Annotated in this window: 40 protein-coding genes, 1 tRNA gene and 1 riboswitch; of the genes, 18 read left to right on the forward strand and 23 right to left on the reverse strand. The window is 68.8% G+C overall.

Annotated elements, in window-relative coordinates:
* The 8 genes from AWC19_RS25275 to AWC19_RS25310 all read right to left on the reverse strand — a co-directional run.
* Positions 1 to 1,106: virulence factor Mce family protein (locus AWC19_RS25275; protein ID WP_085080841.1), on the reverse strand; the 1,106-nt coding region annotated here is incomplete at its 3' end.
* The gene (locus AWC19_RS25280; protein ID WP_085080842.1) at positions 1,103 to 2,134 is read right to left on the reverse strand and encodes an MCE family protein; all 1,032 of its coding nucleotides are present in this window, start codon (positions 2,132 to 2,134) and stop codon (positions 1,103 to 1,105) included. The genes AWC19_RS25280 and AWC19_RS25275, both read right to left, overlap by 4 nt.
* Before the next feature lie 10 nt (positions 2,135 to 2,144).
* Positions 2,145 to 3,359, reverse strand: coding sequence for an MCE family protein (locus AWC19_RS25285; RefSeq protein WP_085080843.1), 1,215 nt, complete (start codon positions 3,357 to 3,359; stop codon positions 2,145 to 2,147).
* Positions 3,360 to 3,364: 5 nt separating this feature from the next.
* Positions 3,365 to 4,243 (reverse strand): ABC transporter permease, encoded by an 879-nt coding sequence (locus AWC19_RS25290; protein WP_085080844.1) that lies wholly within the window; start codon positions 4,241 to 4,243, stop codon positions 3,365 to 3,367.
* 1 nt (position 4,244) lies between these two features.
* The gene (locus AWC19_RS25295; protein ID WP_085080845.1) at positions 4,245 to 5,039 is read right to left on the reverse strand and encodes an MlaE family ABC transporter permease; all 795 of its coding nucleotides are present in this window, start codon (positions 5,037 to 5,039) and stop codon (positions 4,245 to 4,247) included.
* Entirely contained in the window at positions 5,036 to 5,758 is a 723-nt protein-coding gene (locus AWC19_RS25300) for a FadR/GntR family transcriptional regulator (RefSeq protein ID WP_085080846.1), read from the reverse strand. Before AWC19_RS25300 ends, AWC19_RS25295 begins: the two co-directional genes overlap by 4 nt.
* A 69-nt stretch (positions 5,759 to 5,827) precedes the next feature.
* Entirely contained in the window at positions 5,828 to 6,775 is a 948-nt protein-coding gene (locus AWC19_RS25305; RefSeq protein ID WP_085080847.1) for a class I SAM-dependent methyltransferase, read from the reverse strand.
* A gap of 3 nt (positions 6,776 to 6,778) precedes the next feature.
* On the reverse strand, positions 6,779 to 7,729 hold the full coding sequence (locus tag AWC19_RS25310) for a class I SAM-dependent methyltransferase (protein WP_085080848.1): 951 nt from the start codon (positions 7,727 to 7,729) through the stop codon (positions 6,779 to 6,781).
* 120 nt (positions 7,730 to 7,849) lie between these two features.
* Between AWC19_RS25310 and AWC19_RS25315 the strand changes: the two genes are divergently transcribed.
* Entirely contained in the window at positions 7,850 to 10,237 is a 2,388-nt protein-coding gene (locus tag AWC19_RS25315; RefSeq protein ID WP_085080849.1) for a flippase-like domain-containing protein, read from the forward strand.
* 4 nt (positions 10,238 to 10,241) lie between these two features.
* Here AWC19_RS25315 and AWC19_RS25320 read toward each other — a convergent pair whose 3' ends face one another.
* The gene (locus tag AWC19_RS25320) at positions 10,242 to 12,887 is read right to left on the reverse strand and encodes a GH92 family glycosyl hydrolase (RefSeq protein WP_085080850.1); all 2,646 of its coding nucleotides are present in this window, start codon (positions 12,885 to 12,887) and stop codon (positions 10,242 to 10,244) included.
* 156 nt (positions 12,888 to 13,043) lie between these two features.
* Between AWC19_RS25320 and lpqN the strand changes: the two genes are divergently transcribed.
* Positions 13,044 to 13,712: an envelope biogenesis lipoprotein LpqN gene (lpqN, locus tag AWC19_RS25325; RefSeq protein WP_085080851.1), complete on the forward strand. Its 669-nt coding sequence runs from the start codon at positions 13,044 to 13,046 to the stop codon at positions 13,710 to 13,712.
* Positions 13,713 to 13,831: 119 nt separating this feature from the next.
* Here the strand turns inward: lpqN and AWC19_RS25330 are convergent, their stop codons facing one another.
* Genes AWC19_RS25330 through galT form a run of 3 tightly spaced genes read right to left on the reverse strand, consistent with a single transcriptional unit; the run spans position 13,832 to position 16,790 of the window.
* Positions 13,832 to 14,587, reverse strand: a complete 756-nt coding sequence (locus tag AWC19_RS25330; RefSeq protein ID WP_085080852.1) for a Mut7-C RNAse domain-containing protein — start codon at positions 14,585 to 14,587, stop codon at positions 13,832 to 13,834.
* Complete coding sequence (locus AWC19_RS25335; protein WP_085080853.1) at positions 14,584 to 15,675, reverse strand: galactokinase; 1,092 nt, start codon at positions 15,673 to 15,675, stop codon at positions 14,584 to 14,586. The genes AWC19_RS25330 and AWC19_RS25335 overlap by 4 nt, the downstream gene beginning before the upstream one ends.
* Entirely contained in the window at positions 15,672 to 16,790 is a 1,119-nt protein-coding gene (galT, locus tag AWC19_RS25340; protein WP_085080873.1) for a galactose-1-phosphate uridylyltransferase, read from the reverse strand. Before galT ends, AWC19_RS25335 begins: the two co-directional genes overlap by 4 nt.
* 65 nt (positions 16,791 to 16,855) lie before the next feature.
* Between galT and AWC19_RS25345 the strand changes: the two genes are divergently transcribed.
* Positions 16,856 to 19,063 carry an FUSC family protein gene (locus AWC19_RS25345; protein WP_085080874.1) on the forward strand — a complete coding sequence of 736 codons (2,208 nt, stop codon included), beginning with the start codon at positions 16,856 to 16,858 and terminating at the stop codon, positions 19,061 to 19,063.
* A gap of 2 nt (positions 19,064 to 19,065) precedes the next feature.
* Here the strand turns inward: AWC19_RS25345 and AWC19_RS29450 are convergent, their stop codons facing one another.
* Together AWC19_RS29450 and AWC19_RS25350 are read right to left on the reverse strand one after the other, a co-directional pair.
* Positions 19,066 to 19,332 carry a hypothetical protein gene (locus tag AWC19_RS29450; RefSeq protein ID WP_142281412.1) on the reverse strand — a complete coding sequence of 89 codons (267 nt, stop codon included), beginning with the start codon at positions 19,330 to 19,332 and terminating at the stop codon, positions 19,066 to 19,068.
* A gap of 24 nt (positions 19,333 to 19,356) precedes the next feature.
* The gene (locus AWC19_RS25350) at positions 19,357 to 19,806 is read right to left on the reverse strand and encodes a DUF5994 family protein (protein WP_085080854.1); all 450 of its coding nucleotides are present in this window, start codon (positions 19,804 to 19,806) and stop codon (positions 19,357 to 19,359) included.
* A 241-nt stretch (positions 19,807 to 20,047) separates the two neighbouring features.
* Between AWC19_RS25350 and AWC19_RS25355 the strand changes: the two genes are divergently transcribed.
* Entirely contained in the window at positions 20,048 to 20,947 is a 900-nt protein-coding gene (locus AWC19_RS25355) for an NYN domain-containing protein (protein ID WP_085080875.1), read from the forward strand.
* A 122-nt stretch (positions 20,948 to 21,069) separates the two neighbouring features.
* Complete coding sequence (locus AWC19_RS25360) at positions 21,070 to 22,419, forward strand: hypothetical protein (RefSeq protein ID WP_245849323.1); 1,350 nt, start codon at positions 21,070 to 21,072, stop codon at positions 22,417 to 22,419.
* 4 nt (positions 22,420 to 22,423) lie between these two features.
* On the opposite strand, the gene AWC19_RS25365 is transcribed toward AWC19_RS25360, so the two are convergent.
* Positions 22,424 to 23,710, reverse strand: a complete 1,287-nt coding sequence (locus AWC19_RS25365) for an NRAMP family divalent metal transporter (protein ID WP_085080856.1) — start codon at positions 23,708 to 23,710, stop codon at positions 22,424 to 22,426.
* Between the two features lie 98 nt (positions 23,711 to 23,808).
* Between AWC19_RS25365 and AWC19_RS25370 the strand changes: the two genes are divergently transcribed.
* A complete protein-coding gene (locus tag AWC19_RS25370) occupies positions 23,809 to 24,612 on the forward strand; it encodes a mycofactocin-coupled SDR family oxidoreductase (protein ID WP_085080857.1) in 804 nt (267 codons plus the stop codon).
* Positions 24,613 to 24,635: 23 nt separating this feature from the next.
* On the opposite strand, the gene AWC19_RS25375 is transcribed toward AWC19_RS25370, so the two are convergent.
* Together AWC19_RS25375 and AWC19_RS25380 are read right to left on the reverse strand one after the other, a co-directional pair.
* The gene (locus AWC19_RS25375; protein WP_085080858.1) at positions 24,636 to 25,688 is read right to left on the reverse strand and encodes a polyprenyl synthetase family protein; all 1,053 of its coding nucleotides are present in this window, start codon (positions 25,686 to 25,688) and stop codon (positions 24,636 to 24,638) included.
* Positions 25,685 to 26,371: a hypothetical protein gene (locus AWC19_RS25380; protein ID WP_085080859.1), complete on the reverse strand. Its 687-nt coding sequence runs from the start codon at positions 26,369 to 26,371 to the stop codon at positions 25,685 to 25,687. The genes AWC19_RS25375 and AWC19_RS25380 overlap by 4 nt, the downstream gene beginning before the upstream one ends.
* Before the next feature lie 75 nt (positions 26,372 to 26,446).
* On the opposite strand from AWC19_RS25380, the gene AWC19_RS25385 reads away from it, so the two are divergent.
* The 5 genes from AWC19_RS25385 (at position 26,447) to AWC19_RS25400 (ending at position 34,053) form a co-directional block, all read left to right on the forward strand.
* Positions 26,447 to 27,766 (forward strand): hypothetical protein, encoded by a 1,320-nt coding sequence (locus AWC19_RS25385; protein ID WP_142281413.1) that lies wholly within the window; start codon positions 26,447 to 26,449, stop codon positions 27,764 to 27,766.
* Complete coding sequence (locus AWC19_RS25390; protein ID WP_085080861.1) at positions 27,766 to 28,014, forward strand: hypothetical protein; 249 nt, start codon at positions 27,766 to 27,768, stop codon at positions 28,012 to 28,014. Before AWC19_RS25385 ends, AWC19_RS25390 begins: the two co-directional genes overlap by 1 nt.
* Positions 28,015 to 28,187: 173 nt before the next feature.
* Entirely contained in the window at positions 28,188 to 28,787 is a 600-nt protein-coding gene (locus AWC19_RS30965) for a hypothetical protein (RefSeq protein WP_245849325.1), read from the forward strand.
* The gene (locus AWC19_RS25395; RefSeq protein WP_245849328.1) at positions 28,784 to 31,990 is read left to right on the forward strand and encodes an ATP-binding protein; all 3,207 of its coding nucleotides are present in this window, start codon (positions 28,784 to 28,786) and stop codon (positions 31,988 to 31,990) included. Before AWC19_RS30965 ends, AWC19_RS25395 begins: the two co-directional genes overlap by 4 nt.
* Positions 31,987 to 34,053: an FAD-dependent oxidoreductase gene (locus AWC19_RS25400; protein WP_142281414.1), complete on the forward strand. Its 2,067-nt coding sequence runs from the start codon at positions 31,987 to 31,989 to the stop codon at positions 34,051 to 34,053. The genes AWC19_RS25395 and AWC19_RS25400 overlap by 4 nt, the downstream gene beginning before the upstream one ends.
* Before the next feature lie 41 nt (positions 34,054 to 34,094).
* Here AWC19_RS25400 and AWC19_RS25405 read toward each other — a convergent pair whose 3' ends face one another.
* From AWC19_RS25405 to AWC19_RS25415, 3 genes are all read right to left on the reverse strand, one after another.
* Complete coding sequence (locus tag AWC19_RS25405) at positions 34,095 to 34,586, reverse strand: DUF732 domain-containing protein (protein ID WP_142281415.1); 492 nt, start codon at positions 34,584 to 34,586, stop codon at positions 34,095 to 34,097.
* A 38-nt stretch (positions 34,587 to 34,624) separates the two neighbouring features.
* Entirely contained in the window at positions 34,625 to 35,233 is a 609-nt protein-coding gene (locus tag AWC19_RS25410; protein ID WP_085080864.1) for a hypothetical protein, read from the reverse strand.
* 36 nt (positions 35,234 to 35,269) lie between these two features.
* Positions 35,270 to 35,381, reverse strand: a riboswitch (SAM riboswitch).
* 115 nt (positions 35,382 to 35,496) lie between these two features.
* A tRNA-Tyr gene (locus tag AWC19_RS25415) sits at positions 35,497 to 35,582 on the reverse strand.
* Between the two features lie 69 nt (positions 35,583 to 35,651).
* On the opposite strand from AWC19_RS25415, the gene AWC19_RS25420 reads away from it, so the two are divergent.
* The 4 genes from AWC19_RS25420 (at position 35,652) to AWC19_RS25435 (ending at position 40,491) form a co-directional block, all read left to right on the forward strand.
* Positions 35,652 to 36,143 (forward strand): YajQ family cyclic di-GMP-binding protein, encoded by a 492-nt coding sequence (locus AWC19_RS25420; protein ID WP_085080865.1) that lies wholly within the window; start codon positions 35,652 to 35,654, stop codon positions 36,141 to 36,143.
* Between the two features lie 40 nt (positions 36,144 to 36,183).
* Positions 36,184 to 37,668, forward strand: coding sequence for a flavin-containing monooxygenase (locus AWC19_RS25425; RefSeq protein ID WP_085080866.1), 1,485 nt, complete (start codon positions 36,184 to 36,186; stop codon positions 37,666 to 37,668).
* 41 nt (positions 37,669 to 37,709) lie between these two features.
* The gene (locus AWC19_RS25430) at positions 37,710 to 38,735 is read left to right on the forward strand and encodes an NAD(P)H-dependent glycerol-3-phosphate dehydrogenase (RefSeq protein ID WP_085080867.1); all 1,026 of its coding nucleotides are present in this window, start codon (positions 37,710 to 37,712) and stop codon (positions 38,733 to 38,735) included.
* Between the two features lie 238 nt (positions 38,736 to 38,973).
* Complete coding sequence (locus tag AWC19_RS25435) at positions 38,974 to 40,491, forward strand: SulP family inorganic anion transporter (RefSeq protein ID WP_085080868.1); 1,518 nt, start codon at positions 38,974 to 38,976, stop codon at positions 40,489 to 40,491.
* Here the strand turns inward: AWC19_RS25435 and AWC19_RS31465 are convergent.
* The 3 genes from AWC19_RS31465 to grcC1 form a co-directional block, all read right to left on the reverse strand.
* Positions 40,484 to 40,816, reverse strand: coding sequence for a toxin-antitoxin system HicB family antitoxin (locus AWC19_RS31465; protein WP_142281416.1), 333 nt, complete (start codon positions 40,814 to 40,816; stop codon positions 40,484 to 40,486). The two genes, AWC19_RS25435 and AWC19_RS31465, sit on opposite strands and share 8 nt — an antisense overlap.
* A 7-nt stretch (positions 40,817 to 40,823) precedes the next feature.
* The gene (gene htpX, locus AWC19_RS25445; RefSeq protein WP_085080869.1) at positions 40,824 to 41,684 is read right to left on the reverse strand and encodes a zinc metalloprotease HtpX; all 861 of its coding nucleotides are present in this window, start codon (positions 41,682 to 41,684) and stop codon (positions 40,824 to 40,826) included.
* A gap of 72 nt (positions 41,685 to 41,756) precedes the next feature.
* Positions 41,757 to 42,764: a nonaprenyl/(2E,6E)-farnesyl/geranylgeranyl diphosphat synthase gene (grcC1, locus tag AWC19_RS25450; protein WP_085080870.1), complete on the reverse strand. Its 1,008-nt coding sequence runs from the start codon at positions 42,762 to 42,764 to the stop codon at positions 41,757 to 41,759.
* A 49-nt stretch (positions 42,765 to 42,813) separates the two neighbouring features.
* Between grcC1 and menJ the strand changes: the two genes are divergently transcribed.
* The 3 genes from menJ (at position 42,814) to AWC19_RS25465 (ending at position 45,158) form a co-directional block, all read left to right on the forward strand.
* Positions 42,814 to 44,025: a menaquinone reductase gene (menJ, locus tag AWC19_RS25455; protein WP_276042999.1), complete on the forward strand. Its 1,212-nt coding sequence runs from the start codon at positions 42,814 to 42,816 to the stop codon at positions 44,023 to 44,025.
* Positions 44,026 to 44,110: 85 nt separating this feature from the next.
* The gene (locus AWC19_RS25460) at positions 44,111 to 44,797 is read left to right on the forward strand and encodes a class I SAM-dependent methyltransferase (RefSeq protein WP_085080871.1); all 687 of its coding nucleotides are present in this window, start codon (positions 44,111 to 44,113) and stop codon (positions 44,795 to 44,797) included.
* A 25-nt stretch (positions 44,798 to 44,822) separates the two neighbouring features.
* A complete protein-coding gene (locus tag AWC19_RS25465) occupies positions 44,823 to 45,158 on the forward strand; it encodes a DUF732 domain-containing protein (protein WP_085080872.1) in 336 nt (111 codons plus the stop codon).
* The last annotated feature ends 78 nt before the right edge of the window (positions 45,159 to 45,236 follow it).

Raw genomic sequence — 45,236 nt, forward strand, 5'->3', positions numbered from 1 at the left:
GTGCCCTCCAGCACGGGCGGGGCGGGCGGCGGCGCGCCGTTGGGCAGCCGGGTGCCGTTGGGGTCGGGCCACCGGAATTCGGGCAAACCGGCGCTGCGCCAGAAGTTTTCGGGATCGATGCCGCGCTTTTTGAACGCCGCGTCGACCCAGGGCTGCAGGATCTGGTGCGGCAGCAGGTTGACCACGATCGTCTTGAAGTACGGGCCGGACGCGACGGCCTCGCTGAGGGATGCGGTGTAGCGACTGAGCAGCACCAGCACGTCGGCCAGGTCCGTCTTGCGCTTGACCAGCTCGTCGCTGACCGTGCTCAACTGCCGCAGCACGTGGTTGAGGTTGGGGTTCTCCTTGAACAGCGCGGAAACCTGAACCGAAACCTGTGACACGTTGGCCAGCAGCAGGCTCAGCGCCTGGCTGCGTTGCCGGAACGCGGCCAGCAGGGTGTTGGCGTTGACCAGCAGCCCGTTGACCTGCTGGCTGCGGTCGCCGAGCACCCGCGCGATCTTGTTGGCGTTGGCCAGCAGCTGCTTGAGCTGCTCGCCACGCCGGCCGATGGTGTCGGAGAATGCCCGGACACCGTCGAGCGCGGCGCTCAGGTGGGGTGCGGTCTGATCGAAGGTTTCCGACAGCACCTTCAACGAGCGCTTGGTGGCCTCGACGTCCCAACCCGCCGCCGCCTTGGTGGCGTCGACGAAGGCGTCGTAGACCTGGTATGGCGTAGTGGTTTGCGTCAGCGGGAGAAAACCGTTGGGCGGCAACGGCTCCGAGCCCCGCGGCTCGATCCGGATGTTCTTGCGGCCCAAAATGGTATCGGTCCGGATCGCCGCCCGGCTCTGCGCCCCGATCGTTTTGCCCGGCATCGTGAACCCGATCGCGACCCTGTTGCCGCGGATCGACAGCGAGCGCACCAGGCCGACGTCCACCCCCGCGATTTCCACCTTGTCCCCGGCGCTGATGCCGCCGGTGTCGGCGAATTCCGCGTAATAGGTGGGGGTGGCGAACACCATCGGCACGCTGGTGAACGTTTGTCCGACACCGACTGCGAGCAGCGTGACCGTCACGCCCATCAGCCCGGCGCGACCCCGGTTGAACTCGGTCAAGGTTCTCATTGCGGCGTGCACCTCCCTGTGGGCTGCCCGAAGAGCTTGATGGTGCGCACCGGGCCGCCGGGCTGTAACCCGTTGACTTTCAGCGAAACGTCACACAGGTAGAAATTGAAGAAGTCGCCGTAGGTGCCGCCCGCGCGGCCGATGATCCGGTATGCGCCGGGCAGCTTGCGCAACACGTCGTCGAGCGTCGGCAGATCACCGACGAGCGACTGCTGGATGCCCTCGAGGTGCCCGAAGGTGCTGTGCAGCAACGGCCTGTCCTCGCCGAGCAGGTCGGCCAGGGTCCCCGCGGCGTTGCTGATGTGGGCGACCGCTTGGGCCAGCGGATCGGCCCGGTTCTTCAGCCCGGTGATCAGCAGCTCCAGCTTGTCGACGGTTCCGTCGAACTCCTTTTGATGCTTGACGGCGGTCGCCAGCACGGTGCTCAGGTTGTCGACAATCTCACCGATGGCTTTGTCCCGGTCGGCCAAAGTCGCGGTGAGCGAGGCGGTTTGGTCGAGGATGTCGTTGATCGTGGCGCCCTGGCCTCCGAACACGGCGATGATCGACTGGGCGATCCGGTTCACCTTGTCGGGATCGAGCGCCTTGAACAGCGGGCGGAAACCGCCGATCAGGGCGTCGAGGTCCAGGGCCGGATCGGTGTGCTCGAGCGGGATGGTGCCCCCGGGGGGCAGCGGCTGACCGCTGTGGCCCCGCTTGAGCTCTAAGTAGCGGTCGCCGATCAGGTTGAGGTAGCGCACCGATGCCGTCGTCGCCTTGTCCAGCGCCAGCGAGTCGTCCACGGCGAAGTCCACCAAAACCCGTTTGTCACCGTCGATCAGCGTCACCCGGGACACTTTGCCGACCTCCACGCCCGCGGCGCGGACGAACTGCCCGGCGCGCAGCCCGCTGACGTCGGTGAACACCGCGGAATATCCGGTGGTGCGGTCGAAACGCAATTGCCCGAACACGATGACGATGACCACCGTGAACACCAACAGCACCAGCCACAAAGCGCCGAGTTTGACCGTTGTCTTCGTGCCTCTCATGGATTCCTCGTCATGGGTTGATCGTGTTCTCCCCGTATTGGCGCCCCCAGACGTACTCGGCGAACAGTGGCTGGCCCACCTCGAGGTGGTTGTACGGCGCGACGCTGGCGCCGGTGTCCATCACCAGATACGGTGCCGGCCAAAGGTTTCGGGTGATCGTCTGCCAGCAGCCGGGCCGCCCACCGGGCCCCCCGCGGGCGTTCACCCGGGGCAAATTGTCCGGATAGACATAGGCGTTGGGTGCCGCGAGCACGGTTCCCGCGGCCGACAGCGAATAGCCGTTGCCGCCGGCCGCCGTCGCCACCAACGGGGCGGCGTCGTGGAAATTGCGGACGGTGCAGAACAGTTCGGGGCTGTAGGCGTCGAGCAGCCCGGCCGTCGGCACCAGGTCGGCGGCCCCACGCGCCAGATACGGCCCACCCCGGCCGACGACGTCTTCGCCGGTCTTGCCCACGCCCACGGCCGCCAGCAGGGCCGCGTCCAGGTCGCCCTGTTGCCTGGTCAGCGTGCGCGCGGCGGTCACCGCGTTCTGCAGAAAGGACCACAAATCCGGCGAGGCGCGGGTGTATACCCGGCCGAGATCGGCGAACCGGCGCAGGTCGTAGCCGAGCTGCCGCGCGCGCGGGTTGAGACGCGCCAGAATCTGATTGCCGTCGACGAGCGACCGCCCGAAATCGCTGCCCAGCCCGCTCAGCGCCTGCGCCAGCGCGGACAGGGTGGCGTTGAGCTCGATCGGGTCCACCTTTTCCGCGAGGGAGGTGATCGACTCGAACAACGTGTTGAACTCGGTCGTCACCGAGCGCACGTCGATCACGTCTCGCGACGAAATCCGTTGCGGCTGAGGTTTGTCCGGGGAAGTCAGCGCCACGTACTTGTTGCCGAACAGCGTGGCCGCCTCGATGGTGGCCACCACGTTGGCCGGGATCAGGTTGACAACGTTCGGGTCCACCTCCAGCGCCAGCTTGGCCGCGGGCCGGCCGTCGCGCTCGGTCTCCGAGACGCCGGCGACCCGGCCGATCGCCACCCCGTTGAACGTGACCTTGGCGCCGGGCTCCATCACCAGCCCGGCGCGCGACGCCACGATCGTCAGCTCGGCCTTGGGTGTGAAGTCGCCCCGAAACTGCTTGTACACCAAGGCGAGTACCAGCGCGGCGGCCAGCAGCAAGACGACGCCCTCGAAAAGCAGCCACGCCCGTCGGCCCTGGTGCGTCAGCAGCGTCGTCACGGCGCCTACACCGTGAGGTTGAAGTTCGGGTCGACGCCGTAGAGCGCCAACTCGGCCAGCAGGACCACCACCACCACCGAGACCAGCGAGAAACGCATCGATCGCCCGACGGCCTGGCCGACGCCGACCGGTCCGCCGCTGGCGGTATAGCCGTAGTAGCAGTGGGTGACCATCACCACCACCGCGATGATGACGACCTCCATTACCGACCAGCCCACGTCCTCGGGCCGCAGGAAGGTGCGAAAGTAGTGCTCGTAGGTGCCGTTGGATTGGCCGTAGAACACGGTCGTGACGACCTGGCCCGAGGTGAAGGCCATGTCGAGGGCCAGCGCGTACAGCGGCACGATCACCGCCAGCCCGCCCACGATCCGGGTCGACACCAGAAACGAAATCGACTTGATCCCCATGACTTCCAGCGCGTCGATCTCCTCGCTGATCCGCATGGCCCCCAGCTGGGCGGTGGCGCCGGCGCCGACCGTGGCGGCCAGCGCGACGCCGGCGACGATGGGCGCGGCGACGCGGGTGTTGGCCAGGGCGGCGAAGAAGCCGGTGAAGGCCTCGACCCCGATGTTTCCCAGCGACGCGAAACCCTGGATGGCGATCAGGGATCCGCCGGACAGCGTCACGAAACCGATGATCGCGACGGTGCCGCCGATCACGGCCATGGCGCCGGTGCCCATGCCGATCTCTGCGATCAGGCGCAGCGTCTCCCTGCGGTAGCGGCGCAGCGCCCACCCGATCTGCGTGACGCTGATCCGGGTGAACCTCGCGAAAACGCCGATGCGCTCGAGCCTTCGGGCCGCGCCGCCGCCGTAGCGGTCGAAGCCCGCGATCGTTCGCGGGTAGCGGGCGCTGAGCACCCTGCGCGCCGATACCTGGGCCACCTCAGCGCCCCGTCCCGAATCGCACACCGATCGTCGTCAGCACCACGTTGACCGCGAACAGCGCGATCACGCACAGCACCAGCGTCTCGTTGACCGCGGTCCCGACGCCCTTCGGGCCGCCCTTGGTGGTCAGCCCGCGGTAACAGCCGACCAGGCCGGCGATCGTGCCGAAGGTGGCGGACTTGACGACCGAGATGATCACCTCGGGCAGGCCGGTGACCAGGGTGAGGGTGCCGACGTAGGCGCCGGCCGAAATGTGTTGGATGAAAACACCGAAGACGAAACCGCCGACCAGGCCGATGGTGATCACCGCGCCGTTGAGCAGGGTGGCGACGATGGTCGCGGCGAGCACGCGGGGCACCACCAGCCGGTGGATCGGGTCGATGCCGAGCACCTCCATCGCGTCGATCTCTTCGCGGATGGTGCGCGCCCCGAGGTCGGCGCAGATCGCCGTCGCCCCGGCGCCGGCGATCACCAGCACGGTGGTCAGCGGGCCCAGCTGGGTGACCGCGCCCAGCGCCGCGCCCGCGCCCGAGATGTCGGCGGCGCCGAACTCGGCCAGCAGGATGTTGAGGGTGAATATGATGAGCACGGTCAGCGGGATGGAAACGGCCAGCGTGGGCAGCAGCGAGACGTTGGTGATGAACCAGCCTTGCTCGATCACCTCGCCCCACCGAAAGGGGCGCCGCGACAACGCCTTGCCCGTCAAGACGCACATGCGGTAGAACCCGCCGACCGCGTCGATCCCGGGCCGGACCTGGCCGCGCAGATAGGTGGTGAACGCCTGGGTGCTCATCGCGGTCCGCCTCGGTCCTCGAGCGCGGCGATCATGGTGGCGTTGGCCAGTTCGAGCACGTCGTGGGCGGCTTCGTGCGCGGCGGCGGTATCGGCGGCGCAGATCGCGAGAGTCAGTTTTCGGTACGCGGCCGGGCACCTGGCCTCGGCGGTCATCGCCGCGGCCAGCGCGGCCAGCGCCGGCTCATAGGCGGCGCGAAAGGCGTTGTACATCAACCGATATACGATCGAACCGGCGCCGTCGACGACATGGTCCCAGTACCTGAGCGTGAGGCGCTGCCAGTCGAGCGGGTCGTGCTCGGTTTCCAGGGTGCGCAGCGTCGACTCGAGGAGCTCGGTCAGCCACGGTGAATGCCGTTGGGCGGCAAGCTCGGCGACTTTGGGGCCGCTGCGCAACCGCGCCTCGAGGATGCTGCGGAAGACGGAGGCATCGAGGGCGCCGCCGCGGAACAGCAACAGGGGCAACAGGTCCAGGCCGGCATGGCGGCGGAAGTCGCGCACCGTGGCGACGCCGCCCCGGCGCACCTCGACCAACCCGGAGGCCGAAAGCCGCTGCAGCGCCTCACGGACCGCGGGCCGGGACACCCCGAAGACCTCGGCCAGCCGGCGCTCGCTGGGCAACGCCTCGCCGGGCGGCGTTGCACCGCCGAGCACATCGGTGGCGATCCGCTCGAAAACCTCGTCGGGCACCGATCGGCGAATCACCGGGTGCAGCGCCATGCGGCCAGTGTCGCCGGTCCGAGGTCAGACAAGTGGTCAGACCACCGGCGTGTCGCAAATCCGTTACGGCTAGCTTCCCGTTCGCTGCGCGGCCACGAACAGGTTCCCCGGCACCTGCTCGGCCACCTCTGGCGGCGCCGCACGCCCGTAGCGGGCCATCAGCTCGTCGGACGGCGTCACCGTCACCTCCCAGCCGTGGCGGGCGAACCAGTCGCCGACCTCTTCGCGCTCCTCGAAGTAGAACAGCTCCTCGTTGTTGGGAATCGCGCGCTGCGGGTCGAGTTTGGCGACCAGGTCACGGATCCGTGCCATCCGCTCGCGTCGCCTGGCGCGGAATTCCTCGTCGAGAAAACTCGGCCCGAGCGCCTCCACGGCGACCCGGCTGCCGGTGACGGTGAGCTTTTGGATGCGCTCGAAGAGCAGGTCCTGCGCCGCCGCCGGCAGGTACGGCATCAGGCCCTCCGCCGACCACACGCTGGGCGCTCCGGCGTCAAAGCCGGCCCGCCGCAACGCCGTTGGCCAATCCTGACGCAGGTCGGCCGGAATCGCGATCCGGTGGCAGGCGGGCTCGGCCCCGTGCTCGGCCAGCGTCGACGACTTGAACTCCAACACCCGCGGCTGGTCGAGCTCGTACACGGTGACGCCGTCGGGCCACGCCAGCCGCCAGGCCCGCGAGTCCAGACCCGACGCCAGGATCACCGCCTGGCGGATGCCGGCGTTGGTCGCGTCAAGGAAGAACTGGTCGAAAAACGCGGTGCGGCAAGCCATGTAGTCGACCATCGCCTTCATCTGCAGCCGCAGAGTCGGTTCGGCGTCCAGGAGCTCGGCGGGCAGCTGCGACGCCGAATACCAATTCCACAGCCCGTCGCCGGCCGCGTCGAGGAAAACCCGCGCGAACGGATCGCGGATCATCGGGTTTTCGCTCTCGGTTTCCGCGGCGCGGGCCGACGCCACGCCCAGCGCCGTCGCACCCACGCTCTCGGTGATCTCCCAGGTGTCGTCGTCGGTTCTGGCCACGCTTCAGTTCCTCTCGGTCCGTTCCGCCGCCACGAACAAGCTTTTCGGGACGGCGTCTTCGATGCCTTGCGGCGGTCTGCGATCGTAGCGGGCCATCAGCTCCTCGGCCGGCGTGACGGTGACGGCCCAGCCGTGGCGGGTCAGCCAGTCGCCGACGTCCTCGCGCTCCTCGAAGTACCAGAGGTCCTCGACGTCGGGAATGTCGCGTTCGGGCTGCAGCTTGGCCATCAGCTCGCGCACCCGCCGCATGGTCTGGCGCTGCCTGTCGCGGGCGGCCTCGTCCATGAAGCCGGGACCCGGCGCCTCCACCGCGATCCGGCTGCCGGTCGCCGCCAGCGCATGGGCCCGCTGGAAGAGCAGCTCTTGTGCGGCCGCCGGCAGGAACGGCAACAGGCCCTCGGCCGACCAGGCGCTCGGCGCCGTGCTGTCAAACCCGGCCTCGCGCAAGGCGGCCGGCCAGTCGTGGCGCAAGTCGACCGGGACGTGAACCAGGTTGCAGGTCGGCTGGGCGCCGGCTTCCCGCAGCGCCGCGGCCTTGAACTCCAGCACCGCGGGCTGGTCGAGCTCGTACACCGTGACGCCGCCCTTCCAGGGCAGCCGCCACGCCCGCGAGTCCAGGCCCGCCGCCAGGATCACCACCTGCGCGACGCCGGCGCGGGTGGCGTCGGTGAAGAACTGGTCGAAGAAGGACGTGCGCGCGGCCATGTAGTCCACCATTCCGCGCATCCGCGGCTGCAGGTCGGGTTCGGCCTCGGCGATCTCGGCGGGCAGCTCCGGCGCCGCGAACCAGTTCCACATGCCGTCGCCGGCGGCGTCCAGGAACAGCCGCGCGAAGGGGTCGCTGATCAGCGGGTTTTCGCTTTCGGTTTCCGCGGCGCGGGCCGCCGCGACGCCCAGCGCCGTCGCCCCCACGCTCTCGGTGATGTCCCAGGTGTCGTTGTCCGTCCTGCCCACGCCCGTGTCCTCCGTTTCGCTAGCACGCCTACCTAGTCGACCGTACGCGCGCCGCGGGTGGGCAACCTGTCCGTCAGGTTCATCCCCCCTGACCCGGAGGTATCCGGTTAAGTTGACGGCGTGCGAGTCGACGGGCGCGAGATCGGCGTTTCGGGCAACTTGCTGCAACCGCTGACCCGGCGGACCAACGACATCCTGCGGCTCGCGGCCTCCGTCGCGTTCTTCGCGATCGTCATCGCCGGTTCGCTGATCACCCGTCCCCAGTGGGTCGCGCTGGAGCGATCGATCTCCGAGATCGTCGGGGTGCTGACCCCGACCCAGTCCGACCTCGTCTACCTGGTGTACGGCGTGGCGATCCTGGCGCTGCCGTTCGCGATCCTGATCGGTCTGATCGTCTCCCGGCAGTGGAAGCTGCTCGGCGCCTACGCGGCCGCGGGGGTTTTCGCGGTGCTGCCCCTTTCGATCGGCGGCAACGGCTTCTCGGCACCCCGGTGGCACTTCGACCTGACGGATCGCCCGCAGACCCTGCTGGCCCAGGTCCTCGACGACCCGCGGTGGATCGCGATGCTCGCGGCGGTGCTGACGGTGTCGGGTCCGTGGCTGCCGGCGCGCTGGCGGCACTGGTGGTGGGCGCTGCTGCTGGCCTTCGTGCCGATCCACCTGTTCATCAGCGCGATCGTCCCGGCGCGCTCCCTGCTGGGGCTCGCGGTGGGGTGGTTCGTCGGCGCGCTGGTGGTGCTGGTCGTCGGCACCCCCGCGCTCGAGGTGCCGCTGGACGGCGCGGTGCGCGCGCTGGGCAAGCGCGGATGCGTGGTGTCCCGGCTGCAGGTGGTCCGGCCCGCCGGGCGCGGGCCGCTGCTGTTGTCGGCCACTTGCGCCGATTCCGGTTCGGCCCCCGACCAGGCCGTCGTCGAGTTGTACGGTCCGCACCAGCGCAGCGGCAGTGCGCTGCTTCAGGTGTGGCGGAAGCTTCGGCTGCGGTCCAGGGAGACCGCGCCGCTGGTGGCCTCGATGCGCCGCGCCGTGGAGCACCGCGCGCTGATGGCCATCGCCGTGGGCGATCTGGGCCTGGCCAACACCTCGGCGATCGCCGTCGCCCCGCTGGAGCGGGGCTGGATGTTGTACTCGCACAGGCCCATTCGGGGCAAGCCGCTTGACCGGTGCGCGACGGCGACGCCGGTCGGCCGCGCGTGGGAATCGCTGCGCACGCTCAACGACCACCAGATCTCCCACGGCGATTTGCGCGTCGAGTCGATGACGGTCGAGGACGGCAGGGTGCTGTTCGGCGGCTTCGGCAGCGCCGAGTACGGCGCCACGGACGCCCAACTCCAATCCGACATCGCCCAGCTGCTGGTGACGACGTCGGCGCTGTACGACGCCGAGTCCGCGGTGGCCGCGGCGATCGAGGCGTTCGGCAAGGACGCCGTCCTGACCGCCTCCCGCCGGCTCACGAAATCGGCTGTGCGCAAATCGGTTCGCAGATCCGTCCCCGATTCCGGCGCCGTCATCTCGGGCACCCGCGCGGAGGTGAAGCGGCAGACCGGTGCCGACCAGATCAAGACGGAGACGATCACCCGGTTCACCCGCAGGCAGCTCATACAGCTGCTCCTGCTCGTCGCGCTGGTCTACGTCGCGTATCCGTTCATCAGCACGGTGCCGACCTTCTTTTCCCAATTGAGCCGGGCGAACTGGTGGTGGGCGCTGCTGGGTGTGGTGATATCCGCGCTGACATACGTGGGCGCGGCGGCGGCGTTGTGGGCCAGCGCCGACGAGTCGGTGAGCTTCTGGCGGCTTTCGATCGCCCAGGCCGCCAACACTTTTGCCGCTACCACCACGCCGGCCGGGGTCGGCGGGCTCGCGCTCAGCACCCGGTACTTGCAAAAGGGCGGGGGGCTGTCCGCGGTGCGTGCCACCACCGCGGTGGCGCTGCAGCAATCCGTGCAGGTGATCATGCACCTGGTGCTGCTGGTGCTGTTCAGCACCGTCGCGGGCGCGTCGATGGACCTCAAGCACTTCGTCCCCGACGCCACGGTGCTGTACCTCATCGCGGGCGTGGCGCTGGGCATCGTCGGCGCATTCCTGTTCGTGCCCAGGCTGCGGCGCTGGCTGGCGACGGACCTGCGTCCCAGGCTCGAGGAGATCTCCGGCGACCTGCTCCAGGTCGCCCGCGAGCCCAAACGATTGGGGCTGATCGTACTCGGCTGCGCCGGAACGACTCTCGGCGCCGCCCTGGCGCTGTGGTCCAGCGTGGAAGCGTTCGGCGGCGGCGCGTCGTTCGTCACGTGCACGGTGGTGACGATGGTCGGCGGGACCCTGGCCTCGGCCGCGCCGACGCCCGGCGGGGTGGGCGCCGTCGAGGCGGCGCTGATCGGTGGCCTGGCGGCCTTCGGGGTGCCCGCGGCCGTCGGGGTGCCGTCGGTGCTGCTGTATCGGGTGCTGACCTGCTGGCTGCCCGTGTTCGCCGGCTGGCCGGTGATGCGGTGGCTGACCGAAAACGAGATGATCTGACGGTTCAGGGCTCGCCGGGCTCGGCCGCGACGACGACCAAAACTGTTGAGCGCCTGACGCTTTCGCCCACCGAGGTGGTCAGATACGCCAGGTAATATTCCTCGGGGACCGACGGCGCCACCGTGATGGGCACCTCGGCGGTGGCCGATCCGTCGGCCCCGAACCGCCCGGAGGTGGGCGTCACGGCGATCCCGGTGTCGGAGCACGTGCCGGTGACGGTGTAGCCGCCGGCGCCGTCGACCATCCGTTGGGCGTCCAGCCGCACCGTGCCGGTGTGCCCGGGCGCGATGGTGACGACCGGGTCGGTGACGTTGACCGTCACCGCCGAGCCGCCGGCGCCGAACGACGGCGGGGCGGAGGATTCGGCCGTGCCCCACGCCTTGTCGGGATAGGCGGCCAGCGAGAACGTCAGCTCGGCGCCGGTGGCGACCGTCGACTCGGGAAGCCACGTGTGGTCGGTGGGCCGGCCGTCGATGCTCAGGCCGCCGATGTAGGCCAGCCGGTGCGGCCCGGACGCGCCGGGGGCGGCGATGCGAAGGGATTTGCCTTGGGGAAGCGCGATTTCGGCGCGATCGAACAGCGGCGTGCTCACGGTGAGGATCGACGTGCCCGGGGTGCTCGGGTACAGGCCCAGGGCGGCCCAGACGTACCAGCTCGACAGCGCCCCGAGGTCGTCGTTGCCGGGCTCGCCGTCGGGCACCGGGCCGAACAGCCCGCGCACCCGCTCGACGGTGAGCTGAGCCTTCCACGGTTGGCCGACGTAGTTGTAGAGCCACGGCACGGCGAAGCACGGCTCGTTGCCCGCCCACAGGTAGGGCTCCTTGGGGCCGGCGTTGAGCTCTTTGGTGAAGCGGTCGAGGCGCTCGGCCACCGCGGTCCGGCCGCCGAGGGCGGTCACCAGGCCCGCGACGTTGTGCGGCACCCACCAGACGTATTGCTCGGCGTTGCCCTCGTCGTACCCGTCCTGCCCGAAACCCAAAGGGGATTGCACGAACCCGGGGCCGGGGCGGAAGCGGCCCAGCGCGCCGCGCGGCGAGATGTAGCGGGTGCTGGGGTTGAACAGGTTCTGCCAGTACTGCGCCCGGCTGCCGAATTCGGTGGCGGTCGCGGTGTCGCCGAGCGACGCGGCGAACCGGGAGATGGCGAAGTCGTCGACCGACCATTCCAGGGTGATCGAGGCGTCGGCGATCCCGACATCGGTGCCGAACTCGAGCGTGTGCGGCGCGTAGCCCAGCGCCAGGTAGGTGGCGATGCCCGGGCGCTCCACGTAGCCGTTGAGCCCGGCGCCGCCCCGGGTCGCGGCGCTGACCATGTAGCGCAGCGCCGCCTGGCGGTCAAAGTCCTTGGCCCCGAACGCGTCCAGGCTCACGATCAGCGGTACGACGTTGTCCCCGGTCATCTCGCCGGTCGCCGAATTCGCCAAGGCCCAACGCGGCAGCGATCCGCTCTGCCGGGCGTCGTTGACGAGCGATTGTGCCATGTCGCTCGCCTGCTTGGGGAAGAGCAGGCCCTGCAAAGCCGCCAGCCCGCGGTAGGTGTCCCAGTCGGAGAAGTTGGCGTACTGGGTGCGTCCCTGGTCCACGGTGTGGATGGACCAGTCGAATCCGATGTAGCGTCCGTCGGCGTCGTCGAAGGTGTTGGGATGCAGCAGCGACCGGTACAGGGCGGTGTAGAACGTCTTGAGGTGGCCGGCGTTGCGGCCGGCCACCGCGATGCGCGACAGGGCGGCGTTCCATTGCGACACCGCGGCGGCCCGCACGTCGTCGAAGCTGGGGCCGCCCTCGGCGGCCAGGTTGGCCAGCGCCCCTTCGATGCCGACGTAGGAGATCGCGGTCCGCACCTCGAGCTGGGAGCCGGCCGGAAAAGCGACGTAGCCGCCGCTGTACGGCGACGCCGCGCCGCGCGCTCCCGGATAGACGAAGGCGCCGTCCCAGGACCCGTAGGAGGTGAACGGCTGGTTGAACCTCATGGCGAAATACACTGTGTAGGCGTTGTTCTTGTCACAGAACCCCCCGCTGGTCGCCCATCCGGTGATGGTGGTGTTGTCCTCGCCGATCTGGATGGTCGCCCGCGAGTTGCCCGCCAGCGACGCGCCCGAGCGCACGTGAAACAGCGCGGGCCGACCGTTATGCGGATAGCGGAACCGACCGACGCCGGTGCGGGTGCTGGCGGTCAGTTCCGCGGTCACGCCGGTGTCCGGGAAGCGGACCGTGTAGTAGCCCGGCATGCCCTGCTCGGTGTCGTCGTGGGCGATCCTCTCCCACGCGTTCCACGGCTGCGACCCCATCGGCGTGGTGGTCGGCAGCATTGAGACGTCGCCGAACGCGGGGCAGCCCACCGAGGCGTGGGTCATGCTGAACCCGGTCGAGCGGGGGTTGTCGTAGTTGTAGCCGGCGTAGTCGCCGAGGGTGTCGGGCGAGTACTGCACCATGCCGAAGGGCACGGCGGCACCCGGGAAGTTGTTGATCTCGCCGACGGTTTCGCCGCCCGTTCCGGTGCCGACGAGGGTGTCGACGTAGTCGACGGGGTGGGTGACCAGCTGCGGCTCGCCGTCGTAGGCGACCGGCGGAGCGGCCGCGACGAAGGCCGCGACGAGGGCCACCAGCGCGACGATCGCCACGACCGCGACGGGGACCCTTCTTGACCGCATAGCTGTCTCTTACTGCATGGCGGTCACTTTGTGCGCCGTTTCCAGCGGTGCGGCGGTTTTCGACAAATCCGCCAGCAACGTTTCGCCGCATTTGGGTTAGTCTCATTCGAGCGGGGCTGGCGCCGGTACCCGCCCACTCCTCGGGAGATTCGATTCATGAAACACTTGGCCGCAGCAACCGTCACCGTGGCGCTCGGTTTGGCGCTGGTGGGTTGCGGCTCCGACAACAAGACGTCCACGTCCACGTCCACGTCGACCTCGACCTCCACCTCGACGAAGACCCCGGCGCCCAGCGCCACGCCCGGCGCGCAGGCCGGCCCGACGATCGCCGACTACATCCGTGACAGCCACATCACCGAAACTCCCGTCCGCCACGGCGATCCCGGCCCGAACGTCGACCTGCCGGTGCCCGCGGGTTGGCAGCTGATCCAGAACTCCAACACCTCCTACGGCGGCATCGTCTTGTCGCAGCCGGCTAATCCGGCGGACCCGCCGACGATCTCGGCGCTGTACTCAAAGCTCACCGGCGACGTCGACCAGGCGAAGCTCATCCAATACGCCCCCAACGAGCTGATGGGCCTTCCCGGCTACCAGGGCTCGGGGAATGGCCGGGCTTCGACGCTCGGCGGGTTCCAGGCCTGGCAGATCAAGGGCACGTACCAGAAGGACGGCAACACGCGGACCGTCGCGCAGAAGACCGTCGTGATTCCCAGCCAGGGCGCGGTGTTCGTGCTCCAGCTCAACGCCGACGCGTTGCAGAGCGACGAGGGTCCGCTGATGGAGGCCGCCAACATCATCGACGACCAGACGACCATCACCCCCTGACCGCGGCGGCCGCTGGGCCGCACCGTCAACCCGGTGTTGGGGTTTATGCTGCGCACCCCGCTCGCCGTCCCGGCGACCGGCTGCACCTCGGGGTCATCCGCGAAAACCGTTGTGGGGCCTCACAGTTGGCTGCGAAGCTTCTCGACCAGGGCGACCAACCGGGCGTGGTGCGACCCCGCCCAGTACACGCGCCCGCATCCGGTGCACCGGCTGAACTTTTCGTAGTGCCGGCGGGTCAGCGGCTCCAGCCGATCGAGCACCTCCTCCTTGTCGACCGGTGCCAGCTCGCCGTTGCACCGCACGCACCGGGTCAACGGCGCCAACCGCCCGCCCAGGTCGAGCCGTTTGATCACCTCGATGGCCTGCTCCTCGGGGTCCTGCGAGCGCACGAACAGGCCGTGGGTGATGGCGCGGCGCTTCAACAGCCCCCGGTCGCGGGTCAGCAGGACCCGGCGCTGATCTCGGCTGATGCCGGCCAGGGCCGCGTCGTCGGCGCCACTCGAGAACCAGACGTCGAAACCCAGCACGCGCAGCAGCCGGGCGAGCCGGCCCAGGTTGACGTCGACCACGAATCGCGGGTCGCGCAAAGGCTTTGGCCGCAACCTCTCGGCCGGTCCGACGTCCAGGGCCTCGAACACCGGGTAGGCGGCGATCCGGTCGCCGGCGCACGGGCGGTAGCCGAATCCCCGCGAATCCCCGTTCACCAGGATGAGATCGACCTCGGTGTGGGGAATACCCATCGCTTCGAGCACGTCCTTGACGGTCTGGTGACTCCGGAACGGACGGGGCACCGCCACACCGCGCCACTCGGCGGGCAAGAAGTCGTTGAGTTCGGCGTAGGCCCGAACTTCCACGTGGCCGGCCGGCTCGGTCACCCCACCGGCCCGGCGCCCGGGCCCGCGTGGGTGCGAGTGATGATCGGGCGGGGATGACCCGCGGCGAGCACCGTCCGTCGCACCGTTTCCGCGACGGCCTCCGCCCGGGTGTCCGGCACCAGGGCGATCACGCACCCCCCGAACCCGCCGCCGGTCATTCGGGCACCCAGCGCGCCCGCACGCACCGCGGTGTCGGCGATCAGGTCGATGTGCCCGGTGGTGATTCCGAAGTCGTCGCGCATGGAAACCTGGGAGGCGGTCAGGATGTGTCCCGCTTCGACGAAGTCCGAACCGCGCAGTGCCGCAACGAAATCCAGCACACGGCCGTTTTCGGTGAGAACATGGCGCGCCCGGCGGGAATCGATCGTGCTGCGGACGGCGTTCAGATCGGCGCGCCCGCGATCCCAGACCTCGCGCAGCGACGACGCCCGCAGGTCGGCGGCGGCGCGCTCACACGATTTGCGGCGGGCCGCGTACTCCCCGCCGACGTGCTCATGCCGTGCCCGCGAGTCGATCAGCAGCAGCGCGACGCCGTGGGCCTCGGGGTCGAAGGGCACCGGCACGACGCTGACGTCGCGAAAGTCGATCAGCAGCGCGGCCGACTGTTCGCCGAACAGCGACGCCAGCTGGTCGAGCAAACCCGTTGGGGCCCCGACGTATTCGTTTTCGGCGCGCTGGGCCAGCCGCGCCTGCTCGGTCGGGTCGATCCGCATGCCGGCGGCCGCCGCGATCGCGCCCAGCACCGCGCATTCCAGCGCCGCGGACGAGGACAGGCCCGAGCCCATCTCCACCTCGCTGGCGATCGACATGGTGCCACCGGGTATCGGTTGGCCGGTCTGCCGCAGCGACCACACCACCCCGGCCACGTAGGCCGCCCAGCCGGTGACCTGGCCGGGAACCGTGCCGAGCGGAAACCGCACCGACTCGTGCGCGCGCGTGCTGTACACCGTGATCCCGTCGCCACCGTCGGGGGCGAAGGTGACCACCGTGCGCTGCGGCAGCGCGATCGGCAGCGCGAAACCCAGGTTGTAGTCGGTGTGCTCGCCGATCAGGTTGATCCGGCCGGGCGCGGCGTAGCGGACCGTCATCCAGGCTGCCCTCCCAGGTCCCTGAGCCGCCGCGCGACGCTTTCGGGCGTGACGTCGCTGATGAACGCGTCCATCGCCGATTCGGAGGCCGCCAAGTACTTGAGCTTGGTGGCGCCGCGCCGGATCGACATCAGCTCGACGTGGAAGTAGCCGTCGGCCTGGGCGCCGGTGGCCGCGAACTGGTGCAGCGCCGAAATGTAGGGCAGCGGGGTCGAATACATCCGGTCGAACCGCCTTAGCACGTCGAGGTAGATTTGGGCGAACCCGTCGAGCTCGTCGTCGTCGAGCTCGACGAGGTTGTGCACGAACCGGTTCGGGTAGATGTGCACCTCCACCGGCCAGCGCGCCGCGAACGGCACGAACGCCGTGAACAGGCCGGTCCGGGCGATCACGCGGCCGCCGTGGTCGACCTCGCGTGCCAGCAGCTCGGCAAACAGGTTGCCCCCGTGGCGGTTTCGGTGGTCGCGGGCCTGGCTTAGCATCGCGGCCGTGCGCGGCGTCAGATACGGGTAGCCGTAGATCTGGCCGTGCGGATGGGTCAGGGTCACCCCGATCTCCTCGCCGCGGTTCTCGAAGCAGAACACCTGCTCGACGCCGGGCGCGGCCATCAGGTCGGCGGTGCGATGCCGCCACGCCTCCACGACCAGGCGGGCGTGCGCCGGCTTTAAGTCCGCGAACGACCCGCAGTGGTCGCTGGAAAAGCAGATCACCTCGCAGCGGCCGGCGCCCGGGCCGGAGACGAAGTCGGCGCCGGCGCTGACCGGTGGCAGCCGACCGCCTCCCGACAGGCTGGGGAACCGGTTCTCGAAGACCACCACGTCGTAGTCGGGGGCGGGCACCTCGCTGGTCAGCCCGGTCGGGCCCGGGCACAGCGGGCACTGGTCGGCGGGCGGCTTGTAGGTGCGGTCCTGGCGCAGCGCCGCGACGATCACCCACTGCCCGGTCGCGCGGTCGTACCGCAGCTGCGACTGGTCGGGGTCGCGCCGCGGCAGCGGCCGGCGGTCCGGCACCGGCGCGGGACGCCTGCCCGGCAGCGCGAAAAACATGATGTCGCGGCCATCGGCCAGGGTTGCCCGCGTCGGCGCCGTCACGACGTCGAACACTAGCTTGGCCATGGGAAGATCATCCAGCGACGAGGGGATCACACGTGTCGGCCGTCGACGGGCTCAGCGCTTGGCTGATGGCGCTGTACGAACGCGCCCGCAACTGGTGGATCGGCTCGGACCCCGGGCAGCTGCGGCTGCGGATGGCCATCCGGACGACGGCCGCGCTGGGCGTTTCGCTGCTGACCATGTTCGTGGTGACCAGGCTGGCCCACCAGCCGCTGACCGTGGCCCTGCTCGGCGTCGTCATCACCATGGTCGCGGGGCGATCCGTCAACGAGCCCGACCCGCGCCGCCAGCGCGTCACGATGGCGCTGCTGCCCCTGCCGGGTGCGGTGTCCATCGCGTTGGCCTCGCTGCTCGCCCCGCACGCGATCGCCAGCGACGCCGTCTTCGTGGTGATCGTGTTCGCCGCGGTGTACGCCCGCCGGTTCGGGCCGCGCGGGAGGGCGCTGGGCATGGTCGCGTTCATGTCGTACTTCTTCACGTTGTACCTGCGGGCCAGCGTTTCCGAATTGCCGTGGATGATGGTGGCGCTGCTGGTCGCCACCGCGTGCACGTTCGTGATGTCGGCCTATGTGCTGCCCGACCGGCCCGAGCGGGTGCTGCGCGCCACCATCCGCGCGCTGCGCGCCCGCATGGCCATCGTCGTCGACACCACCGCCGACGCCGTGCGCACGGGCCGCCTCGACGAGCGGCGGCGGCGGCGCATGCGGGCCCGCACCATCCGGCTCAACGAAACCGCGCTGATGGTGCAGGGCCAGATCGAGGACAAGGCCAACCCCGCCATCGTCTGGCCGGGGGTGACCGCCGAGCAGCTGACCCCGTGGCTTTTCGACGCCGAGCTGGCCGTCGAATGGGTCGCCACCGCGGGCCGGCGGGCGGCGGCCGTCGCGTCGGCACCCGGCCCCATCCCGGCCGCCACCCGCGCCGAACTCGTCGTGGCGCTCAGGCAGCTGGCGCGGGCGATCCGCCTCCCGGACGCGGGCGGGCTGCGGGTGGCCGCCGGCTTGGCGCAACGGGTTCTCGACCGGGCGGGGACTGCCGCCTCCGAGGAAGGCCGGGTCGCGGTGCGCCGCCTCGCCCTGGCGATCATCAACGCCGCGGCGGCGACGGCCGAGGTCCGCGCGATCGTCGAGGGCGCCGCCACGGGGAGGCCCGTCGCCGTCCCGGACGCCGAGCCGGTGCCGGCGCCCGACGGCGGCCCCGGCGAGCAGCAACCGGACGAGGGCCTGCGGCCGACCACCCGGCAGGCCATCCAGGTGTCCGTGGCCGCATCGCTGGCCATCGTGACCGGCGAGCTGGTGTCCCCGGCGCGGTGGTACTGGGCGGTGATCGCGGCGTTCGTGATCTTCGCCGGCACCAACTCCTGGGGCGAAACCCTGACCAAGGGGTGGCAGCGCCTGCTGGGCACCATGCTCGGCGTGCCGTGCGGGGTGCTGGTGGCGCCCCTGTTCGCCGGCGACAAGACCGCCTCGCTCGTGGCGATCTTCGTGTGCCTTTTCTGCGCCTTCTATTTCATGACGGTGACCTACAGCCTGATGACCTTCTGGATCACCACGATGCTGGCGCTGCTGTATGGCCTGCTCGGCCAGTTCTCGTTCGGGGTGCTGATGCTGCGCATGGAAGAGACCGCGATCGGCGCCGTCATCGGCGTCGCCGTGGCGATCCTGGTGCTGCCGACCCACACCCGGGCCACCATCCGGAACGACACCCGCACCTTTTTGACGACCCTGTCCGAACTGATCGAGGTCTCGACCGCCACCATGTTCGGCGGGGACGAGACCGGCAGCCCGACCGAACGGGCGCGGGAACTGGACCGGGCCCTGCAGCAGTTCCGGATCAGCGCCAAGCCGCTGCTGGCCGGGGTGGCCGGGCTGGCCGGCCGGCGCAGCATCCGGCGGGGCTTAAGGATCTTTTCCGCCTGCGATCGTTACGGCCGCAGCCTGGCCCGCAGCAGCGAGCAGTACCAGGACCCGGTCGGGTCCGAGGAGCTGGCCGCGGCGTTCATGGCGGCCGCCGAGCAGACGCGACGCAACATCGCCGCGTTGCTCACCATCATCGACGGTGCCACCGGGGTGACGATCACCTCCGCCGCCGACGAGCTCGACACCGCCGAGTGCCTGGCGCGGCACCGCGACGGCGACGGGGAACCCCGGCCGGACACCCGGCGATTCCTGACCGCGGTGCACGCGCTGCGCCAGATCGAACGGGCGGTCGTCACCGCGGCGACCAACCTGGGCGCGCGCGAGGGCCTCCCGGCGCCCAGCGCGGTGGGTAGCTGACGCTAGCCGGCGGGCCACTCCTTGCGGAGGATGTCGGTCAGCCTGATGATCGCCACGCCCAGCAGCCCCTGCACCTCCGGTTTTTGTTCCGGCGGCAAATTGTTGACATCGTTTTGCACGACGGTGACCTGCTGCCAATCAGGCCGGCCGTCGTCACCGCGACGAGTATCCTTGGTGCGCGCCCCATTTGGTGTGGCGTCATGGGCTGCAGGTTGCCGCACACCGCTTGCCGGATTTTCGCCGAATTCTTGCGAAATCCTTGCGGCCATCGATGACCGTCGTGCCGTGGAGCCCTACACCGTCGTGCCCCGCCCGAGCAAGGCGTCGGTCGTCGTTGCATCGTCCCGCTTCGACGCGGCCATCAGCGCCTCGTGCGCGCGGTCCGGCTCGGTCTCCGGCGGTACCACCAGCAGGACGACCTGCTTGCCGCTCGCGCCGAGGAGTTCGACCGTGTTGACGGGCTGGCGAAAGTAGCCGGCGAGTCGCACCACGCGCCGGTCAATCCGCAGTTTCTTCGGCGCCGGCGCCCATTCGGTGAGGTTGTAGATCACCCGGTCGATCGCGCCGAGTCGCACCGACAGCACCGCCAGCAGATCCGGCAGCTCCGTGAGGAGATCGTTGCTGTGCGGCCACCAGGCCCCGTCGACATACCCGGTGGTGTCGGGCGCTTTGGGCTTCAGCCGCAGGCGCGGCGTGTTCTCAGGCGGTGTTTGTTTCCAGCCGGCGCCCCGTTGTAGCGTCATGCGACGCTCCCGTCCTTGACCGCGAGGCGGCCAAATCATTCGAATCGACGACGACGCAATCTCAACATGGTTGCGCGCGACATACCGCCGATTCCAGGAATTCTACTCGTAATTCGTTCGGGCACCGGGCGAACGGCAAAACAGGCCGCACTCCATGCCCGGCGACCCTTGCAGGACAACGCTTTTCGCACGTTCGGAGCCAGGATTCCGTTCTGCATCGTGTTCAGACAAGATGGAGGGCATGACCGAACCAGTTGCGCCCCGCGTGGCCGTCTACCTCGACTTCGACAACATCGTGATCTCGCGGTACGACCAGGTGAACGGGCGCAACTCGTTCCAGCGGGACAAGGCCAAGGGGCTCGACAAGCATCCGGACCGGCTGGCCCGCTCCGTCGTCGACGTCGGCGCGATCCTCGACTTCGCGTCGTCGTTCGGGACGCTGGTGCTGACCCGCGCCTACGCGGACTGGTCGGCGGACGTCAACGCCGGGTACCGCGGGCAGCTGGTGGCCCGCGCGGTGGACCTGGTGCAGCTCTTCCCGGCGGCGGCCTACGGCAAGAACGGCGCCGACATCCGGCTCGCCGTCGACGCGGTCGAGGACATGTTCCGGCTGCCGGATCTGACCCACGTGGTGATCGTGGCCGGCGACTCCGACTACATTCCGCTGGCCCAGCGCTGCAAGAGGCTGGGCCGCTACGTCGTCGGCATCGGCGTGGCCGGCGCGTCGAGCCGGGCCCTGGCGGCCGCCTGCGACGAGTTCGTCGTCTACGACGCGCTGCCGGGCGTTCCGGTGTTCGAGCCCGAACCGGCGCCGGCGTCCGGCGACGGCGAGGCCGCCAAGCCGAAGCGGCGCACGGGCCGCGCGAAGGCGACCGAGCCCGAGGAACCGGAGGCACCCGACCCGCAGGCCGCCGCGACCGCGTTGCTGACGCGGGCGCTGCAGATCGGTCTGGAAAAAGACGACGTCGACTGGCTGCACAATTCGGCGGTGAAGGCGCAGATGAAGCGGATGGATCCGTCGTTCAGCGAAAAGTCTTTGGGATTCCGGTCTTTCAGCGATTTCCTGCGTTCGCGCTCCGAGCTCGTCGAGTTGGACGAGACGTCGACGACGCGGATGGTGCGCTTGCGCGCGCAAAAATGAGCGTCACTGGCCTCGGCCGTGCAGCACGGGGCGCCGTCACACCGGGGGCCCGACCCAAGTCGCGGCAACGACGGAGCGGCCTTACGCTCGTTGGTTGCACGACCTTAAACGGGGGTTTCTTGATGCGTGGGGTCAAGGGGCGAGCCGTGTCCGCACACAGGTTCGCCCCGATCGCGGTGGCCGGCTGTCTCGTCGTCGCGTCCTGTTCGGAAACCGTGGGGCCGCCCGCGGCCACACCGACCACCTCCACTTCCGCCGCCAAGACCACCACCGGCAAGGCCGCCGCGCCACCCCCGATCACCGGTCCCCTCGAGAAGGACTGGAAAAGCTATGGCGGAACGGCCTACTTCGGTTGTCCCGAGAAGTTCTCCCAGGGCAACACGGCTCTGCAGGACATCCGCCCCAAAATTTTCGACACGAAGACCGGACAGTACGTGACCCCGGCCGTCCCGGCCGTCGCCGCCGGCGAGAAGCTCACCGGGGCCATCTGCGCGCTGACCGGCACCACCGAGGACATGAAGGTCGTCTACATCGTGTCCACCGTCAAACCGGCGCAGGCGCCCGAACCCGAGGTCGGCAAGGCGACGGCGTACGCCTTCGACATGAAGGCGGGCCAGCCGCTGGTGACCAAGGAGCTGCAGCCGCCGGCCCCCGAGCTGAGGCTGACCGCACCGGCGGGATGGGCGCTGGCCTCGACCGCGTCCGGCGTGGCGTGGGTCAACGCCTTCACCGACGGGCACGCCGCCGCGTCGCCGCCGCGGACCGTGATCCTTTCCAGCGCCGACCTTTCCACCGCGTGGGACGACCCGCAGCCCGGCCGCGTGTGGCAGGACGTCCTGGCGTTTCAACGCAACACCGACCCCACCAAGACGTCGGGCGCCGAGCTGCGCCGGCCGAGCGGGGAGGCCATCTATCAGGACAACGACATCGCCACAGTCGACGCCGAATTGTCCGACGGCCCAGACCATCTGGTGAAGATCACGCGCTCGGATCCGGCCAACCCGGCGGCGCTCTCGACGACGTTCTACGACCTGAACGCCAAAGCGCCGATCAAGGTGGGTGATTCGGACCGGATCTCCGGCGGCGGGCTGTCGGCCACGCTGTCGGACGGGAAGTTGTTCGTCGACGGTCGCGACTCCGACACGTCGCAGTTCGGGTTCGGGGTGTGGGACCTGCGGACCCAGAAGTGGGACCTGTTGAAGACGCGCGACGACGCCAAGAGCATGGCGATTTCCAAGCTGGCGTTTTTCCAAGACCACCTCTACGTCACGCACCAGGGCAACACGTTCGCCGTGCTGGCCCTGCCCGCGGCCGAGCCGATCTCGACGACGTGGTCGGTCCGGCCGTTCGCGCGGATCTCGGGCTGGACGCTGGAATGCCGCGGCGAGAACGCCGCCGCGCTGAACGGGGACTGCAAGGAGATCGTGATGGTGCAAGACCAGGACGGCCGCTTCCCCGGGCCCTGGTTCTAACGGCTCAGGTCCAGCCCAGGGCCTGGGGCACCATGTACAGCCCGAAGCCCATGACCACCAGGCACAGGGCCCGGGCGACGTACTTGTGCGGCCCGCGCATGCGCCACTCCTCGGGCAGCGCCCGCGCCTCGAGCGCCAGCAGCAGCCCCAGCACGATGGGCAGCAGCAGGGCGTTCATCACCTCGACGTCGACGGCCAGGTTCACCAGGTCGACGCTGGCCAAAACCAGCGCGGCCCCGACGAGGTGGGCGAGCGCGTAGGTGACGTAGAACTTCGCGGTGGCGCGGTTGGGCCGCTGGTTGAGGGTGTGCTGCCACCCGAACACCTCCGAGAGGCCCCACGCGCCGGCGAGCGAGGCCACGATCGCGGCGACCAGCGCCGCGCCCAGCATGCCCAGGCCGAACAAGACGGTGCCGCCGGCGTGGCCCAGGTAGGGGGTCAGCGAGGTGGCGATCTGGCCGACCGTGTTCAGCGCGGCCTCGCCGTTGTGCTTGCCGATCGTCGAGGCCATGGTGACGACCACCGAGATCATGATCAGCTGGGTCAGCACCGCGCCGGCGGCGGTGTCGTGGCGGGCCTGGCGGACGGTGGCCACCGACAGGTGCTTGTCGACCACCGCGCCCTGCTGGTAGAAGACCATCCACGGCATGATGACCGCGCCGACGTTGGCCGCAACCAGCAGCAGATACGACGAGTTGCCCAGCGGCATCGACTTCAGGCCGGCGACGAACGCGTGGGGGTCGGGCCGCGACATCACCATGGCGACCAGGAACGCCAGCTCGGCGGCGCCGATCGCCAGGCCGATGCGTTCGACGCGCCGGTAGCTGCCGGTCAGGGCCAGCGCCAGCAGCGCCGCGGTTGCGACCGGGATGCTGACCCACCGCGAGACGCCAAAGAGCTCGCCGACCCCCGCGACGCCGGCGAACTCGGTGAGCAGGGCGCCGATCGCCGACGCGAACAGCGTGAACGCCGAGATCCAGGCCCAGAACCGGCCGAACCGTTCCCGGATCAGCGCGCCGTGTCCCTTCTTGGTGACGATGCCCAGCCGCACCGTCATCTCCTGCACGACGTAGAGGATCGGCATCAAGATCAGCTGCGGCAGGACCATCCGGTAGCCCCACTGCGCTCCGGACTGCGACGCGGTGATCAGCGAGCCGGCGTCGGTGTCGGCCAGCATGACCACCAGCCCCGGGCCCCACACCGTGAGCAGGCCGAACCGCAGCCACCGGCCGCCGCGGGAGATGGGTTTCGGCGATCCCGACTCCGCCACCGGCGTGGTTGTATCGGTCACCTCGAATGCTCCTTCGTGCGCAGCGACGGACAGCTGACACTAACTTAGCCTTGCCTAACCAGGTGCCACCGGCCCCGATGTCGTTAACGTTGCCGGCTATGGGTGCATTGGACGGGCGCGTCGCGCTGATCACGGGAGCGGCACGGGGACAGGGCCGCGCGCACGCGCTGGCGCTGGCGGCCGAAGGCGCGGACATCGTGGCCGCCGACGCGCCCGGGCCGATGGTGGACCTCACCTACCCGCTGGGCACCGAGGACGACCTGCGAGACACCGCCAAGCGGGTCGAGGAGCTCGGCAGGCGTTGCCTGCCGATAACGCTCGACGTGCGCGACTCGGCGCGGGTCGACGCCGCGGTGCGGCAGACCGTGAACGACATGGGCGGCCTGCACATCGTGGTGGCCAACGCCGGCATCGTCAGCACCGGCCCCCTCGAGCAGGTCAGCGACCAGGTCTGGCAACAGCTGCTGGACACGAACCTGAGCGGCGTGTTCCACACGCTGCGGGCGGCCATTCCGGTGATGCGAGGGCAGCGCTTCGGCAGGATCGTGGTGACGTCCTCGATGGGCGGCAGGATGGGCATCCCCGAGTTGGCGGCGTACAACGCCACCAAGTGGGGCATCATCGGCCTGGCCAAATCCGTCGCCCTCGAGGTCGCCAAAGAGGGTGTCACGGTCAACGTGGTATGCCCGACGACAACGCAGACACCGATGGTCCAGCCCACCGAAAGCGGCGACGTGCCAGACGATTTGGTGCGCCGCATGATGAAGGCAAACCCGATACCCCGGCCGTGGCTTCAACCCGAGGACGTCAGCCGTGGAGTCCTGTATCTGGTCACCGACCCCGGAGTCATCACCGGAAGCGTCCTCGAGATCGGCCTCGGCGGCAGCGCGCGGATGCACTAGCCGACACCGGCCGTCGGGCGCCGTCACCTCCAGCGGGACCACACGTAAGGGACGAGCGCGCGAAGAAAATCCAGGTCCGGTCCCGGACGGGCCTGGGCGAACGCCTGCTCGAAATACTCTTGGGCCACCAGGAGGATCCCTTCGGCGTAGTCGCGAGTGAAGGCGATGCTGCCGTAGTCGTCCATCAGCGCCCGCACTGTGCGGACGAGCTCCTCCGAGCGCTGTGTGCGGTTGCGCCGCAGGTAGTCGCGGACGAAGCGGCGATCCTCACCCTGCGCCGTTGCCATCAGGTGGATGAGCGTCAGCGTCCGCTTGCCCTCGTAGAGATCGCCGAGGATCTCCTTCCCATAGGTGCCCTGGTCGCCGATCAGGTTCAGCAAGTCGTCACGGATCTGGAACGCGGCGCCGAAGTGAAAGCCGAAGCGCACCAGGGGTCCTAACTCGACCGACCCGCCCGAGCCCACGATGGCACCGACGCGCAGCGGATGGATGGTGGTGTACCAGCACGTCTTGTGCATGATCAGCTCGAGGTAGTCCTCCGGCCTGAGGTTCTCGACTTCGTCGACTTGCCAACCGATCTCGGTCGCCTGGCCCTCGAGGGTGCGCATCGCCATCGTGTCGAACTCCGCCCACACCAAGTCCGCGACGTAGCGGTCCATTCGGCGGGTCGCCTTGCGCAACATTTGACCCGCCACCATCGCCAGACCGTCTCCCGCGTTCAGCGCGGTACCCAGGCCGTGACTGGCCGCGAGTGTCCTTCGGCCCCGGCGCATCTCGCTGCCGTCGACGATGTCGTCGTGAATCAGAAACGCGTTGTGCAGCAACTCAATCGCGACGGCGACCCCGAGCAATTCGTCGGATTCGGCGCCGAACGCCCGGCCCGCCGACAGGCACAGCGCGGGCCGCAGCGCCTTGCCGGGCCGGGCGGGATACTCCCGCATGGGCCCGTAGAGCCACCGGTGCGGTTCGCCGTCGGGCAGCGCGTCGAGCATGGAATTCCGCACGACCCTGCCGAAGCCGCGCAACCGGTCCTCGACGCCGGTGATCAGGGCGTCGCGTTCGGCGGTGCTGGTCATGGGTTTCCGTGCCCCACGGTGAGCAGCACCGGCAGCCAGGCGTCGGGATAACCGTCGATCAGCAACGTACCGTGATAGCGCCCGGGCGCGACGTCGTCGCCGACCGTGATGTTTACGGCGACGCCCCTGCTGCACCGCGCCGGCATCGGCACGACCTCGGGATCGAAGCGCACCCGCGCCGCGCTGATCAGGCTGCCGTCGTGGGATAGCAGATCGCCGCATCGCAGGGCGATCGTCCCCCGGTCGGTAGGCCCGCGGTTGTGTAGCCACACCTCCGCGGACACCACGCCGGGCTCGGACGCGCGGACGTCGAGTTGCCCCCTGACGGTCGAGGCGGCGACGTCGAACGCCGCGTCGCCGGGTCGCTGCGGCGACCCCGCGCCCCGCAAGGAGTCGGCCACCTGCCCGATAAGGCCCTTCCACGAATCCAATAGCTGCTCGACGTCGGGACGCCTGTTGGCGCCGTTACGCTCGCCGTTAGCTGGCCCGGCGCCGTCGGCCTCGTTGACGGCGCCGGGATCTTGATCGGCGCGATTCACAAAGCGGTCAACGAGATCGGCCGCGGCGCGAAACCCGCGGGCCTGAATCTCGCCAAGCGCACGCACGTTGACCGCCGGGTCGAACATCAAGGCCCAGGGGACGTCGGAGATCGCGCCCTCGTCCCGGGCGCCCGGTCCCGTCACCGGTCGCTCCAAACATTCTTCCCGGATACCATTGCCACACCGGTATGCTAAGGCCGCGATACGTGAGGCGGGGCCATGTCGATAGTGCATAGTCAGCTGGCGATTTTCGGCGCAATCGACGAATTGGTGCTCGAGGCCCGCACCGGTGACAACGGCAGCGCCGATCGGGCGGTGTTGACCGCCGCGGCCAAGCTCATGCCGAACAGCACCGGCTTCGGCGAAGCCGGGTGGTACCGCGAACTGCAGCGGTTCGTCAATCGCGACGGCGTCCGCGCGCCCGGCCGGACCAATCCGATCGCCTTCCCCACACTGCAGGCCGCCACGACCGAACTCCTTGGCGTCCCGGCGCCGACGCCGGAGGCGGAAGCCAGCGCCGAGCCGAGCCCAGCCACGTCGCCGTTGCCAGAACCTCTGCAGGTGCCGCGGGCGGCGCCGCCAAGTGGACTCGATCAGCCCCGAAACCCAGACGGGCCAGGCGGATTCGAGGACCAGACGTTTTATGACTCCGCTCGCGACCCGGTTTTGGCGCGGGCGGGCTACGCCGCGTTCGTGTTGCTCAAACTGGGCGAGATCGCCGGTGGGCTCGATCAGACGCTGCTTGACGACTTGAAATCCGTGGTGGGCGTTGCGGTACGGTCTTTCGTCCCGCCCGGTGACCCCGGCATAGCGGCGATGACGGATAGCATCACCGGCGCCATCAACGACATCAACAGCAGGCAGGAGTGGACCGCATTCGTCACGGACGCGGTCGGACGGCGATTCGCCGAGGCTTCCAAGCCGTGCTTCGGGACATTGGAGGAGATCGACGGGAAGTACTGCAGCACCGTGGTGACCGACTCTGTCGAGCCAAGCCTTAGCGTCGCCGACATCGAGAACATCGTCGACCCGATGAATTGGGGCCTGTGCAGCAAGTTCTTCTGCAAGATGGTTCAGAACACCCCGAACCGGAACGGCGGAGGGTGGAGCCGCGTCCAAGAGCAGATCGGCGCGGAATGCGGCGAATACCGCCTCATCACAGATCTGATTTTCTACAAGGTGTGCCAGCGGGACGGCAGCATCTTCATCAACTACGACATCGACCCACAACGCCGCCCACCGGACCTGGGCTACGTCAAGGTCGACAACGGCTACATCTTCGTATCGCCCGACAACGCCACCAACGACCCCAAAGAAAAGGGCGTCCGCATCCGCACCAGCAAACAGGAGCACGTGGATGGCTTGAGCCCGTGCGCGACGGCCGCGCTGGCGTGTCTGATGGGGTGGGCCGACGCCGGCCGGGAGATGCTCGCCGGGACGGCGCAGAAAATCATCTTGGCGCAGCAAGCCGGGCTTCCGACCCCCAAACTGAAGGTGTTCTACCCGTCTGACCAGCCCGACCCCGGGGAGCAGAACTGATGTCGAACGCGCAGTTCCCGCCGAACTTCAAAGACACGATCCAAGACACCACCAAGCTCGTCAATGATCTGATCGACCGCGCGGCGAGCGTCGCAGGCAACGCGGGCAAGAAGTGGATCGACGGGTTCACCAAGGGCGACGTGGGGGACGTTGCGGTCGACATCGGCGCAAAGTTCAAAGACCAAGTTCTCGACGCATGGGATACCGCCGAGGCCAACGTCAAACCGCCGCAGAATGGAGGCCCGTAATGGCCGGCCAACCCGACCCACCCGATCCGCCGGATGTCATCGCGGCCCGCTACGCCGCGGCCGCGAAGAAAGCCGTCAACGCGGTCGCACAGGTGGGGATCGACGCGTTCGACAAGGTGAACGGTCCGCCCGGACCACAGCCTCCGTACCAACCCGCCGACGCAATCGATTCGATGGCGCAGTTGGCCGGTGCGGCGTTGGCCGGAACGGTCTCCATCGCGCGCGTCGCGCTACAGGTCCAATGGGACCGACGGATCCTGCTGGTTGCCGACAACATCGCGTCGATCGTCGGCGCTGGCCTCAACGATGTGCTCGGGGTCGCCCAAGACGCCGCCCAGAAGATCAACACCAATTCCTACAAGCAGCAGGGCCTGGTCGACTCGGCAATCAAACTCGCCAGCATCGGCGCGTTGCGAGGCGCCGAGATCATGGAAACCGCGATCGCGGGGCCCGGCGCGTACGCCGACCCGATCATCAAGCGGCCGTTCGTCTTCACGCCCGCGAAGAACATCGACGCCACTCTCGCGGTGACCAAGCTCGTCCGCACGCTGGACGGCACGGACATCAAATCGCTCGTGACCTTCGATCCGCCCGCCGGCGTGCTGCCCGCGAACGAGCAGGACTTCACCCTCGTGATCAACACGGCCGGACTGCCGAGCGGCGCGTACCAGGGTACCGTCACCGCCACCGATGCCGGGGCGCCTCCCAACAACGTTCGCACTTTCGACATCACGGTGCTCATCCCCGAGACGACGGACCCGCCCGAGCCGTGAGCGACGCCTCGCGGACCCCGCACATCGACGAGTTACTCGATCAAGCTTGTCAGGCGATCAACGAAGGAGACCGAGCCAGGGCCAAGGTGATCGCAGAGCGGGTGCTGCAGGTCGACCAAGGCAATGCCGAAGCCGAAGACCTCTTGGCGGCGCCGGCCGATCATGGCGAAATCCGGCGCCTGACAATCATGTTCGTCGACCTCGTCGACTCGACGGCCCTTTCCACCCGGATAGACCCAGAGCTCTACCGCACCATCGTGGGCAGCTATCGCGACGACGTGCTCCGCATCGTGCGACGGTACGAAGGTCACATAGCCAACACCAAAGGTGATGGGCTGCTTGCCTTTTTCGGCCACCCGCAGGCACACGAGGACGACGTGCGCCGAGCCGCCCAAGCCGGCCTCGACATCACGCGGGCCGTGGCGGAGCTCAGCGCGCGGGTGCGCCGTGGATTCGGCTTCAATATCGGTGTGCGCGTCGGCATCCACCGCGGCATCGTCTATCTCGACACCGCCCAGGACGACGTCTACGGGTTGGCCGCCAACCTCGCGGCACGGATTTGCAGTATCGCCGAGCCCGGCACGGTCGCCGTATCGGACGCGGTGGAACCGCTGATTTCGAGCGGATTCGAGCTCGAGGCCCGGCTCCCCCAGTCGGTCAAGGGTGTCGAATCACCCGTGCACCACTTTCGGGTGATCGCCGAGCGTGACCCGAGGCCGAGGCCGCTCGGTCCGCTGGTCGGGCGCGAGCGAGAGCGCGCTTACCTCGAGCGAAGCTGGGCGGATGCGCTCGAAAACCGCTTGGGCACACCGGGTGTGGTGTTTCAGGGCGATGCGGGGATCGGTAAGAGCAGGCTTGCCTGGTCGGCGGTGGACCTCGCCGAGCGGTCGCACGCGGTGGTGCTTGCGCTCATCGGCTCGCCGCTACACACCGACGTCGGACTGCGCCCGGTGCGCCGCCTCTTGGAACGCCGCTGCGGCATCACCCGCACGTCGGATCCCCGGCAGCGGCTCGAAGACCTGGCCCGCGAGCTGGAGACGCTATCGTTAGATCCCACCGGCGTCATCCCCCTGCTGGCGCCCGTCCTCGGCATCCCCCCGCAGACCGGGTATCGGCCCGTGGAAGCCGAGGGCCGCAAGCTCTTCGAGCTCATCTGCGGCGCGGTGCACGACTACCTGCGCGCGTGCGTTCGCGGCGCGCCCGCTCTGGTCCTCGTCGAGGACATGCATTGGTTCGACGAGGACACCGTCCAGGCGGTGCGGTCGCTGCTGAACTCCGACCTGGGTGGTCACGTGCTGATCGTGATGACCAGTCGCCGGCTCGTACCGTTGGGTGACGCCGCGCGGGCCGAGGTCTTCGACCTGGCGCCCCTGAGCGACACCGAGTCGGACCGGCTCATCACCGCCTTGCATCCAAGCGTGACGTCGATCGCCAAACAGGCGGTGCTACGTCGTTGCGACGGAATACCGCTCTACATCGAGGAATTGGTGACCAAGCTCAAGGACGCACCGTCGGACGCGGGCGCGCTGTCCAGCGTTCCGGACACCTTGTACGAAGCGTTGTTCGCGCGGCTGCGCTCGGGTGCGGGCGCCGTCCGGGTGGTCGAAGCGGCGGGGATCATCGGCACCCGAGTCGAACGGGCGCTGCTGTCGGCGGCCGTGGACATGCCCGGCGCGGAGCTCGATCAGGTGCTGCAGCAGCTGGTGGACAGCAGGGTGCTCGAGCCGATCGAGCAAGATAGTTGGCGTTTCCGCCACGAGTTGCTCCGAGAGGTCGCCGCCGAGATCTCGCCGCCGAGCCTTCGCCGCGAGATGCACAGCCGCATCGCCGACAGTCTGCTGTCGGCGGCCGCCGACGGGAACCCCGACTGGCCGCTGATCGCATACCACTGCGCGAACGCCGAAAGGCACGTCGAGGCCGCCACAGCGCACGGTCAGGCCTCGGCCAACGCGTGGCAACGGGGCGCCCTCGAAGAGGCCCGAAGCTACCTCACCGAGGCACTCGCCCAGGTGGAACGTTGTGCGCGCGGATCCGATCGCGATCAGATGGAAATCGCGCTCAGATTGCGTCGGGCGCTGCTGGCACAGGCCGCCGAAGGGGTGGCCAGTCCGAACGCCACGGCGGACTTCCAGCGCTGCCTTCAGCTGTGCAGCGACGACCTACAAGACGATGACCTGTTTTCCACCGTCATGTCCTTGTACCCCTATTACACGATGCGGGCCGACCTCGATCGCGCCGAGCGGCTGGTCCGCTCGATCCGCGCCAGCCTCACCGGATCACGGCGGAAGTTTCTGCCCATCAACGAGTTCGCGCTGGGGATGCTGGCGTGGTACCGCGGCGACTTCGGCTACGCGCGGTCCCAACTGGACCTGGCGGCCGCCACCCTGACCGAAGAGGCGACGCGGGAGCTCGACGCGATGCTGTTCATGCCCAACGACCCGACCGCGGGACTGCTCACCCATCGCGCGCTGTCACGCTACGTCGACGCCGACCTGCCCGGCGCCGAAGCCGAATTGGCCGCCGCGGAACGCCGTTGCGCCGAACTGCCTTTCCCCCAGGGCGCCTTCAGCCTGGCCTACGCGCGGCAGATCGAAGTGATGATCCGGATCGAGTCCGGTCAACACGACCGCGCCGCCGGCATCGCCACCGAACTCGCGGCACTGGGCGAACAACATGGGTTTGATTCCTGGGCGCTGGTGGGAACCGCGCAGCACGCCAGCGTCGCGGCGTTCCGGGCGCTCTCCGGCCCCACCGTCGACCCCGCCGCGCTGCCTGCTCACATCGCCACCATCACGGCCTATGTCGACGCGTGGCGAGCGCTGGGCGTGATCTCGCTGATCACGTTCTACGATGCCCTGCTGGCGCGGCTGCTGATCGCGGCCGGTGATCTCGACGCGGCCAACCGGCGGCTGCAGACCGCGCTCGATCTGGCCGCCGATACCGGCATGCGGTTCTATGACGCCGAGTTGATCAGGTGGCGCGCCCACGCCACCGACGACCCGGCGCAACAACGCGCCGACCTGACCGCGGCGGTCGACCTGGCGCAAAGTCAGGGCGCGTCGCTGTTCGAATTGCGCTCGGCGCTGGACCTTTTCGAACTGAGCCCGGAGACGGGCCGTCCCGCACTGGTCCAAGCGGCGGGCGCGTTGCCCGCCGACGGCGCCTGGCCGGAACTGGTCCGCGCGCGAACGATGCTCGGGTGAAACGCCCGTCGGCCAAGGTTGCCATCCTGGGCGGCGGCATGGCCGGCTTGAGCGCGGCGTGGCGGCTGAGCGAGCCCGGTTGGCGCAACCAATTCGAATCGATAACGGTCTACCAGCGAGGCTGGCGATTGGGCGGGAAGGCCGCCTCGAGTCGCGGTGACAACGGTCGCATCCAAGAGCACGGCCTACACATCTGGCTTGGATCCTACGAGAACGCATTTCGGCTGCTTCGCGAGTGCTACGCCGAATTAGACCGGCCCACAACCGATCCCGCCGCGCCGATCCAAACCTGGCGACAGGCTTTGATACCCGCCGACAACCCCGGGCTGGCCGACCGGTTCGGCGACGATTGGCTGACCTGGCTTGGCACGCACCCCGTCGACGACCGACTTCCGGGCGAGCCCGGCGGCTCCGGCCGAACGATGACGGTCACCTCGTTCATCGAGCGTGCGCTGCGGCTGTTGTTGGCCTTCGCCGACTCGCTGCGCGAGCCGGCGTCGAGCGACCTGCATCTGACGACGTCTCCCGTGCCGCCAAAGGCGTCGCCGCTGCGGACGGTCGAGGCGGTGCAGCGCGCCATGCTCGCGGCGCTGGTGGCTCTGGCGGACGCCGGCGGGCCCGGCGAGCCGGCCGCGGGCCCGCTCGACGAGACACTGATCGCCATTCGTGACGTGATCGACTACGACACCCGCCCGGGTCACCGCCGCACGTGGCTGCTGCTGTCCCTGGTCACCGCGGCCGTGCGCGGGATAGTCGCCGACAACCTCATCACCCGCCCCAACGGGTTCCGCGCGATCAACGACGAGGAGTTCGGCCACTGGTTGTTGCGCCACGGCGGCCACCCCGACGTCCTCGAATCGGCGATGGTGCGCGGCCTGTACGACTTCGTCTTCGGCTACGCGGGCGGAGATCCCGAACGCCCTTCGATCGCGGCCGGCCTGATGGTCTTCCTCGTCGGTCACGTGCTGTTCGGATACCAGGGCGCGCTGTTTTGGAAGATGACGGCGGGGATGGGAGACGTCGTGATCGCCCCGCTGTATCAGGTCTTGCGTAACCGCGGGGTTCGATTCGAGTTCTTCCATCGCCTCGATGCGCTGCACCTCGACGCGGACCGGCGGGCCATCGAGGCCGTCAGCCTCGGCCGTCAGGTCCGGCTCGCCGACGGCGTCGAGCAGTACGATCCGCTGACGGTCGTCAAGGGGCTGCCGGTGTTCCCGGACTCGCCGCTGATCGGTCAACTCGATTCCCCACCCGGCGACGGGCTCGAATCGCACTTCGGCTCCCGTGACGACGCCGAGGCGCGAATTCTGCGGCGGGGCAAGGACTTCGACCAGCTGGTGCTGGCCGTGTCGCTCGGCATGGTCCCCGTGGTCGCCGGCGAGCTCGTTGCCGACCGCCCCGAGTGGCGGGACATGACCGCACGCGTCCGCACCGTCGCCACCCAGGCGTTCCAAGTGTGGATGCGGCCAAGCGAGGCGGAGCTCGGCTGGGACCATCCCGGCTCAACGATCAGCGCCTACCAGCGACCATTCGAGACCTGGGCGTCGATGCCGCAAACCTTGTGGGCGGAAGCCTGGCCCGACGCCGCGCGGCCCCGTACGGTCGCCTACTTCTGCGGCAGCCTCGACGCGCCGTGGCCACCGACCGAACCCCCGGCCGAGTACCTGGCCCGGTACCGGCGGCAGGTTTACGCGGACGCGGCCGAGCACCTGAACCGTCACGTCGGCCTGTTCCTACCGGGTGCGGTGACGGACGACGGCTTCGATTGGAGCCTGCTGGCCGGCAACGACGGCCTGCGGGGGCCGGCGGCGTTGACGACCCAGCACGTCAGCGTCAACGTCGATCCCTCCGACCGCTACGTCCAATCGGTGCCCGGGTCGGACAGGTACCGGCTGCGGCCCGACGAAAGCGGTTACGACAACCTGGTGCTCGCCGGCGACTGGACGGATTGCGGCATGAACGCCGGGTGTATCGAGGCCGCGGTGATGTCGGGTCTTCAGGCCGCCAATGCGCTGCTGGGCCGGGGCCGGTTCTACCGCATTCGCGGCTACTGGCTGCCGTGACGGCGTGCGACGTCGACCCGCGCTGCGGTGGCGACTCGCTCCTAGGACTTGTGCTTTTCCGGGCAGTATTCGGCGATGGCAGCGAGGACGAATAACCTGGCCTGAGCCGCGTCCATCCGCAGTTTCAGCTGGTCCATCTCGTCGTTCTGGGTGTACCCGGCGGCAAGATCCTGGCACATCGTGCGCCCCATGTTCCCGGTCTCGGACGCGGTGCCCAGGTGGATGCCGTTCGATGCCAGGTAGTTGGTGAATTCCACGTCTTTGTTGGCGGCGTCGGTATCCGGGCTGTCGGCGCCGGCGACGGCGGCGGGCGCCAGCATCAGGGCCATTACGGCGCCGAGCGTGCACTGACACATCTTCTTCGTCATTTTCTCCCCCATTGCCAAGGCTGCACAGCAAACGAAACGCGGCACCCGATGCAACGCCTCGAGTCCCCGCACCGGGGTATTTCCTGCCATCGGGGTTTCCGATCGGCATATCCCAAAGTGTTCTACCAGCCGTTCATCCGTCGTTTCGGCGCGCGTTCCATTCACCCGCCGCCCACCTTCGAACGTCGCTCACGCACTGCGCTTTACTCGTTCGACCATCGCGGAGGTTCGAGCCCGATCAGGCGTGAGAACGCGTCCCACGATGCGTCTCGGCCCGGTGGCCATTCTTGTTGCCACACCCTCAGCGGAACGTCGGCAAGCGGGTCGAACCTGCTCGCCAACCGCGCGTACTCCTGCTTCTCCCAATCATGAAGTCGCTGAACGTGTTCGAAGAAACCCATTAGCTGGGTGATCTGCGCCTCTCGGATTTGAGCCGAACTGCCGGCCCGCACGCCGATCCTATTCATCAGGCTGTGCCGTCCCAGTGCCAATGGGCGAAATCCCCACGCTGACTCCAGCGCCTCGTTTACGGCGAGGCAATCGGCGCATGCCAGCCATGACCACCGCGTGGTGCCGCCAGCCGTGCCCCTGCAGCAGACAATGCACAGGTCGAGCGCACGGGGGACATCGCAACCGCCCCATTTTGCGGGCGAGTCTTCGTCCGCGCACGACTGCCAACGACCGTGCAGAGACTCCCATTTGCAGGTGGTCGGCACCGGTCCTCGCAGCCCTCCGCAAGGAATGTGCACGGACAACTCGGTAATCCGCTTGCGTAGCGCCGCGTCGGTCGCGCTCAGCTTTTGCTCGGTCATTTTCTTCGCCACTTTCCGGCGACGCCACCCTCGGGCGTCCACCACTTGCACGGGTCACGTGCCGGCTCTTCCCCTGGGGCACCGTGCGGTGGATGCGCGGTTGCCGGGACGGCGGGCCAGGTACCCGAACAGCCGTCCGCTCTTGAGCGATTCCAGGATAAGGGAGGATCCCGACAGACCCAACCACCGTCAGCCGATGAGATGCCTCAGGGATGCGGGCACCCGCAAAGGCAACCCAAACACGCCTTGAAGTGCGAAGACCTTGGTGGCAGGTACAGGATTCGAACCTGTGTAGGCGTAAGCCGACGGATTTACAGTCCGCTCCCATTGGCCGCTCGGGCAACCTGCCGCCAGACAGGTTACAACGAACAGGTAGACAAGGCACAAACGGCCATCTCACAGGGAAGGGACGGATCGAATGGCGGACTCATCGTTCGACATCGTCAGCAAGGTCGACCGTCAGGAGGTCGACAACGCGCTCAACCAGGCCGCCAAGGAACTGGCCACCCGGTTCGACTTCCGCGGCACCGACACCAAGATCGCGTGGAAGGGCGACGAGGCCATCGAGCTGACGTCGTCGACCGAGGAGCGCGTCAAGGCCGCCGTCGACGTCTTCAAGGAGAAGCTGATCCGCCGCGACATCTCGATGAAGGCCTTCGACGCCGGCGAGCCGCAGGCCTCCGGCAAGACCTACAAGATCACCGGCACCCTCAAGCAGGGCATCAGCAGCGAGAACGCCAAGAAGATCACCAAGCTCATCCGCGACGAGGGGCCCAAGAACGTCAAGACCCAGATCCAGGGCGACGAGGTCCGGGTCAGCAGCAAGAAACGCGACGACCTGCAGGCCGTGCAAGCGCTGCTGAGGAGCGCCGACCTGGACGTGGCCCTGCAATTCGTCAACTACCGATAGTGGCGCAGGGCCCGGCGCTGGAAGTAAAGCGAGGTTCCCGATGACGATGAATGGCGAGGCCGACTACTTCGACGTGGTCATCGTCGGCGCCGGCATCTCCGGCGTCGACGCGGCCTACCGGATCACCGAGCGGAACCCGGGCGTGACGTACACGATCCTGGAGCGCCGCGGCCAGATCGGCGGCACCTGGGACCTGTTCCGCTACCCCGGCGTTCGCTCGGACAGCAGCATCTTCACGCTGTCGTTCCCCTTCGAGCCGTGGACCCGCAAGGAGGCCGTCGCCGACGGCGCGCACATCCGCGAGTACCTGGTCGCCACCGCGCACAAATACGGCATCGACCGGCACATCCGGTTCAACAGTTACGTCCGCTCGGCGGACTGGGATTCCTCGGCCGACACCTGGACGGTGACCGTGGAGCAGGACGGCACGCCCAGGCGCTACCGCGCCCGGTTCGTGTTCTTTGCCAGCGGCTACTACGACTATGACGAGGGCTACACCCCGGACTTCCCCGGCATCGAGCGGTTCGAGGGCCCCGTCGTGCATCCCCAGCACTGGCCCGAAGACCTGGACTACGCCGGCAAGAAGGTGGTGGTGATCGGCAGCGGGGCGACCGCGGTCACGCTGATCCCGGCGCTGGCCGACCGGGCGGCGAAGGTGACGATGCTGCAGCGCTCGCCCACCTACATGATGTCGGCGTCCAAGTACAGCAGCTTCGCCGCCGTGGCCCGAAAGGTATTGCCGCCCAAGGCTTCCCACTTGGCGATCCGGACGAACAGCGCGTTGCTGGAGGCGGCGTTCTGGTTCTTGTCCCGCAAGGTTCCGCGGTTCGTGAAGTGGTTGCTGCGGCGCGTGGCGATCAGGAACCTGCCCGACGGCTACGACGTCGACACCCACTTCAAGCCGCGCTACAACCCCTGGGACCAGCGGATGTGCCTGATCCCCGACGCCGACCTGTACGCCGCCATCAGCGCGGGACGGGCCGAGGTCGTCACCGACCACATCGACCGGTTCGACGCCACGGGCATCGCGCTGGAATCCGGCGCCCACCTCGACGCCGACATCGTCGTCACGGCGACCGGCCTGCAGCTCCAGGCCCTGGGCGGGGCCACGATCAGCCTGGACGGCGTCCGGGTCGACCACCGCGACCGGTTCGTCTACAAGGCACACATGCTCGAGGACGTCCCCAACCTGTTCTGGTGCGTGGGCTACACGAACGCCTCCTGGACGCTGCGGGCCGACATCACCGCCCGGGCGACGGCGAAGCTTCTGGCGCACATGGCCTCTCACGGCTACACCCACGCCTACCCGCACCTCGGCGACGAGCCGATGGACGTCAAGCCCTCCTGGGACATCCAGGCCAACTACGTCAAGCGGTCCGGCCACGCGCTGCCCAAGTCGGGCACCCGGCGGCCGTGGAACGTGCGGCAGAATTACTTCGCCGACGCCATCGACTACCGGTTCGACCGCATCGAGGAGTCGATGGTGTTCGGGCGCGCCGCCGACAGGGAGCCACTCGCCGGGTGAACTGCTTCTAAATCCGAGATGTCGGCAATACGCTGATGCCCATGGCAGTTCAGCAGCGCGAACCCACGGTCGTTGTGCTCGGTGGCGGTTCCTGGGGGACCACTGTGGCGTCCATCTGTGCGCGGCGCGGGCCCACGCTGCAGTGGGTGCGCTCCGAGGCGACGGCCAAGGACATCAACGAGAACCACCGCAACAGCCGCTATTTGGGCAACGACGTCATCCTGAGCGAAACGCTTCGCGCCACCACCGACTTCGCCGAGGCCGCCCACTGCGCCGACGTCGTGGTGATGGGCGTGCCGTCGCACGGCTTCCGGGGCGTGCTGACCGAGCTGGCCAAGGAACTGCGGCCCTGGGTGCCGTTCGTGTCGCTGGTCAAGGGCCTCGAGCAGGGCACCAACATGCGGATGTCGCAGATCATCGAGGAGTTGCTGCCGGGCCACCCGGCGGGGATCCTGGCCGGGCCCAACATCGCCCGAGAGGTGGCCGAGGGGTATGCGGCCGCGGCGGTGCTGGCCATGCCGGACCAGCACCTGGCGACCCGCCTCTCGGCGCTGTTCCGCACCCGCCGGTTCCGCGTGTACACCACCGACGACGTCGTCGGGGTCGAGATGGCCGGCGCTTTGAAAAACGTCTACGCGATCGCCGCGGGGATGGGATATTCGCTCGGCATCGGCGAGAACACCCGCGCGCTGGTGATCGCGCGGGCGCTACGCGAGATGACCAAGCTGGGCGTGTCGATGGGCGGCCACCCCGACACCTTCCCCGGGCTGGCCGGCCTGGGCGACCTCATCGTGACCTGCACCAGCCAGCGCAGCCGCAACCGCCACGTCGGCGAGCAGCTCGGCGCCGGCAAGCCGATCGACGAGATCATCGCGTCGATGAACCAGGTCGCCGAGGGCGTCAAGGCCGCCACGGTGGTCATGGAGTTCGCCAACGAGTTCGGCCTGAACATGCCGATCGCCCGCGAGGTCGACGCGGTGATCAACCACGGCTCGACCGTCGAGCAGGCCTATCGCGGCCTGATGGTCGAGGTCCCCGGGCACGAGGTCCACGGCTCCGGGTTCTGAAGCCGTCAACCAAACAACTCGTAACGAAAATATTTGCATTCCATATGCGCCCGTGCCGCCGGCTTGACCGGCCGGTTTGTCCGCAAATACCGTCGAACGACGTAGCAGGCCTTTGAGCCGCCGCTGACGCGGCCGTAATCGGCTGCGCGCCAACACGCTACGCCGACGCAACGCAGCGTAATACGGGGCGGATATTCCCAACTTCCCCCGCTTTGGAACCAACGAGGGAAAGCAACCGATGCAACACATCGAACAGCTTGGCGATCAAGATTCCCAACGGGGAGACCAGGATTCACGAAAGGAGCGGATTCGATCCGTCATTCGGCATGACCTGCCAGCATCGATCGTCGTTTTCCTGGTGGCGCTGCCGCTTTCGCTGGGCATCGCGATCGCGTCCAACGCCCCGGTTCTCGCGGGGCTTATCGCCGCGATCGTCGGGGGCATCATCGTCGGGTTCATCGGCGGGTCACCGCTGCAGGTCAGCGGGCCGGCCGCCGGCCTCACCGTCGTGGTCGCCGATCTGATCTCCGACTTCGGCTGGGGCGCAACGTGTTTGATCACCGCCAGCGCAGGGGTGCTGCAGGTCTTGCTGGGTCTCAGCCGCGTTGCCCGGGCGGCGCTGGCGATCTCGCCCGTCGTGGTGCACGCCATGCTCGCCGGCATCGGCATCACCATTGCGCTGCAGCAAGCGCACGTCCTGCTGGGCGGCAAGTCCAAAAGTGATGCCTGGCATAATCTTATCGGCCTGCCCGGGCAGATCGTCGGCGCGCATCGGCCCGGCGTGATCCTGGGCGTGCTGGTGATCGTCATCCTGGTCGCGTGGCGCTGGGTGCCGGCTCGGCTGCGCGCCGTTCCGGGGCCGCTGGTCGCGATCGTCGCGGTGACCCTGCTGTCGGTGGTCCTGCCTTTCCACGTGCGCCGCATCGATCTGGACGGGTCGCCGCTGGATGCGCTGCAGCTGCCCGACATTCCGCATGGCAACTGGGGCGCGGCGGCCGTCGGCGTGATCACCGTCGCGCTGATCGCCAGCGTCGAGAGCCTGCTGTCGGCGGTCTCGGTGGACCGGATGCACCACGGGCCGCGGACCGACTTCAACCGCGAGCTGATCGGCCAGGGCACCGCCAACGTCGTGTCCGGGGCCGTCGGCGGCCTGCCGGTCACCGGGGTGATCGTCCGCAGCTCAACGAATGTCAACGCGGGCGCGAAATCCCGGGCGTCGTCGATCATGCACGGCGTGTGGGTCCTACTGTTCACGGTCCCGTTCGCGGAGTTGGTCGAAGAGATCCCGACCGCGGCGCTGGCCGGCCTGCTGATCGTCATCGGCGTCCAGCTGCTGAAGCCGGCGCACATCGAAACCGCTTCAAAACACGGCGATCTCGCCGTCTACGTCGTGACGGCGGCGTGCGTCATCTTTTTGAACCTGCTGCACGGCGTGTTGATCGGGCTGGCGCTGGCCATCGCGCTGACCGGGTGGCGGGTGATCCGGGCCAAGGTCGAGGCCAAGCCCGCCGACGACGGCTGGCGCGTGGCGATCGCAGGGCCGGCGTGCACGTTTCTCACCCTTCCGCGGCTGACGCGCGTGCTCGCGTCGGTGCCCGCCGGAAAGGTTGTGACGGTGCAGGTTTCGGTGAACTACCTCGACCACGCCGCGCATCAGGCGATCGCCGACTGGCAGCGCCAGTACGAGGCCGCGGGCGGCACCGTGCGGCTGCAGGGGACGCTCGAGGCGGGGCACCTCGGCGCCGTTCTCACCTAGTCGAAGCCCGAGAGGCCGAAGAGGCCGTCCGGGGCGCGCCCGTCATCGAGACGCCCTGTTCGATGGATTCCATTGCCAGGCGGGCGTGCAGCTCCCATGACGTCCGGACCACGATGGTTCCGCTGTACCGGCGTTCCGAAAGCGGTGTGGGCGGTTTGTCTCCGCATCGTCGAAGGCACTCCACATGCTCGGTGACGGCCTGCTCGATGGCTTCGACCGCCTGCGTCGCGGTTGGCGCTTCGCGCCCGAGATGTGGGATCTCGAGGCATGCACCGACGTACTGGTGGTAGTGCGAGTCACTTATCCCCAGGCGGAGCGCCGGCACGAGCCCCTTAGCCCCGCGCCATCTGCTCCAGCCGCCGGATGCGGTCCTCGATCGGCGGGTGCGTCGAAAACAGCGATCCGATCCGCTCGCCCGCGCGGAACGGGTTGGCGATCATCAGGTGCGCCTGGCTGGCCAACTGCGGCTCGGGCGGCAACGGGGCCAGCTGCACCCCGCCGGAGATCTTGCGCAGCGCCGACGCCAGGGCCAGCGGGTCACCGGTCAGCACGGCGCCCGACTCGTCCGCCTGGTACTCGCGCGACCGCGACACCGCCAGCCGCACCACCGTCGCGGCGATCGGCCCCAGCAGCGAAACCAGCAGCAGCGCAAAGGGATTCTCGCCGTCGCGGTTGCCGCCGAACATGCCCGCGAACATGGCCATGTTGGCCAGCGCGGTGATCACCGACGCCATCGCTCCGGCGATGCACGAAATGAGGATGTCGCGGTTGTAGACGTGCGAAAGCTCGTGCCCCAGCACGGCGCGCAGCTCGCGCTCGTCGAGGATCTGCAGGATGCCGGTGGTGCAGCACACCGCGGCGTTACGCGGATTGCGGCCGGTCGCGAACGCATTGGGGGCGTTGGTGTCGCTGATGTACAGCCGCGGCATGGGTTGATGAGCGCTGGTGGCCAGCTCGCGCACGATCCGATACATCACCGGCGCCTGCAGCTCCGACACCGGCTGGGCGTGCATCGCGCGCAGCGCCAGCTTGTCGCTGTTGTAGTAGGTGTAGACGTTCATGCCGAGCGCGAACAACACCGCGATGAACATCGCCGTCCGGCCGAAGAGCGAGCCGACAAACACGATCAACGCGGACATACCGACCAGCAGGGCGAACGTTTTCAACCTGTTGGCATGCGGATGCCAGGTCATCAGTGTCCTCCTTGGGGCCTCGACTACTGCTCATTGAACGCCTAAAACGGCCGGAGAGGTTCCTGGTTCGCGCTAACCGTGCCGGCTCACCGTGTAGTCGACCAGCGTCTGAAGCGCGCGCCGGCCGGGAAGGTCGGGCAACAGGGCCAGCTCCGCGCGCGCCTGCGCCGCGTACTGGGCCAGGAACTCCTTCGCCTTGGCCATGCCCGGCGACGACCGCAACAACGACAGCGCCTCGGCCACGGCCGCGTCGTCGCCGACGGGACCGGCCAGCAGCTCGCGCAGCCGCGCCGCCTCCGGACCCGGCTCGCGCAGCGCGTAGAGCATGGGCAGGGTGTGCACCCCTTCGCGGACGTCGGTCCCGGGAAGCTTGCCGGATTCGTGCGAGTCGCTGTCGATGTCGATGATGTCGTCGGAGATCTGGAACGCGGTGCCGACGATGCCGCCCAGGCGGCTCAGCCGCTGCGCCTGATCGGCGCCGGCGCCGGAAAAGATCGCGCCGAATTCGCCCGCCGCCGAGATCAGGCAGGCCGTCTTCTCGTACACCACCGTCAGGTAGTGCTCGACCGGGTCCGCCCCTTCGGCCGCACCGCGGGTCTCGCGCATCTGCCCGGTCACCAGCTGGGCGAACGTCTCGGCGATCAGCCGCACCGCGTCCGGCCCCAGCCGCGACACCAGCCGCGACGCCGTCGCGAACAGGTAATCGCCGGCCAGGATGGCGACGTTGTTGCCCCAGCGCACGTTCGCGGTGGGCGCGCCGCGGCGCACCTCCGCCTCGTCCATCACGTCGTCGTGATACAGCGTCGCCAGGTGCACCAGCTCGATGACGGCGCCGGCGATCGTCACCTCCGGCGCGTCGGGGTTGGGCCCGAGCTGCGCGGCCAACACGGTGAACAGCGGGCGGAACCGCTTGCCACCGGCCCTGAACAGGTGCGTCAGCGAATCGGTCATCACCGCGTCCGCGCTGCGCAGCTCGGCGTCCATCAGCTGCTCGATGCGCCCGACACCGTCGCGCACGGTCGCGGCGAACGCGGCGTCCCCGAAGTCGATGCCCGCCACCACCGTCGCCGGAGTCCTCACGCGACCAAACATACTGGTGTGTGTGGAGACGAGAGCGATCGCAGCCGACCTGGTGGTCGTCGGCGCCGGGCCCGCCGGTTCGGCCGCGGCCGCCTGGGCCGCCCGCGCCGGCCACGACGTGCTCGTCATCGACTCGGCCAGCTTCCCCCGCGACAAGCCCTGCGGCGACGGGCTGACCCCGCGCGCCGTCGCCGAGCTGGAACGGCTCGGACTCCGCGACTGGCTGGACACCCGCATCCGGCATCGGGGCTTGCGGATGAGCGGCTTCGGCGGCGAGGTCGAGGTCGACTGGCCCGGCCCGTCTTTCCCGTCGACCGGCAGCGCCGTGGCCCGCCTGGAGCTCGACGACCGAATCCGCAAATGCGCCGAAGATTCCGGGGCGCGGATGCTGCTTGGCACCAAAGCCGTTGCGTCGCATCATGACTCGTCGCGACGGGTGGTGTCGCTGACGCTGGCCGACGGGACGGCGGTGCGCTGTGCCGCGTTGATCGTCGCCGACGGCGCCCGGTCGTCGCTGGGCCGCAAGCTGGGCCGGCGCTGGCATCAGGAGACGGTGTACGGCGTGGCCGCCCGCGGCTACCTCGCCACCGCGCGGGCCGACGACCCGTGGCTGACGTCACACCTGGAGCTGCGCGGACCCGACGGCTCCAAGGACAAAGTGCTGCCCGGCTACGGCTGGATCTTCCCGCTGGGCAACGGCGAGGTGAACATCGGCGTCGGGGCGTTGTCGACGTCGAAGCGGCCCGCGGACCTGGCGCTGCGGCCGCTGATCTCCTACTACACCGACCTGCGCCGCGACGAGTGGGGCTTTAGCGGCGAGCCGCGGGCGGTGGCGTCGGCGCTGTTGCCGATGGGCGGCGCCGTCTCGGGCGTGGCCGGGCCCAACTGGATGCTGATCGGCGACGCGGCGGCCTGCGTCAACCCGCTCAACGGCGAGGGCATCGACTACGGCCTGGAGACCGGGCGGCTGGCCGCCGGGCTGCTGGAGGAGCGCGACCTGTCGCGGGTGTGGCCGTCGTTGCTGGCACAGCACTACGGCCGCGGGTTCTCGGTGGCGCGCAGGCTGGCGCTGTTGCTGACCTTCCAGCGGTTCCTGCCGGCCACCGGGCCGATCGCGATGCGCTCGACGAGGCTGATGACCGTCGCCGTGCGCGTGATGGCCAACCTGGTCACCGACGACGACGCGGACTGGGTGGCGCGGGCCTGGCGGGGCGGCGGCCGGCTCTCTCAGCTCCTCGATCACCGAAAGCCGTTCAGCTAGGCCACCTTTTGCCAGGCGGCGACGCCGCACGCGCGCTATATCAAAAGCATTGACATATATCAGTCTAATTGATATACCTGTTGGCATGACCCAACCAGTGGATTTCCAATTCGAAAGTGCCTACCGGGGTGAATCCCCCTTCGGCGAGGGCGTGCGGCCGCCGTGGAGCATCGGCGCCCCGCAACCCGAGCTGGCCGCCCTGATCGAGCAGGGCAAGTCCCACGGCGACGTCCTGGACGTCGGCTGCGGGGAGGCGGCGATCTCGCTGGCGCTCGCCGAGCGGGGACACACCACGGTGGGGCTGGACCTGTCGCCCACCGCGATCGACCTGGCCCGACGCGAGGCCGGGAAGCGCGGCCTGACCAACGTGACCTTCGAGGTCGCCGACATCAGCGACTTCGACAGTTTCCCGCACGGATCGGCCGGGCGGTTCGGCACCATCGTGGACAGCACCCTGTTCCACTCCATCCCGGTCGAGGCGCGCGAGGGCTACCAGCAATCGATCACGCGGGCCGCCGCGCCGGGCGCCTCCTACTTCGCCCTGGTCTTCGACAAGGCCGCGGTTCCGGCGGGCCCGCCCAACGCCGTCACCGCCGAGGAGCTGCGCGACGTGGTGTCGAAGTACTGGGTGGTCGACGAGATCAGGCCCGCGCGCATCCACGGCAACCTGCCCGTGGGCCATCCCGACCTGCCGTTCGTCGGGATCCGCGAGGAGCCCAACGGCCTGCAGTCCGTCGACGCCTGGCTGCTGTCCGCGCACCTGGGCTCCTAAAAGCATCAGGTGTATAGTCCGGCTAATGAAGGCTTCGAGGCTGGCTTCTCTCATCGCCATGGCGGGCGCCGCTGTCGCAGTGGCGGCGCCCGCGCAGGCCGACGACTACGACTACGTGTTCAAGCAGACGGTCAACCACTTCGGCGTGTACGGCCCGCAGGACCAGCTGGCGTGGCTGGGCAAGATCAGCTGCGACCGGATCGGCAGGGGCGTCGACGGGGACCCGTACAAGTCGGCCAACTTCCTGCAGCACAACCTGCCGCTGGGCACCACGCAGGGCCAGGCGTTCCAGTTCCTGGGCGCCGCGATCGACCACTACTGCCCCGACCAGGTCGGTTTCATCCAGCGGGCGGGCCGCTAGGTGTACCCGGCCATAACGTTGGTTACAGGCGGCTGATGGGTGGTAGGCCGCTGAGTGCGCTGTGGCGGCGTTGAGTGT

The organism is Mycobacterium palustre (assembly GCF_002101785.1).
Classification (GTDB): Bacteria; Actinomycetota; Actinomycetes; order Mycobacteriales; family Mycobacteriaceae; genus Mycobacterium; species Mycobacterium palustre.

What these genes read in the sequence shown, in the direction of transcription:
- lpqN (WP_085080851.1), top strand. Translation starts at nt 13,044, where the DNA reads ATGAAACACTTGGCCGCAGCAACCGTCACCGTGGCGCTCGGTTTGGCG.
- AWC19_RS30965 (WP_245849325.1), top strand. Translation starts at nt 28,188, where the DNA reads ATGGCGCAGTTGGCCGGTGCGGCGTTGGCCGGAACGGTCTCCATCGCG.
- AWC19_RS25465 (WP_085080872.1), top strand. Translation starts at nt 44,823, where the DNA reads ATGAAGGCTTCGAGGCTGGCTTCTCTCATCGCCATGGCGGGCGCCGCT.
- AWC19_RS25345 (WP_085080874.1), top strand. Translation starts at nt 16,856, where the DNA reads ATGGCGCTGTACGAACGCGCCCGCAACTGGTGGATCGGCTCGGACCCC.
- AWC19_RS25385 (WP_142281413.1), top strand. Translation starts at nt 26,447, where the DNA reads ATGTCGATAGTGCATAGTCAGCTGGCGATTTTCGGCGCAATCGACGAA.
- AWC19_RS25430 (WP_085080867.1), top strand. Translation starts at nt 37,710, where the DNA reads ATGGCAGTTCAGCAGCGCGAACCCACGGTCGTTGTGCTCGGTGGCGGT.
- galT (WP_085080873.1), bottom strand. Translation starts at nt 16,790, where the DNA reads ATGGCCAAGCTAGTGTTCGACGTCGTGACGGCGCCGACGCGGGCAACC.
- AWC19_RS25295 (WP_085080845.1), bottom strand. Translation starts at nt 5,039, where the DNA reads ATGAGCACCCAGGCGTTCACCACCTATCTGCGCGGCCAGGTCCGGCCC.
- AWC19_RS25410 (WP_085080864.1), bottom strand. Translation starts at nt 35,233, where the DNA reads ATGACCGAGCAAAAGCTGAGCGCGACCGACGCGGCGCTACGCAAGCGG.
- AWC19_RS25320 (WP_085080850.1), bottom strand. Translation starts at nt 12,887, where the DNA reads ATGCGGTCAAGAAGGGTCCCCGTCGCGGTCGTGGCGATCGTCGCGCTG.
- AWC19_RS25435 (WP_085080868.1), top strand. Translation starts at nt 38,974, where the DNA reads ATGCAACACATCGAACAGCTTGGCGATCAAGATTCCCAACGGGGAGAC.
- AWC19_RS25420 (WP_085080865.1), top strand. Translation starts at nt 35,652, where the DNA reads ATGGCGGACTCATCGTTCGACATCGTCAGCAAGGTCGACCGTCAGGAG.
- AWC19_RS25370 (WP_085080857.1), top strand. Translation starts at nt 23,809, where the DNA reads ATGGGTGCATTGGACGGGCGCGTCGCGCTGATCACGGGAGCGGCACGG.
- AWC19_RS25300 (WP_085080846.1), bottom strand. Translation starts at nt 5,758, where the DNA reads ATGGCGCTGCACCCGGTGATTCGCCGATCGGTGCCCGACGAGGTTTTC.
- AWC19_RS25280 (WP_085080842.1), bottom strand. Translation starts at nt 2,134, where the DNA reads ATGAGAGGCACGAAGACAACGGTCAAACTCGGCGCTTTGTGGCTGGTG.
- AWC19_RS25425 (WP_085080866.1), top strand. Translation starts at nt 36,184, where the DNA reads ATGACGATGAATGGCGAGGCCGACTACTTCGACGTGGTCATCGTCGGC.
- AWC19_RS25335 (WP_085080853.1), bottom strand. Translation starts at nt 15,675, where the DNA reads ATGACGGTCCGCTACGCCGCGCCCGGCCGGATCAACCTGATCGGCGAG.
- AWC19_RS25375 (WP_085080858.1), bottom strand. Translation starts at nt 25,688, where the DNA reads ATGACCAGCACCGCCGAACGCGACGCCCTGATCACCGGCGTCGAGGAC.
- AWC19_RS25350 (WP_085080854.1), bottom strand. Translation starts at nt 19,806, where the DNA reads ATGACGCTACAACGGGGCGCCGGCTGGAAACAAACACCGCCTGAGAAC.
- AWC19_RS25360 (WP_245849323.1), top strand. Translation starts at nt 21,070, where the DNA reads ATGCGTGGGGTCAAGGGGCGAGCCGTGTCCGCACACAGGTTCGCCCCG.
- AWC19_RS25355 (WP_085080875.1), top strand. Translation starts at nt 20,048, where the DNA reads ATGACCGAACCAGTTGCGCCCCGCGTGGCCGTCTACCTCGACTTCGAC.
- htpX (WP_085080869.1), bottom strand. Translation starts at nt 41,684, where the DNA reads ATGACCTGGCATCCGCATGCCAACAGGTTGAAAACGTTCGCCCTGCTG.
- AWC19_RS25460 (WP_085080871.1), top strand. Translation starts at nt 44,111, where the DNA reads ATGACCCAACCAGTGGATTTCCAATTCGAAAGTGCCTACCGGGGTGAA.
- AWC19_RS29450 (WP_142281412.1), bottom strand. Translation starts at nt 19,332, where the DNA reads ATGGCCGCAAGGATTTCGCAAGAATTCGGCGAAAATCCGGCAAGCGGT.
- AWC19_RS25390 (WP_085080861.1), top strand. Translation starts at nt 27,766, where the DNA reads ATGTCGAACGCGCAGTTCCCGCCGAACTTCAAAGACACGATCCAAGAC.